This is a genomic window from Arthrobacter sp. FW305-BF8 (genome assembly GCF_021789315.1).
GTDB lineage: Bacteria > Actinomycetota > Actinomycetes > Actinomycetales > Micrococcaceae > Arthrobacter.
Window position 1 is genome coordinate 2924581 of sequence record NZ_CP084561.1, and the last position, 56035, is coordinate 2980615.

Below are 56035 nucleotides of genomic sequence, written 5' to 3' on the forward strand. Positions count from 1 at the left end.
GAGGCCTACGCAGCGATCGCCGGCAAGACGGTCTTCTCGGCCAAGGAGGCAGTGGTGGAGCTGCTCACGGCCGCGGACCTGCTCGACGGCGAACCCAAGAAGATCACCCACCCGGTGAACTTCTTCGAAAAGGGTGACAAGCCCCTCGAGGTGGTGACGTCCCGGCAGTGGTACATCCGCAACGGCGGCCGCGACGAGGACCGCCGTGAACGCCTGATCGGCCGCGGCAATGACATCGACTTCCACCCGTCCTTCATGCGCTCCCGCTACGAGAACTGGATTGCCGGCCTCAACGGGGACTGGCTGGTCTCCCGCCAGCGCTTCTTCGGCGTGCCGATCCCGGTCTGGTACCCGCTGGACGCCCAGGGCAACCCTGACTACGACAGCCCTGTCATCCCCTCGGACGAGTCACTGCCGGTGGACCCTGCGGCTGACGCCGCGCCCGGCTACGACGAATCGCAGCGCGACCAGCCCAACGGCTTCACCGGTGACGCTGACGTGCTGGACACCTGGGCCACCTCGTCCCTGACCCCGCAGATCGTGGGCGGCTGGAGCCGGGACGAGGACCTGTTCGCGAAGGTGTTCCCGTTCGATCTGCGCCCCCAGGGACACGACATCATCCGCACCTGGCTGTTCTCCTCCGTCGTCCGTGCGGACGCCCTGCAGGACGTCGCGCCCTGGAAGCACGCGGCCATCTCCGGCTGGATCCTGGATCCGGACCGCAAGAAGATGTCCAAATCCAAGGGCAACGTGGTGGTGCCGACGGACGTCCTGAACGAGTACGGCTCGGACGCTGTCCGCTACTGGGCTGCCTCCGCACGCCTGGGCGCGGACACCGCCTACGAGATCGCGCAGATGAAGATCGGCCGGCGCCTGGCCATCAAGCTGCTGAACGCTTCGAAGTTCGTCCTGAACCTGGGTGCCACGGAGAATTCGGTGGTATCCACCGATCTGTCTGTCCTGACGAATCCCCTGGACCGTGCCCTGCTGGCCCAGCTCTCCGACGTCGTGGCCCAGGCCACGAAGGCGTTCGACAACTACGACTACGCCCGGGCGCTGCAGATCAGCGAATCGTTCTTCTGGCAGTTCACTGACGACTACGTCGAGCTGATCAAGGACCGTGCCTACGGGGCCGCGGGCGAGACCGAGCAGGCTTCGGTACTCGCTGCCCTGGCCACCACGCTGGATTCGCTGCTGCGGCTGTTCGCACCGTTCCTGCCCTTCGCCACCGAAGAGGTCTGGGGTTGGTGGCGGGCCGGGTCCGTGCACCGCGCCGCGTGGCCGGCGCCGCTGGAGATCACCGACGGCGACACCGGCATGCTCGGCACCGTGGGCATTGCGCTCAGCGGCATCCGGAAGGCCAAGTCCGAGGCCAAGGTCAAGCAGCGCACCGAGGTCCTGTCGGCGACGATCACGGCGACGGAGTCGCTCGTAGCCCAGCTTCAGGCAGGCCTTGGAGACCTCAAGGCAGCGGCCAACGCGCAGGAGATCACCCTCAACACCGGCGAGGGCGAGCTTACCGTGAGCGATGTTGAACTGGCCCCGGCCGAGGAGCCAGCGCAGGCCTGATGCGACGTGAGCCCGGAGCATTCCGGGCTCACCGGCCTATTTTTGGGCACCGCCCTATTTCGGGCAAAGGGGAAGCCCCATCAGCGTTTTGCCGTTGGTGGGGCTTCGACTTTTCGGCTGTCTGGTGACATCTTTGACAGTCTGGCAAGATCCTTAGAATTTCAGGTCTTCCTACCTTGTCACCGGTAGCCTGCTTCTAACTTTGCCGAAGGCTGCGTTGGAAGCATGTCACTGAATCTTTGGTTCCTGCGTCTCACTTCTTTCGAAGTGGGTAAGAACTATCTTTGTCCTCCTCTTGCGGATGCGCAAGAGCCCCGGCGGAACTACTCTCATGTAGTTCAGCCGGGGCTCAAACGGTCAGTCGAAGGCAGGGCTTTCAGTCCGGCTGCGCTTGATCTCAAAGAAGTGCGGGTACGACGCCAGCGTGACCGACGCATCCCAGATCTTCCCGGCTTCCTCCCCGCGCGGAATGCGGGTGAGGACGGGCCCGAAGAACGCGGTGCCGTTAAAGGCGACCACGGGGGTTCCGACGTCCTGGCCCACCAGGGAGATGCCCTTTTCATGGCTCTCGCGCAGCTGCGGATCGTACTCGTCCGAGCCGGCGGCTGCTGCCAGCCCGGCGGGGAGGCCGCAGTCGGCCAGTGCCTTGCTGATGACGATCGAGAAGTCCTTCTGCCCGCCGTCGTGGATCTGTGAACCCATGGCGTCGTACAGCGGCTTGACCACGTGGTCGCCGTGCTGTTCCTGTGCGGCGATGATGACCCTGACAGGCCCCCAGGCCTTGTCCATGGCCTCGCGGTACTTGGGATCGAGGTCGCGGCCTTCGTTCAGCACGGACAGGCTCATGACGTGCCACTCCGTCTGGATGTCGCGGACGCCTTCCACCTCGCCGATCCAGCGGGACGTGATCCAGGCGAACGGGCAGAGGGGGTCGAACCAGAAGTCAGCCTTATTTGGGGCGGTTTCAGACACAGCAAATCTCCTCAGGGAAGTCTTCGGGGTGTGGCGTGTGGCGCGCCGCAGAGCCATACTCGCAGGGCGCGCTTAAGGGACAGCGATGGATCGGGCCGTTTTATTCCGGCCCGGCGGATGGAAGCCGGCTAAGCGGACTTGTTCCGCCGCTTGGCCACGACGTCGTGCGTGATCATGGTGGGCTGGGCCTTCTTGCCCACCACGTCAGCGGTGATGACCACGCTGGCGATGTCGTCCCTGCTGGGCAGATCGAACATGACCGGGAGAAGGACTTCCTCCATGATGGCGCGCAGCCCGCGGGCTCCGGTTCCCCGTTCCAGGGCCTGGTCGGCGATCAGGTCCAGGGCATCGTCGTCGAACACCAGCTCCACGCCGTCCAGCTGGAACATCTTCTGGTACTGCTTGACCAGGGCGTTCTTGGGCGTGGACAGGATCTGGATCAGGGCGGGGCGGTCAAGGTTGGAGACAGTGGTGATGACCGGCAGGCGGCCGATGAACTCCGGAATAAGCCCGAACTTCAGCAGGTCTTCCGGCATCACTTCGCCATAGGAGTCGGTGTTCTTGACCTCGTTCAGCGGGGCTCCGAAGCCGATGCCCTTGCGGCCGGAACGGGAACCGATGATGTCCTCCAGGCCGGCGAAGGCGCCGGCAACGATGAAGAGGACGTTCGTTGTGTCGATCTGGATGAATTCCTGGTGCGGGTGCTTGCGGCCGCCCTGCGGCGGAACGGAGGCAACCGTTCCTTCGAGGATCTTCAGCAGGGCCTGCTGCACGCCCTCGCCCGAGACATCGCGGGTGATCGAGGGGTTTTCGCTCTTGCGCGAGATTTTGTCGATCTCGTCGATGTAGATGATGCCCTGTTCGGCCTTCTTGACGTCATAGTCGGCGGCCTGGATGAGCTTGAGGAGGATGTTCTCCACGTCTTCGCCCACGTACCCGGCTTCGGTCAGGGCGGTGGCGTCGGCGACGGCGAAGGGGACGTTCAGCCGGCGTGCCAGGGTCTGCGCAAGGTAGGTTTTGCCGCAGCCGGTGGGGCCAATGAGGAGAATGTTGGACTTCGCGATTTCAACGTCATCGTGGTGGACGCCATCGGCCAGCGTGCCGCTCTTGGGCGCGTGGCCGGCTTGGATCCGCTTGTAGTGGTTGTAGACCGCGACCGCGAGGGAACGCTTGGCCGGTTCCTGGCCAATGACGTATTCCTGCAGGAAGTCGAAGATTTCGCGGGGCTTGGGCAGTTCGAAACTGCCCAGATCGGCGACCTCTGCGAGTTCTTCCTCGATGATCTCGTTACAGAGCTCGATGCACTCGTCGCAGATGTAGACGCCGGGCCCGGCAATGAGCTTGCGCACCTGCTTCTGGCTCTTGCCGCAGAAAGAGCACTTGAGCAGATCCGCGCTCTCGCCAATCCGAGCCATATGTGAACCCCTTAGTATCTTGCCGCAAGGGCAGCTTTGCACCGGTTGAATCTAACCATGGCCGGGATCCGGCAATGATTTACATCCACTCTAGGTCACATTCGGCCCGAGGGGTGGAAACCGGGCGCCGGTGCGGTTCAAAAATCTAAACCGCACCGGCGTCCGTTACTGCTGTTTACGCGTGTGTCCGCATTTAGCGGGCAGGCGCCTGTTTTACCGGGCGAGTGCCTGCGGCTTGATCTTGCGGGAATCAAGGACCTGGTCGATCAGGCCGTAATCCTGAGCCTCGGCCGCGGTGAGGATCTTGTCGCGCTCGATGTCATTGTTGACCTGTTCCGGCGTCCGGCCGGAGTGCTTGGCCAGGGTCTCCTCCAGCCAGGTCCGCATGCGCATGACTTCGGCCGCCTGGATCTCCAGGTCGGATGCCTGTCCGCCCTGGCCGCCGGACAGCGCCGGCTGGTGGATCAGGACGCGGGCGTTGGGCAGCGCCAGGCGCTTGCCCGGCGTTCCCGCTGCCAGCAGCACGGCCGCTGCACTTGCGGCCTGGCCCAGGCACACGGTCTGGATTTCAGGGCGGATGTACTGCATGGTGTCGTAGATCGCGGTCATGGCCGTGAAGGAGCCGCCCGGCGAGTTGATGTACAGGGTAATGTCGCGGTCCGGGTCCGTGGACTCGAGCACCAGCAGCTGCGCCATGATGTCATCGGCAGAGGCGTCATCCACCTGCACTCCAAGGAAGATGATCCGGTCCTCGAAGAGCTTGGTGTAGGGATCCTGGCGCTTGAAGCCATACGGCGTGCGCTCCTCGAACTGCGGCAGGACGTAGCGGCTTGTCGGCAGGTTACCGGCAGACGATCCGAAATTGTAGTTCATGTTCATTGCTCCTGGATTCAGTTCTGTCTTGGTGCCGGTTTAGCTCTGGCCGTTGGATGACGCGTTCTGGGTTCCGCCGCCGCCCGCGACCGATCCTGCGTGTGCCGAGATCTTGTCGAAGAAGCCGTATTCCAGCGCCTCGGTGGCCGTGAACCACTTGTCGCGGTCGTTGTCCTTGAGGATGGTTTCCACGGTCTGTCCGGTCTGGTCCGCCGTGAGCTCAGCCATGACCTTCTTCATGTGGAGGATCAGCTCGGCCTGGATCTTGATGTCCGAAGCCGTGCCGCCGATGCCGCCGGAGGGCTGGTGCATCAGGATGCGGGCGTTCGGGGTGGCGTAGCGCTTGCCCTTGGTGCCGGAGGACAGCAGGAACTGTCCCATGGAGGCCGCCAGGCCGGTGGCGACGGTAACGACATCGTTGGGGATGAACTGCATGGTGTCGTAGATGGCCATGCCGGCGGTCACCGAGCCGCCGGGCGAGTTGATGTAGAGGTAGATGTCCTTGTTGGGATCCTCGGCGGAAAGCAGCAGCAGCTGTGAGCAGATGGCGTTCGCGTTCTCGTCGCGGACCTCGGAGCCAAGCCAGATGATGCGCTCTTTCAGCAGGCGGTTGTAGATGTAGTTGTCCTGGGCTGCAGGATCGACGGTTGCCATGCGGGGGGCCGCTGCTTGCTGTGACATTTGTACTTACCTCTCGCTGGTGACGGTGACATCACTGAACGACATCACTGAACTTCACTACTTGGACACTAACCGCTTTCGGAGCGGATTTGTTCGTCGGAATCGCGCTGTTCGCTGACGGCGCACGATTGCCAGCGGGAGCTGTACACCGGCCGTTAACGCGCCAGCCCCCGGATCCGAGGACCCGGGGGCTGACGCCGCTGATGCGTGGTGCTGCTAGAACTTCACGGCCGCGGGATCGTTGTTCGCGACGGTCTCGCCGGCTGCCTCTTCAGCTTCGGTTTCTGCTTCGGCTTCGACGGCCGGAGCCTCTTCGCCGCCGGGGCGGACGAAGTCGCTGAGGTCAACCTTGTTGCCCTCGGAGTCGGTGACCTCGGCCTGGCCCAGGACGACGGCCAGCGCCTTGCGGCGGCGGACCTCGGAGACCATCATGGGAACCTGGCCGCTCTGGTCGATGATCTGGGCGAACTGGTTCGGGTCCATGCCGTACTGGCTGGCGGTGGTGACGATGTAGTCGATCAGCTCGTTCTGGCTGACGCCCACTTCTTCCTTCTCGGCGATGGCGTCGAGGATGATCTCGTTCTGGAAGGCGCGCTCGGTGTTGGCCTTGACCTCGGCGCGGTGCTCTTCGGTGTCGTGCTCGCCTTCACCGTGGGAGTTCTCGGCCTTGAAGTGCTGCTCGAGCTGCTCTTCGACGACGGACTCCGGAACGGGAACCTCAACCAGCTCAACGAGCTTGTCCAGGACCTTGTCGCGTGCCTCGACGCCCTGCTCGACGACCTTGGAGTCGGCGGCCTGCTTGGCGAGGTCCTCGCGCAGTTCGGCCAGCGTGTCGAATTCGGACGCCAGCTGGGCGAAGTCGTCGTTCGCCTCGGGCAGCTCGCGCTCCTTGACGGACTTGACGACAACCTTGACCTGCGCGGCTTCGCCGGCGTGGTCGCCGCCCACCAGGGTGGTGTCGAAGATGGCGTCCTCGTCAGCGCTCAGGCCGGTGACGGCCTCGTCCATGCCCTCGAGCATGGTGCCGGCGCCAACCTGGTAGGACAGCCCTGAAGCGGAGTCCACCTCGGCGCCGTCGATGCTCGCCGTGATGTCGATGCTCAGGAAGTCGCCGTCAGCTGCCGGGCGGTCCACGGACTTGAGCGTGCCGAAGCGGCCGCGCAGTTCGTCCAGGGCCTTGTCGACGTCTGCGTCGGAGGACTCTGCCGCGGCAACCTCAACCTTGATGCCGGCGTAGTCGGGCAGTTCGATCTCGGGGCGGACGTCAACCTCCGCCTGGAACTTCAGCTCACCATCGGTGGCGGAAGGATCCGGAACCTCGGTGATCTCAACCTCGGGACGGCTCAGGGGGTGGATGCCGGACTCCTGGACTGCAGCCTGGTACCAGCCGTTGAGGCCTTCGTTGATGGCGGTCTCCAGGACGTAGCCGCGGCCGACGCGCTGGTCGATCAGCTTGGCGGGAACCTTGCCCTTACGGAAGCCAGGGACCTGGATCTGCGAAGCAACAGTCTTGTATGCCTCGTCGATGCTGGGCTTCAATTCCTCAAAGGGGACCTCAACATTGAGCTTGACCCGCGTGGGGGTGAGGTTCTCGACAGCGCTCTTCACGGTCTAAGTACTCCTGGTTTTGTTGGATGGGTTCTGCAAACGCGTTGTTGTGACCAGGCCTGGGGCCCGGGCCGCAGAGTCGGGGTGACAGGATTTGAACCTGCGACTTCCTGCTCCCAAAGCAGGTGCTCTAGCCAAGCTGAGCTACACCCCGTAATGCACAGGACAGTCTACGTTCATCCCCGCCGTGATTGCACATTTGACAGTTGGGACATGAATTAGGTTTAGTTATATCCGGCTTGAACAGCCGCCGAAGAAAAGCCCAAGGCCCGCGCCCCCAAAAGCCGGCGCCGCAACGCTTTCCTCGGGGACGTAGCTTAATGGTAAAGCCTCAGTCTTCCAAACTGATTACGCGGGTTCGATTCCCGTCGTCCCCTCCACACCAAGAGAGGCCCCTCGTTGAGGGGCCTCTCTTGCGTTAAGCCCCACTGGCATCCCAGCGACCCTGGGCAGCGACTCAGGCCCGGGCCCATCAGCTCATACGGGCTGCTGGCAGGAGGGGCACCAGTACAGTTTGCGGGCGGCGTGTTCGGCCAGGGCAACCGGAGTGCCGCAGACCCGGCAGGGCTGGCCGTGGCGGCGGTAGACGAAGTGCGCCTCCTCCCCCGGCGGAAGCTGGCCGCTCCGGGTCCAGAATCCGGCGGTGGTGGTGATGATCCGACCGTCGCGGACGCCGTCGGCCATCACCGCGGCGGTGTCATCCCAGAGGAGGCCGGCGGCGTCCGCGGTGAGCGCACGGCCGGGAAGCAGGGGGTCGATCCTGCCGCGGAACAGCACTTCGGCCCGGTAGACATTCCCGACGCCGGCAATCACCTTCTGGTCCATCAGCAGCGTGGCGAGCGGCGTCCACTTTGCCAGGACGCGCCGGATGAAGTCGTCCCTGCTGCCGCCAGTGTTGTGGAGCGGATCGGGACCCAGCCTGTCCAGCACGGCTGCCGCCTCTGCGTCGGTGATGGCCGCGCACGTGGTGGCACCGCGCAGGTCGGCCCAGCCGTGGTCACTCACCAGCCGGACCCGCACCGCTCCCACCGGCGCCGGCGGCCCGGCGTACTCGGCGGGCGCAGCATCGTTACCGGGCCCGTCGGTTGATGACCCAGTGCCATCGGCCACTTCCCGTTCCCCCACCCGGCGGGGCGCGCCGATGCTGGAGGCCCCGCGGAACTGGCTGTCCCCGCCGAAATCCCAGGCCCCGTAGAGGCCGAGGTGGACGTGCAGGACCAGTGCGTGCTCGAAGTGCAGGAACAGGTGCTTTCCATGGGCGGACGCGTGCACCATGGTGTGTCCGTCCAGCAGTGCGGCGCCGGCGGCGAAGCGGCCCTGGGGGCTGCTGACAGCCAGCGGCTCGCCGGCGAACACGTCACCGAACTGGCGGGCCAGCCGGTGTATGGAGTGGCCTTCCGGCACTACTCGACGATCTCGCCGGTGGTTTCGTAGGTGGCGATCTTGCCGATGCGGCGGACGTGCCGCTCGTCGTTGCTGAAGGGCTCCTGCAGGAAGGCCTCGATCAGGGACGTGGCCTCCTCGACGCTGTGCTGGCGCCCGCCGACGGCCACGACGTTGGCATCGTTGTGCTCGCGGGCCAGCGTGGCGGTGGAGTGGTTCCAGGCCAGGGCGGCGCGGACGCCCTTGACCTTGTTGGCCGCGATCTGCTCCCCGTTGCCGGATCCGCCCAGCACGATGCCCAGCGCGTGGATTCCTGCTTCCTGGTCCGCCACCACTGCGAGCGCCGCGTTGATGCAGAACGACGGGTAGTCGTCCAGGGCGTCGTATTCCTTGGGCCCGTGATCCACCACGTCGTAGCCGTTCGAGGTCAGGTGCTTGACCAGATGGGCGCTCAGCTCCATGCCGGCGTGGTCGGTGGCGATGTGGACCCGCGGAAATGCAGGGTTTGTTGTCACGGTAGCTTCCGTTCAGTCATGAGCACCGGGGCGCGGCCGGGCTGGTACAGGGCAAATCAACAGATCCAAGAGTACTCGCTGCGCTTCCCCCGGGCGGGGTCCGCCCGGGCAATGACGCGGCAGTTACGCGTCCTTGCCGTCCTAAGCTGACGGGTGGGTATCCGGCGGGCGGGCGTCGCGGCGGGCCCTTGCCGCAACACGTGTCAGGACCTCTGCCAGACGGGCGGCCGAGTCGGGGTTGCCGCCGCTTACGGCAAGCTTGTGGCCGTCGGTCTTGCGGACGACGACGGCGGGGCCGCTGCTGACGAGGACCGCTGCGGTTCCGTCGTGGTTGCGGTAGCCCCACCCGCCGTAGTCGGCGGCTCGGACGTCGGCTGGTTGGGCTGCGGAGATGGCGGCGGCGGGGACGTCGATGACACGCAGGATGCCTGCAAGGAAGACCCGCAGACCGCTCCGGTCCGCGGTGACCCGGGCGAAAAGGAACGCGGCGCCCACCAGCGCGGCCGCCACGAGCAGCGCTGCGAGCCACGGCACGGCGATCGCGATCAGGGAAGCTGGAAACAGGCTGGCTATGGCGATCATGACGAAGACCGAGCTGCGCGCATGCACCCAGAACCGGACGGAATCGCGGACGAGCTCAGGGTCGAGCTCAAGTTCCAGGGCCTGCTGCAGGGCACGGTCATCCTCCGGTGTCCACTGCTGGTCCGCCTTGAACACGAACCCGATGATGACCCCCAGGGCAAGGGCGGCGCCGCTGCCCGAGGCGAGGACAATCATGTCCACGCTTGACTGGCGTGCGTCAGCCACACCGGCCTGGCCTACGAGGGCGGCCGCCAGCACGGTGGTGACGAAAAGGCTCACCGTCAGCCCCGCGCCCATCATGATCCGGCGCATCACGGTTGGCCGCGACACCGGCACGGACTGCAGCAGCACCAGCCAGCCGGTGATGACGATCAGGGCTGCCCCGCCGCCCACGAAGGCGGGGAACGGAGCGAAGGCGGTGCCGCCGTCGTTATTCCACATGACCGCCAGCGGTTCCGGCAGATCCGGCCGCAACAGCACGGCACAGACCGCGAACCCGGCGGCAAGCAACACTGGGAAGCCGATCGCGAACCGCAGCGCCTTGGTGTCCACAGCATCGAGGATCTTTCCCATGCCTTAACGCTACCCCTGCCCCGGCCGGCCGGAGAGGACTGCCGCAGGGAACGGGCCCGGAGTTGGGCCAGGGAAGTGAGCTGCGCAACTTGCCAAGCGGCCCCGAAATGAAACAATGGCTTCACAGTGATGCAACCGCACGCGTGACTACCGTGCGCGGCAGCCGGCGGGCCGGGCCTGCCCGCACCACCACAACCTCTGGAGGCACAACCTTGCCAGGCATGAACCTGACCCGCGCCGAAGCACGCGAGCGCGCCGCCCTGATCGCCGTCGACTCCTACGATGTCAGCCTGGACCTGACCAAGGGGGCGACGGTCTTCGGTTCCACCACCACTGTCAGGTTCACGGCGGCGCCGGGATCCTCGACGTTCATCGACGCCGTGACGGACGCCGTCCACAGCGTGAGCCTGAACGGCCGCGAACTGGACCCGGCCGAGGTGTCCGACGGCGTCCGGATCCAGCTGCCGGACCTTGCTGCGGACAACCAACTGACCGTCGTGGCGGACGCTCCCTACATGAACACGGGCGAAGGCCTGCACCGCTTCGTGGACCCGGTGGACGGCGAGGTGTACCTGTACACGCAGTTCGAGGTGCCGGACTCGCGCCGCATGTTCGCGGTCTTTGAACAGCCCGACCTCAAGGCCACCTTCCGGTTCCGCGTCACCGCACCCTCGCACTGGGACGTCATCTCCAATTCGCCGACGCCGGAGCCGGTGGCGGCACCGGGGAACGACGGCGCCGCCCGCTCGGTCTGGGACTTTCCGCCCACGCCACGCCTGTCCTCCTACGTCACCGCGCTGATCGCCGGACCGTACCAGTCGGTGCGCAGCGACGTCACCAGTTCGGATGGCCGCGTCGTTCCGCTTGGCGTCTTCGCCCGCAAGTCCCTCATGCAGTACCTGGACGCGGACAACATCTTTGAGCTCACGCGCCAGGGCTTCGAGTTCTTCGAGACTCAGTTCGGCTGCCCCTACCCGTTTGAGAAGTACGACCAGCTGTTTGTCCCGGAGTTCAACGCCGGCGCCATGGAAAACGCCGGAGCCGTCACCATCCTCGAAGGCTACGTTTTCCGCGGCAAGGTCCCGGAGGCGCAGGTGGAACGCCGTGCCATCACCGTGCTGCACGAACTGGCCCACATGTGGTTCGGCGACCTCGTGACCATGCGCTGGTGGAACGACCTCTGGCTCAACGAATCCTTCGCCGAATACATGTCGCACCTGGCCGCGGTGGAGAACACCAAGTTCCAGAGCGCGTGGACCACGTTCGCCTCGGTGGAGAAGTCGTGGGCCTACCGCCAGGACCAGCTCCCCACGACGCACCCGGTCTTCGCCGAGATCAACGACCTGCAGGACGTCGAGGTGAACTTCGACGGCATCACCTATGCCAAAGGTGCCTCCGTGCTGCGGCAGCTGGTGGCCTGGGTGGGGCCGGACCACTTCATGGCCGGCGTGCGTGAATACTTTGCAAAGCATTCCTGGCGGAACACCGAGCTCGGTGACCTGATGGTCGAGCTGGAGAAGGCCAGCGGACGCGACCTGGACCAGTGGGGCCGCCTGTGGCTCGAAACGGCCGGCGTGAACTCGCTCAAGCCGGAGCTGGCGGTGGACGACGACGGCACCATCACCTCGTTCGCCATCCTGCAGTCAGCGGTTGACGAGCAGCCCACCATCCGCCCGCACCGCCTGGCGGTGGGCTTCTATGACCTCACCGGCGAGGGAACGCTCGAGCGCGTGCACCGGGAAGAGCTCGACGTCGACGGAGAGCGCACCGAGGTCCCCGGACTCGCCGGACTCAAGCGGCCGGACCTCATCCTGCTCAATGACGATGACCTCGCGTATGCCAAGGTGCGGCTCGATGAACAGTCCCTCGCCACCGCCACGGCGCACCTGAAGGATTTCCGCGAGAGCCTGCCGCGGACGCTGGTGTGGGGCTCGGCCTGGGACGCTGCACGGGATGGGGAAAGCCCCGCCCGCGGATACGTCGACCTGATCCTGGCCAACATCGCCTCCGAGTCTGATTCCTCCGTGATCCTGGTGCAGTTGCGGCAACTGGCCACCACGCTTACGTTCTACGTTGCCGAGGAGCACCGCGAAGCCACCACCGTTGCCGCCGTCGACCGTCTCTGGGAACTTGCCACGGACGTGCCGGGCGGGTCCGACGCCCAGCTGCAGTTCATCAAATCGTTCGCGCTCCTTGCGCGCAGCGGTCAGCAGCTGGACCGGATCGCCGGGCTGCTGGACGGCTCGGACACCCTGCCCGGCCTGACCGTGGACCAGGACCTCCGCTGGGAGCTCGTGGCCGCCCTCGTGGCCGGCGGCAGGCTGGGCCAGGCGGACATCGACGCGGAACTGCAGCGGGACAACACCTCCAGCGGCCAGAACGCGGCCGCCCTGGCCAAGGCCGCCATCCCCACCCCGGAGGCCAAGTTGGCAGCCTGGGAGTCGATCGTGGTCAAGGGCGAGCTTTCCAACGCCATCCAGGCCTCGGCCGTCGCCGGGTTCACGCGCGTGCTGGACACGGCGCTGCTGGAGCCGTTCGCTGAGAAATACTTCGAGGCCGTCCCGGGAATCGTGGCCGAGCGCACCAATGCCCTGGCCCAGCAGATCGTCGTCGGGCTGTACCCGGCGCAGCTGACCAGCCAGGCCACCGTGGACCGGACCGACGCGTTCCTTGCGTCGCTGCCGGAGGAAAGCGCTGCGCTGCGCCGGATGATGCTGGAAAACCGCGACGGCGTGGCCCGGGCGCTGCGGGCCCGCGCGGCGGATGCCTAGGCAATGGCACTCAACGAACACCACTATGCGCTGACGGTCCGCTGGACCGGCAACCTTGGAAGTGGCACGTCGTCCTACCGGGACTACTCCCGGGACCATGACATCGAAATTCCCGGGCTGCCGGTCCTGCATGGCTCGGCCGATCCCACCTTCCACGGCGACCGCTCCCGGTACAACCCCGAGCAGCTGCTGCTGACGGCGCTCGCACAGTGCCACATGCTGTCCTTCCTGCACGTTGCGGTGAAGCATGGCGTGGTGGTCCTGTCCTATGCGGACAACGCCACCGGCATGATGCGGCTCAACCGGGACGGCAGCGGCCAGTTCGAAACCGTCACGCTGCGCCCGCAGGTGACGGTTGCGGATCCGGGGCACATCGCGCTGGCGGACCGGATGCATCACGAGGCCAACCAGGTGTGCTTCATTGCCCGTAGCGTAAATTTCCCCGTCCTGCACGCTCCCGTTACCACAGCCGGAAGTCCTTAGCCAGCGGCAGACCCCGTTAGGCTTAATGGCGACCAAAGAGCGGCCGGCCTCCAGGAAAGCGCGGAGACCGGCCGCCACCGGACAGCAGCAAGGAGCCTTCCAGCAGATGCACAGCATGTTCACCGCACCCTCCGCCTCACTGGAGCCCACCGGACTCGACCTGGCCGGCGTGGCCATCAGCCTTGGCGCGGGCATAATCCTGTGGCTGATCGCCAGTTTCCTGATCGCCAGGATCACCAAGCGTGTGGCCAGCGGCACGTCGCTGTTCAAGAAGCCGCACTTCCGCTGGGTGGCGCCGGCGCTCCGTGCCCTGGACCATGAGCGGCGCGTCCAGCGGGCCAACACGATCGGCTCGCTGCTGAAGAGCGGCATCGGCGTGATGATCGCTGTCATCACCACCATCTACATGCTGAAGAACCTCGACGTCGACGTGGCACCGCTGCTGACCAGCGTGGGAATCCTCGGTATCGCCATCGGCTTTGGCGCCCAGCAGCTGATCAGGGACTTCCTCGCCGGCATCTTCATCACCATCGAGGACCAGTACGGCATCGGCGACATCATTGAAACCAGCGAAGTCGTGGGCGTCGTGGAGTCGATCGGGCTGCGGATCACGCGCGTCCGCGACGAGAACGGCGCCATCTGGTACCTCCGCAACGGTGAGATCCTCCGTGTGGGCAACCGCTCGCAGGGAAACTACGTCCCGCCTGCGGAGCCTGAAGAGACGGCTGCGGAAGCCGAGCACGCACCCCAGCAGAAGTCTGGAGAATAGCCATGACCATCCCATCCCTTCCCACCCCGCCCGAGCCCGGCGTCCGGAAGCCGCTGATGCGCAACGACCCCTTCAGCCAGCCGGGCTACACGGACAACTTTTACGACGCCGTCGGCGGCCATGAAACCTTCGTGAAGCTCATCGACGTCTTTTACGACGGCGTGGCCACCGATCCGCTGCTGCGCCCCATGTATCCGGAAGAGGATCTGGGTCCGGCCAAGCGGCGGTTCCTGATGTTCCTGGAGCAGTACTGGGGCGGCCCCACCACCTACGGCGAGGAGCGCGGCCATCCCCGGCTGCGGATGCGCCATATGCCGTTCCGGGTGACGCCCGAGGCGAAGGACCGCTGGCTGCATCACATGCGGACAGCCGTCGATTCCCTGGACCTGCCGCCCCTGCATGAGGGAACCCTGTGGGATTACATGGAGCGCGCCGCGCTCTCGATGGTGAACAGCCCGTCCGAGGCGCAGGGCTGATACCGGCTGCTGCTTCGAGCCGCCGGGTGTCGGCGGCCTAAAGCAGGCCGGCGCCGGTACGTGCCAGCACGTGCCCGCGGTTGCTGCTGAGCCGGAACCAGCGCCCGGAACGGTAGAGCTTCTGTTCGTCGCCGGCCAGTTCGTCCCCGCCCAGGAAACCCAGGGCGAGGGCGGCGAACGCCGCTCCGGCCGGCAGCCCGTGCCGTCCCTCAAGCCCGCGTCCCCAGACGGCGGCCCGGGCGTTGTTCACGATCAGGGCTCCGGGTTTGTCCGGAACGATGCCGGCCACCTCGGCGATGCCGGTTTCGGCGGCCTGCCGCAGTTCGGCATCGGGCACGGAGTCCACGAGTTCCCAGCCGCTGCGCGGCGCCCCCACGCCGGCCCATGACTCGGTGACGGTCGACGGCGGGACCGGAAGATCGGCGTCGTTCTCCCCCGCCCGGGCCAGCCGGTCCAGGACGGCAGCGAGCGGAACCGTGACATCAACAGCGGAGGGCTCTGCCAGTCCCATCGTGCGCAGGCCCAGAATCGTGGGGGTGGACTCCCCCAGGATCCGGGGCCGGAGCACGCACACGTAGGCGGCCAGGACCGTGCCGGCCGCCTGGAGGCGGATGGCGCCGTCGTCAATGGCCTTGGCGCGGGTGACGAAGGTCTTCAGATCGGCGAGATCGCGCGGGTCGGCGAAGCGGAAAGACTGGGTAAGGAGATCAGACACGTTAAGAACACTACCGGCTGGGGCGCGGTTGAGCGGTGCCGGGGCGCCGTCTAGAGTCAAACCATGACTGAAGCGGACGCCGGATTGCAGGCCTTGCCCACGAATGACCCCACGAACTCCCTCCTCGAACTGCTTGACCTCGGCGAGCTGGAAGGCGCCCGCACCGACGAGGATATTTTCATGGGTCCGTCGCAGCGCCAGCCGCACCAGCGCGTCTTTGGCGGCCAGGTCCTGGCCCAGTCCCTGATCGCCGGGATGCGCACCGTGGACGAGGACCGCACCGTCCATTCCATGCACGGCTACTTCCTCCGGCCCGGTGACGCGAACAAGCCCATCACCTTCGGCGTCCAGCGCCTGCGGGACGGCCGCTCGTTCTCCGCCCGGCGCGTGCATGCCTACCAGGACGGCACCCCGATTCTGTCCATGATCGCCTCGTTCCAGGCCGGCGATGACGGCATTGAGCACCAGTCCGAGATGCCTGCCGGCATTCCGGATCCGGAGTCGCTGCCCAGCACGGCCGACCTGCTGGGCAAGTTCGACCACCCCGTCGCCCGCCACTGGTCATACGAACGGCCCTTCGACATCCGCCATGTGGATCCCGCACTGTATGTGGCGGCCACGGGGAAGAAGGAAGCGCGCAACGCCGTGTGGATGAAGACCTTCAGCCCCATGCCGGACAACGCCAACACGCACCGTGCCGCGCTGGCCTACGCCAGCGACTACACGCTGCTCGAGTCGATTCTTCGCAGGCACGGGCTGAGCTGGATCACGCCGGGCATGAGCGTGGCCAGCCTCGACCACGCCATGTGGTGGCACCGTCCCGTCCGCGTTGACGAATGGCTCCTGTACGTGCAGGAATCGCCCAGCGCCCAGGGGGCGCGGGGCCTGGCGACCGGCAAGATCTTCAACCGGGAGGGCCTGCACGTGGCATCCGTGGCGCAGGAGGGCATGGTCCGGGTGCCGACGGACATCAAGAGCAAGGTTGCCGGTGCCGTGCAAACCAAGATCCTGCAGCACCAGATGCGCAAGGCCTGACGGACTTCCAGCACACGAAAAGGCCGGCCCCGGGTTGATCTTGTCAACCCGGGGCCGGCCTTTTCGTGCTCAGCGCCTGATTTAGTCGCGGGTCAGGCGGCGGTGCGTGACGCGGTGCGGCTTGGCCGCGTCGGGGCCGAGGCGCTGCACCTTGTTCTCCTCGTAGGATTCGAAGTTGCCTTCAAACCAGTACCACTTCGACGGGTTCTCCTCGTCACCTTCGTACGCGAGGATGTGAGTGGCCACCCGGTCCAGGAACCAGCGGTCGTGGGAGACCACGACGGCGCAGCCAGGGAACTCCAGCAACGCGTTCTCCAGGCTACTGAGGGTTTCGACGTCGAGGTCGTTGGTCGGTTCGTCCAGCAGGAGCAGGTTTCCGCCCTGCTTGAGGGTCAGCGCCAGGTTCAGGCGGTTGCGCTCACCACCGGAAAGCACGCCTGCCTTCTTCTGCTGGTCCGGGCCCTTGAACCCGAACGCCGCGACATAGGCGCGGGAGGGCATTTCAACGTTGCCCACCTGGATGAAGTCCAGGCCGTCGGAAACAACCTCCCAGAGGGTCTTGTTGGGGTCGATGCCCCCGCGGCTCTGGTCGGCGTAGGAAATCTTGACCGAGTCGCCGATCTTCAGCTCGCCGCCGTCGAGGGGCTCAAGGCCCACGATGGTCTTGAACAGCGTGGACTTGCCCACACCGTTCGGGCCGATGACGCCGACGATGCCGTTGCGGGGCAGGGAGAAGGACAGGCCGTCGATCAGGGTGCGGTCGTCGAAGCCCTTCTGCAGGTTCTTGGCTTCGAGCACAACGCCGCCAAGGCGCGGTCCCGGCGGGATCTGGATCTCTTCGAAGTCCAGCTTCCGGGTGCGGTCGGCCTCGGCCGCCATTTCCTCGTAGCGGGCAAGACGCGCCTTGGACTTGGTCTGCCGGCCCTTGGCATTGGAGCGGACCCAGTCGAGTTCCTCGGCGAGGCGCTTGGCCTGCTTGGCGTCCTTCTTGCCTTGGATTTCCAGGCGGGCGCGCTTCTTCTCCAGGTAGGTGGAGTAGTTGCCCTCATAGGGGTACAGGTGGCCGCGGTCCACCTCCGCGATCCATTCCGCGACGTGGTCCAGGAAGTACCGGTCGTGGGTGACGGCGAGCACTGCGCCCTCGTAGGAGGAGAGGTGCTGTTCCAGCCACAGCACGCTCTCGGCGTCGAGGTGGTTGGTGGGCTCGTCGAGCAGCAGGAGGTCCGGCTTCTGCAGCAGCAGCTTGCAGAGGGCTACGCGGCGGCGCTCACCACCGGAGAGCAGGGTGACATCCGCGTCGGCCGGCGGGCAGCGGAGGGCGTCCATGGCCTGCTCGAGCTGGGAGTCCAGGTCCCAGGCATCGGCGGAGTCGATGGCCTCCTGCAGGTGGCCCATCTCCTCGAGGAGCGAGTCGTAGTCCGCGTCCGGGCTGGCCATCTCCTCGGAGATTGCGTTGAAACGCTGGATCTTGCCGTAGATCTCGCCCACGCCCTCCTGGACGTTGCCCAGGACGGTCTTTTCCTCGTTCAGCGGCGGCTCCTGCAGCAGGATGCCGACCGTGTAGCCGGGGCTCAGCCGTGCCTCGCCGTTGGAGGGGGTATCCAGGCCGGCCATGATTTTCAGGATGGTGGACTTACCGGCACCGTTGGGGCCAACGACGCCGATCTTGGCGCCCGGGAAGAACGACATGCTGACGTCGTCGAGAATAAGTTTTTCGCCAACAGCCTTTCGGGCCTTGGTCATTGTGTAGATAAATTCCGCCATGGTTCCAAATCTAGTGGGTTGGCGGTGATATCTCACATTCCGGGCTCAGCCGGCGGCTCCTACGAAACACTTGCCGTTCGACAGGGCCGGCAGCACGGTCACCGTCACCTTCCCATCGCGGATCTGGCCGATCACGCATTCCTTGGCCTGGACAGCCGCCGCTTCCATGGAATCCACCTCGAGTCCGGTGGGTGTACGCCCCGCCGAGACCTCCAGGCTCCGCGCCGGAACTCCTGCCGCCGTGAGGGCTGAGGTGATGTCGGCCGTAGCGGGCTTCGGGTTGGCCGCTACTACACTTCCAAGGACGTCAGCCATGGTCCGCTGCAGCGCGGCCGTGGCTGCGGAAGCGTCCTTGGTGGCTGCCGCAGGCGCCGAGGGTTTTGCCGAAGGTTTTGCCGAGGCTGATGCTGTCGCCTGGGTGGCCGCCTGTTCTCCGGCGGCTGGTGCTTCCGCCGTCTGGTGCACGGTGGCCTGATCTCCCGGTGCCGTGCAGGCGGCCAGGGACACGACAACAACCGCCAATGCGAGCCGGCCGCTAACCTTCTTGGCGTTTCCCAGGGCACCAGTGGCATTGCCGCGGAGTGCTTTGTTCCGCTGAAGTGTAGTCGCTCGCATCACGCTGCCATTCTGCCATGCGGCACCGCCAGGGGGTGCCGTGCCGCACGGCACCGGCGTTCAGGCAGCGGCTCCCGTCAGCTCGCCCGTTTCGGGGTCGAGCTGCAACTCGTCGCCGGCGTCGTCGAGGAAGATGCCCGCCGCAGCCGGGCCTTCGTCGGTTTCGTCGCCTTCCTCCCGGTCCTCGTCGGGGCCGTCCCCGGCCTCGCCTGGGGATCCGGAAACGCTGCGGTCGCCGTTCCCGGGGCCGAATCCGTCAGCGGCCTGCGGGTTTCCGGAATTGCGGATGAAGTTGGCAGTGCCCCACTTGAGATCGTGGCCCACCGCGTCCGCGTCGATCTCGGCGTCGTGGTACATGCGGCCGTCTTTCTCCCAGCTGCGCATCTTGAGCTTGCCCACGACGACGACGCGCTGGCCCTTCTTGATGCTGCAGCCCATGTTCCCGGCCAGCTGCCGGTATCCCTGGACCGTGAACCAGTTGATGTTGCCGTCCACCCAGGCGTTGGCCGTGCGGTCGTACCGCCGTTCAGCGGAACCGAGGCGGAATGAGGCGGTGGGAACGCCCCCGGGAGTAGTGGAACTGCGGATCTCCGTGGCCACGAAGCCCCGGACCGTAATGTTGTCACTCATCTTGGTGTCCTGTCTCGAAGTGTCTTGCCCTAGCAGGCACTTCCAGCATCAACCGCCGACGCGACCGCGGGGAGGTACGCAATGCTGTATGTGGATAACCGAAACGTTCGTCCTCGGTGCCGCCGACAGGCCCGCAGGCAATGTAGACTTTTTCAGGCACCCGGGAAGCCGGGAAACCAGTTGCCCCAGTAGCTCAGGGGATAGAGCAGCGGCCTTCTAATCCGCCGGTCGGGGGTTCGATTCCCTCCTGGGGCACGGCCACGAGCGGTCCTGGCATTCGACACCGAAAGTCAGGACCGCTTCTTTCCGGCAGCCCTTCATTCGTCTGTGACCGCGTGGAATGCACGGCCACCCTTGCCCGCCAGCGACAACATAGTCGGATCGGCCATGAACCGCTTGCCCTCGACCGTGTGCCAGCCTGCCGGCGAATATTCCCGCTCAAACGTCCACTCGGCCTGACCCGAGGCCTGGGCCAGAACATGAAGAGTTCCAGCCGGACCGACTCGGTAGGAATAGGACTTTCCCGAGTCTGAAAAGAGCGTCCTTTGACCGTCGAACACTACGGTGACGTCTGCCATCTGCCCTGTTGCCTTTCGCTCTCGCCAGGATCCTCAGCGCCCCCGGTTTCCACGACTATAGTTCCATGACAGGGCCAGTTCTGCCTCTGCCTCCGGATGGATAGGGCCCCCGGGTGACCTCCCGACAGCAAGTGCCAAGCATGCTTACTAATAAGGCCCGACTGTGCCTATGATCGGATTGGGCGCCGGCGATGTGCACGCGCCGGTCAGCTTGGACCAACCGTCAGGGAAGGAACATCCGCATGCAGCAAAGCCAGTCGGGCGGAAACCCCGTCGATCCGGAAACGCCCCGGCCAGCGAGCGCGGCAGCAGGCCAGCCAGGCGCCGCTGAGCCGCTTGACCCTGCACCGGCCGCAGCGGCGGCGAGTACCGGCGCGGCGGCCCGCCATCCCGGCACGGCCGCGATCCCGGGTTACGACGGGGCCGCGTCACCGCGGCCCGGCCGGGCGGAGCCGGAACGGCAGGTGACGCGCGCAGGTATGATCTGGGCGGCGGTGGCCTCGGCCCTGGTGGTACTGGTGCTGCTGATCATCTTCATCCTGCAGAACCAGGAACTCGTCCAGGTGAAGTTCTTCGGCCTTGAAGGCGCGGTGTCGCTCGGGATGTCCCTCTTTATCGCGGCAGTAGGCGGAGGAGTCCTCGTGGCCATGGCAGGCGCAGCCCGGATCATCCAGCTGCGCGCTGCTGCCCACCGTCGCAGGGTACAGACTGGCCGGAATCGGTAAGCCGCCACCGACGGTCAGTCCTCGAGGTAGTCCTTGAGGTTGCCGAGCACCATGCCCCAAAGTTGCTCGGACTCTGCGGCTTCGTCATCACTCTTGTTGTTGCCCTGGGTGATGCTGACCCGGGTGCCCTCCGCCACGGGCTCCAGGCCGTACTCCACCGTGTGGTAGCTGTCCGGCTCGTCGGGCCGGCCCGACAAGGGGCTGTAGTGGGTGATCCGCAGGAGTTCGTTGGGGCGGACTTCCAGCACGGTCCCCTTGTCCTGGTAGGACTTGCCCTGCCACTCCCCCTCGAACGTCACCGGCTCACCTTCCCGCCAGGTGGATGTGACGTTCGTGCCGAGAAAGTATTCCCTGACGTCCGCCGGATCCGTTAGCGCCTTCCACACCCGCTCCGGCTGCGCAGCGACAACAACGCTCGCCTCGGCATCCCTGATGCGCTTGTCCATGGCTACCCCTCCTGGCGCCACCCTACCCGCGGACGGCCACCGAAGTAAGGGCAGGTTCAGGCGAAGGGTTGCACCAGTTCCGCGTAGCGGTCCTTCATCCTCGCCAGGACGTCGGCGCCGTCGGCGTCCCAGATCTCCTGGTTGAATATCTCCACCTCGATGTCGCCGGTGTATCCGGCGTCCCGGACCCAGGTACCGATCGTCGCGAAGTCAATCACGCCGTCGCCCATCATGCCGCGGGAAAGCAGCGCGTCCGCGGCGATCGGAAGGTTGAAGTCACACACCTGGTAGGAGGCGATCCGGTTCTCCCGTCCGGCGCGGTCGATCTGCGCTTTCAGTTCCGGATCCCACCAGACGTGGAAGGTGTCGACGGCGACCCCCACCGCCCGCGCATCGTACGGCGCCGCCAGGTCCAGCGCCTGCCCCAGCGTGGAGATGAGCGCACGGTCGGCGGCGTACATCGGGTGCAGGGGTTCCAGCACCAGCCGGACGCCGTGTTCGACGGCGAATGGGACGAGATCCTCGAGCCGGTCGGCCACGCGCTGGCGGGCAGCCACGACGTCCTTCTCCCCCGGCGCCAGGCCCCCGACCACGAGGAACAGTTCTTGCGTATCGAGAGCAACGGCCTCCAGGATCGCGGCCCTGTTGTCGGCGAGCGCTGCCGCCTGCCCGTCGGCGTCCGGAGCGGTGAGGAACCCGCCGCGGCACAGCGAGGAGACCCGGAGCCCGGCGTCCTTGATCAGCTTCGCCGCCTTGTCCAGCCCGGCCTCGGCGACGATGTCCCGCCAGGGCCCGATGGCGGGGATTCCTGCACGGGCGCAGCCGTCAACAGCCTCGGCGAGCGTCCACTTCTTGGTGGTGGCGCTATTGAGGGAAAGCCGTGAAAAGGGGGACGGTTCTGAATAGAAGGTCATACTCCCACTCCGTTAATGCGAAGGTATTCGGACATCCGGAACGCTGCGAGGGCGGGGTCCTTCAGCAGCCCGGCTTCGTCGGCCAGTTCGAAGGTCTTCGCGAGGTGCACCACGGAACGGCCCGAGTGCAGCCCGCCCACCATCTGGAATCCGGGCTGCTTGCCGTTGAGCCAGGAGAGGAAGGCGATTCCGGTTTTGTAGTAGAACGTGGGGGCACTGAAGATGTGCTTGCCCAGTTCGCGGGTGGAGTCCAGGATGGCACGGGCTTTGGCGGCGTCTCCGGCGTCGTAGCTTTGCAGCGCCGCGGACGCGGCGGGATAGATTGCCGCAAAGATTCCCAGCAGAGCATCCGAGTGGAGGGTGCCGTCGCCGTCGATCAGTTCCGGGTAGTTGAAATCATCGCCGGTGTAGAGGCGGACGCCCTCGGGGAGCGCCGCCCGCAACGCGATTTCGTGCGAGGCATCCAGGAGGGAGACCTTGACGCCGTCCACCCTGTCCGCGTTCTCGCGGATGAGGGAGAGGAACGTCCCGGTGGCCTGGTCAACGCTGTCTGAGCCCCAGTAGCCGGCCAGCGCGGGATCGAACATGGTGCCGAGCCAGTGCAGGATGACGGGCTGGTCGGCCTCCTGGAGCAGTGTGGAGTACACCTTCAGGTAGTCCTCGGGACCGGACGCCACCTGGGCCAGCGCCCTTGAGGCCATGAGGATCACCTTGGGTCCGGCCTCGCTGACGGCGGCGACCTGCTCACGGTAGGCGGTCAGGACCGCCTGCAGCCCGGCCGCGCCGGAAGGCAGTGTGGCAAGGTCCAGCTGGTCGGTGCCGGCGCCGCAGGACACGAGGTCGCGGACGGTCATGCCTGCCGTGGCCATGCCCCCGGTGGAGACCACGGACGCCGCCTCCGCGCCGGTGCGCTTGATCAGCTGCTGCGTGGCGGGCCAGTCCAGGCCCATGCCGCGCTGGGCGGTGTCCATCGCGTCGGCAACCCCGAGCCCGTAGGACCAGAGCTCGTGCCGGTAGGCCAGGGTGGCGTCCCAGTCGAGACGGGCCGGGGCACCGGGAGTGTTGTCTGCGGTCACCTCGGGGATGACGTGGGCGGCAGCGTAGGCCCGGCGCGATGTCAGGCGTGCCGTCGGTTTGGCCCAGGTGGTGGCAGCGCGGAGCCGGTACTGCCGGGTTCCGCCGTCGGAGGTGGGAAGGATCAGTGAAGTCATCAGAGCGTGATCTCCGGGATGTCGATGGTGCGGCGTTCGTCGCTGGACTGCAGGCCGAGTTCGGCGAGCTGCACGCCGCGGGCGGCGGAGAGCAGCCCGAAGCGGTGCTCGCGGCCGGCGACGGCGTCGCGCAGGAACTCTTCCCACTGCAGCTTGAAGCCGTTGTCCAACTCGGCGTTGGCGGGGACTTCCTGCCACTGGCTGCGGAAGGATTCTGTGACTGGAAGGTCCGGGTTCCAGACCGGCTTGGGTGTGTGGGCCCGCTGCTGCGCCACACACTTGTTCAGGCCGGCGACGGCAGATCCGTGCGTGCCGTCCACCTGGAATTCGACCAGCTCGTCACGGTAGACCCGGACGGCCCACGAGGAGTTGATCTGGCCGATAACGTCGTCCCCGCCCGGGGTTTGCAGCTCGAAGATGCCGTAGGAGGCGTCGTCTGCCGTTGCCTTGTACTCCTTGCCGGCCTCGTCCCACCGCGCGGGGATGTGGGTGGCCGTCTTGGCGTTGACGCTCTGGACCTTGCCGATGATGCCTTCCAGGACGTAGTTCCAGTGGCAGAACATGTCCGTGGTCATGCCGCCGCCGTCCTCCTTGCGGTAGTTCCAGGACGGGCGCTGGGCCGCCTGCACGTCGCCTTCGAAGACCCAGTAGCCGAATTCTCCGCGGATGGACAGGATCCGGCCGAAGAACCCTTCGTCCACGAGGCGGCGGAGCTTGACCAGTCCGGGCAGGTAGAGCTTGTCATGCACGACGCCGGCGGTGACCCCGGCTTCCTTGCCGATGCGGGCCAGCTCGATGGCCTCCTCGAGGGTTTCCGCCGTCGGCTTCTCAGTGAAGATGTGCTTGCCGGCCAGCATGGCCTTCTTCAGGGTTGCGGCCCGCAGGCTGGTCATCGAGGCGTCGAAGACGACGTCCACAGTGGGGTCGTTGATCACGCCGTCAAGGTCGGTGGTCCATTCCGAGATTTTGTGGAGCTCGGCCAGTTCACGGATTTTGGCTTCGTTGCGGCCGACGAGGATTGGCTCGATCTGGACCTTGGTGCCGTCCTCCAGGGTGAAGCCCCCTGCGTCCCGGATGGGGAGGATGGAGCGCAGCAGGTGCTGGCGGTAGCCCATCCGGCCGGTAATCCCGTTCATGGCGATACGGATCGTCTTTGTTTCGAAGCCCATTAGTCCTCATTCATTCGTGGTGGATGGATCGGAAAGCGCATTCCCGCTGCTTCCATAGTGCAGAACTCGCGCGGATCTGGCAAGCGCTTTCCGAACTTACTTGTAACTGCGATAATGTGGGCATCAGCCGAGTTTCCCGAGGCTGGGGCCCGTTGAAGAGGAGTTTCGCCTGTGGCAGCAAGCACGCTGACCGAAGTAGCCCGCCTGGCCGGAGTCTCCCCCGCCACCGCGAGCCGTGTCCTGAACGGTTCCGCCAGAACCCCCGGACCTGACATCGCTGAGCGCGTCCGGAAAGCTGCCGACTCCCTCGGCTACATCCCCAACGCCCAGGCCCAGGGCCTCGCCAAGTCGAGCTCGGGCCTCATCGGACTCATCGTTCACGACATCGCGGACCCCTACTTCTCAGCCATAGCCCGCGGCGTCCAGACCGCGGCCCGGCACCAGAACAAGATGGTGCTGCTGGCCACCACCGCGGGCAGCCCCGCCGACGAGCGCGCGGCCGTGGCGGCCTTTGCGGCGCGCCGGGCGGACTCGATAGTGATTGCGGGATCGCGATCTGCACGGACCGCGGACGATGAGGCCAACGCAGAACTGGCCGCCGAGCTTGACCGCTATTGCCGCAACGGCGGCCAAGTGGGCGTGGTGGGACACGCCGTAGTGGGCGCGGAATACAACGAGGGCTATCACGTGGTTGAGGTTCCCAACGAGGAGCTCGCTGCCGAACTCGCCCGGGAACTGGCCGCTTCGCATGCCGGGGAGTTCGTGGTCATCGCCGGTCCGGAGGGCCTCCTGACCTCCGACGACCGGGTGCGGGGCTTCCAGCGCGGCCTGGCAGACGCCGGGCTTTCGCCGGCACGCGTCCTGCACACCGGATTCGACCGTGCGGGCGGTTACGAGGCGGGCATGGAGCTCGCCGCACGCATCGGGCCGCACCGGGGCAAGGGCGAGGCCGGCGATGACGCCGCCGCACCGCCACGGCTCTGTATCTTCGCCGTCAACGACGTCATGGCGATCGGGGCCACCGCCGCGCTGCGCTCCGAGGGGCTGCGCGTCCCCCGAGACGCCGCCATCGCCGGCTTTGACGACATCGAAACACTGCGGGACTTCCGGCCCGCCCTCTCCACCGTCCGTCTGCCACTGGAGGAGATCGGGAGGCTGGCAGTACCCGCCGGTTCCGGCCACGTGGCGGCCGGCGCCGTGGGGGTCACAGGCGAGGTGACCCTGCGCCGGAGTACGGAGCCGGGCGGCGAACCCGCTTCCTAGCCGGCAGCAAGGCAGGCGGCCATGACAGACCATCCACAGGAGACAGCAGGCGGCATCACCACCGCGGCCGCCGAGTGGGCCGCCGTCGAGGAACTTTTCGGCGTCCGCGGCGAACCGTCACGCTGCTGGTGTCGGTTCTTTGCCCTGCCGGGAGGCAGCTTTGCTGCCACGCCCCCTGCCGGCCGCAAGGCACAGCTGAAAGACAGGTTCGACGGCGGCGGGCCGGCGCCGGGGGTCCTGGCCTACCGCGGCGGCTCCGCAGTCGGCTGGTGCGCCGTGGAGCCGCGGGGATGCTACCCGCGGATTCTCCGTTCCCAGGTGTTCAAGGCCGCCGGAGCTGCGGCCAACGACGACGGCGGCGGGAGCGTGTGGTCGGTGAGCTGCTTCGTCGTCGCACCCGGCCACCGGCGCAGCGGCGTGGCGGCGGCCCTGCTGTCTGCCGCCGTCGGCCATGCACGCGCCACCGGGGCAGCCGTCGTCGAAGGGTATCCGGTGGATCCACGGGAACGGCCAAAGGCCGGGCCGTCCGATCTCTACCAGGGCACGCTGGGGCTGTTCCTGGCCGCCGGGTTTGAGGTGGTCAGTGACGCAGTTCCCGGCCGCAGGGTGGTACGGCTACAGGTCGGATGACAGGACCACGCGGACCACGGCGGCAATGGCAACCGCTGCCGCAGGCTCCTTGGACCGGCTATCTTGGCAGCATGGCAAATGAAGCGGTGCTGGCGCTGATTCGCGCCGAACTACGGGCAGCGGCAGACCCCATCCGCGGCGCCGCAGCGCAGGCCTACATGAAGTCCTCAACGCCGTCCCTCGGCGTCCGTGTGCCGGAGGTGCGCAAGGCAACTAAGGCCGCGGCCGCTGCCCATCCGTTTGAATCCGCTGAGGACCTGCGGTCAACGGTCCTGGTCCTGTGGCGTGAAGCCCGTTACCGCGAGGAACGCTATGCGGCGATTGACCTGACCGGGCTGCGGAGCGTAGCCCGAGACCCGTGGATGCTTGCGGTGTACGAGGAGATCATCCGGACCGGCTCGTCCTGGGACTATGCAGACGGCGTGGCCCACCGGATCGGCGCGCTGCTCCGGGCCCACCGGGACGAACTCACCCGGGTGCTGCTCCAGTGGAGCGCCGACCGCGACTTCTGGATTCGGCGGGCGTCCATCACTGCCCAGCTGGGGGCCAAGTTCCAGACGGACACCGCGCTGCTCTCCGCCGTCATCGAGGCGAACATGGCCGACAGGGAGTTCTTCATCCGCAAGGCCATCGGGTGGGCGTTGCGTGAGTACGCCAAAACTGATCCGGAATGGGTCCTGGATTTCCTGACGCGGAACGGCACGTCACTCAGTCCGCTCTCGCGCAGGGAAGCCCTGAAAAACCTTTAGGTCAGATTACGGGGCGCGTCGTGACGGGCTGGTCAGCCTTGCTGAAAAGCAGCTTGGTGCTGCGGTCCAGGAAGATCAGGTAGAGGGCAAACAGCAGGGCAATGATGGCGGCTGCGTTGCGGGCCAGCGCCAGGGCAAGGCCCAGGTCGCCGGTCTGCAGGTAGGGGAAGACTTCCAGCTGGTCGGAGATGGCGTAGACCATGAAAAAGGAAACGATGAAGTACAGGGCCTTGACCTGCCAGTCGTCGCGGATGCCCGTGACGGCGAACAGCGGGATCAGCCACACCACGTACCAGGACTGGATCATTGGCGCGAGCACCACGACGGCCGCGAAGGCCAGGGTCAGGCGGCGCATGAGGCGGTCGTGTTCGCCCCGGAAAATCTGCCAGGCGACGATGCCCACGGCAAGGAGCTTGCCGGCGTCGTAAACCCATTTGGCCAGCCCCCAGCCGTCAAGGCTGAACGCGTTGAAAATGGAGGCGACCACCAGGCCAAGCAGTCCCACCGGGGCGTACCAGATCCAGACACTGCCGGGCGCCGAGAGTCCGTTGATCCAGCCGAACCCGAAGCCGTTGACCAGGCTCATGGCGTAGAGCAGGGCGAAGCTGATTCCGGCGGTCAGGCCCCAGAACACGAACTTCCTGGGCCAGCTGGCCGCTTTGCCCGCCCAGAGCAACCCGATAAACGGAAGGAACACCACGGTGATCGGCTTCACGGCGATGGAAGCCGTGACAAGAACGAGGCCAAGGATGACGCGCCGGGTGGCGCAGTAGTAGAGGCCCGCGAGGGCCAGGCCGATCATCAGCGCATCGTTGTGGACGCTGGCGATGAAGTTGGTCAGGAAGAGCGGGTTCGCCGCCGTCAGCCAGAGGGCACGGTGCGGATTGACGCCGTGCAGCTCTGCAAGCTTGGGCACGTAGATGATGCACAGCACCACACCCGCCAGAGCGGCGAGGCGGAACAGCATGATGCTGGCTTCCGGGTGCACGTTGGTGGACCAGACCACGAACTGCTCGATCCACAAAAAAACCTGGCCGTAGGGAACCGGGGCCTCGGTCCACATCTTGTCCGCGCCCAGCTGGAAGTAGTTGGACAGCGCCGAGATTCCGTTCTCGTACGGGTTGAAGCCCTCGACCATCAGCCGGCCCTGGCCGATGTAGGCGTAAACGTCCCGGCTGAACAGCGGGACCGTGAACATCATGGGAAGGCCCCACGCGACGACGGCCTGGAGGGTGGCCTTCCGGGCCTCCCGGCCCCACACGTGAACGTGCTGGCCAAGCCTGAGCCACGCCCGGACCAGCAGCATGCCGCCCACCGCAAGCAGCACGATGGACAGTCCGACGCCGAACGCCTCCGTGCGCATCCAGATGAACAGGGGCATCCGCCGCAGCTCCGAGACCGGCGCCAGCCAGCCGACGCCGAGCGAGCCGACGAACAGGAACATGGAACCGATGAAACCGGAGAGGATCGGGGAGCGTGGGTTGTCCACTTCCGGCCGGCCCGGGTCCGTGGAAGTGCCGGTAGCCGTTTCCCCTATCGCAGGCACAGGCGCCGTCATCTCAGGATCGTCCAATCTCTTCTGCGCCTAACTCTCTTGCGCGTATCTCTCTTGGGCATATCTCGTTGGGCGTGCTGCCCCGTCGGCAGCCTAACTGCGCGGCCAGCCAAATCGGGCGGCGAGCCAAAACGGGCGACGCCGGGGGCGCGGCTGCCGCAATGAGGCGTTGCCACGTACCCGAAATATTAGCATCGGAGCGCCTCTCCAAGGCTTGCACGCGGCTAAACGGTAGGCTGAACGGGTGCCTATTACTAACGAACGCATCGTCTGGATCGACTGCGAAATGACCGGCCTCGACAGCGTCAACGACGCCTTGATCGAGGTCGCGGCCCTGGTGACCGACTCCGAGCTCAACATCCTCGGAGACGGGGTGGACGTGGTGATCAAACCGGACGACGCCGCCCTCGCCCAGATGAACGACTTCGTCCGGGACATGCACACCCGGTCAGGCCTGCTCAACGAGCTTCCGGCCGGCAAAACCATGGCCGAGGCGGAGGCCCTGGTGCTGGACTACATCCGCAAGTGGGTGCCGGACCCCCGCAAGGCGCCCCTTGCCGGCAACTCGGTGGGAACGGACCGGGTCTTCCTCGCCAGGGACATGCCCTTGGTGGTGGAGCACCTGCACTACCGGATCATCGACGTCAGCACCATCAAGGAACTGGCGCGGCGCTGGTACGCGCGGGCCTACTTCCAGGCGCCGGCGAAGCTCGGCGGCCACCGCGCCCTCGGGGACATCAAGGATTCCATTGATGAACTCCGGTACTACCGGGAAGCAGTCTTCGTGCCTGCCCCGGGACCGGACAGTGCCACGGCCCAGAAGATCTCCAAGCGCATCTCGGCGTCGCCGTCCGCAGTGGACCAGCAGGCCCCGGAAGGCGTCCTGCCGCCCGCAGCGCAGCAGTCCGGAAAGTAATCTGCGCCACGTTTGGGGAAAATTTTGCCGAAACAGCCAAAAGTGGCAAAAGCATCCCCAAACAGCAGGTAAGCTATTTGTCGTTGCCAATTCGGACGGCCGGGAAACCGGACAGTCTGCGGGGCACATGGTGGGCGTAGCTCAGTTGGCAGAGCGCCTGGTTGTGGTCCAGGAGGTCGCGGGTTCAACCCCCGTCGCTCACCCTCACCGAGGACGGCAGTTTCTTGCCGGCCAGCAACAAAGGCCGTACCGGTTTTCCGGTGCGGCCTTTGCTTGTTTTCACCATTGCTGCTTGTTTTCACCACTGCCGGTTCCACCCCGGCAAAGCGTCGAAGGATCCTCACATGACCGTTCTGCCCATCACGATCTGGGGCGAGCCGGTGCTGCACCGCCGGGCTGCTGAAGTGGAAGAGTTCGACGACGGGCTTCGCCAGTTGATTGCCGACATGTTCGAAACGAACGACTTGGCGAACGGCGTCGGCCTGGCCGCGCCGCAGATCGGCGTGGGCAAGCGCATCTTCGTGTACAAGTACGAAAACGAGGACGGCGCTCCCCCGGCCGGCGTGGTGGTCAATCCTGTGCTGACGCTTTCCAAGGTGTCCGGGGCGCTGCCGGATCCCGATGAGGAAGTGGAGGGCTGCCTTTCCTTCCCCGGCGAGCAGTATCCGCTCAAGCGCGCCGAGTGGGTGCGAGTCCAGGGCTTTGACGGGCTCGGCAATCCGGTGGATTTCGAAGCCACCGGCTGGTTCGCACGCATCATCCAGCACGAATACGACCACCTTGACGGCAAGCTGTACGTCAACCGACTCATCGACAGGTATGCCCGCAAGGCGATGAAGCAGGCCAAGAAGAGCGGCTGGGGCGTACCGGGCCTGACCTGGATGCCGGGGGTTGACCCCGACCCGTTCGGCCACTGACACCGCGCCTGCTTGCTGCCTTTGCGGCCCTACTGCGGCACCACCGTCTGCTGCTGCGGGCATGAATCCAGCACGCGGGCCATGGCGTCCCTCTCCGGCTGGGTGACCCAGAGTCCGTACGCTGCCTTCACCGAGATCTGCCGCGCCACGTAGTGGCACCGGAGGGCCTTGTTCTTCGGCAGCCACGTGGCGGCGTCCGACGCGCTTTTCTCCTGGTTGGCGTCACCGTCCGCGGCAATGAGGTTGACCGGATCGTTGGCAAGGTTCTGCCGCTGCTGCAGCGTCAACTGCTGGGCCCCCTTCTGCCAGGCGTCGCCGAGCGCGACGACGTGGTCGATCTGCACGGCCTTGCTGGACTCTGCGCCGCGGACGAACCTGACCACCAGCCCCACGTACGGCTCATGCATGGTTCCAGCGGAAACCTTGCACTTTGACCCCTCCGTAAACTCAACGTCGTGAAGGTCCCGGCGCAGGATGTCGTTGCGCGTGTCGCAGCCGTTGTGGTCTGCGTCCTGCCAGGCCTGGCCGAAGGCGGACCGGTCATAGTCGCTTCCCGATGCCCGGCCCTTCACTGCCAAGGTTTCAAGTGCGGCGGCCGCGCCGCCTGGCGGCACCGCGTGCGGGGGCGTCACGGGCTTCATCCAGGCCGCATCGAACACCGGCGCCTCGCTGGGTCCGGACATGGCCGGCTCGGCGGCGATGAACTGGCCTGCCGTGAAAAACCACACGGCGGCGGCGACCACCGATGCCGCTGCGGCACCGAGCACCGCCCAGGCCTGCCGGGAGCGGCGGCGCGCACGCCGGTAACCGGCCCAACTGACGCTCACAGGGGCGTCCGGGGGCGCCGGGCGTGGCGGGCAGGTTGTGGATACACATCCAGGAGCCTAAGCGAAACCACCCGTCGGTGTGCGGGTATCCACAGTGTGGAGGACAGGTGCCCTGTGGAGGGCGGGCCGGTTACTGCTCGCGCATGACCCGATGGAGATCGGTGTTGGCCAGATCCAGGAGCCGCTCAAGCTGGGCCACCCTGTCCTCGCCTATTTCCCCGGCCGTATGTGACGCGCGTGCCTCGTCCAGAAGCCGTTGGGCTTCTTTCTGGTTGGCCTTGGCAACATCGAGGGCGTGTTCCAGGGTTGTCTCATGCTGGAGTGTCGGGTTCTGTTCCATGACACAAGTTTGTGCCCGATTACCGCCTGATTCCAGAGAATTGGCCGGGAACTTCCCGGGAACAGGTCAGCCCCGCCGGCACAACTGTGCCGGCGGGGCTGACGAAACGTTCCGGTTAGGCCGAGGCTGCCACGGCCAGGACCGGGGCGGCGTCCTTTTCGGAGTCCTTGGCCGGGAAGGTCGGCGGGTTGACCCCGGCCATTTCTTCCATGACGCGGACCACCTGGCAGCTGTAGCCGAACTCGTTGTCGTACCAGACGTAGACAACGAGGTTCTTGTCGTTGGCGATGGTGGCGAGGCCATCGACGATGCCTGCCCGGCGGGAGCCGACGAAGTCTGTGGAGACGACCTCAGGCGAGTCGATGTAATCGATCTGCTTGCGCAGGTCCGAGTGCAGCGACATCTCGCGCAGGTAGTCGTTGACCTCGTCCTTGGTGGTGCCGCGTTCCAGGTTGAGGTTCAGGACGGCCAGGGATACGTCCGGGGTGGGGACCCGGATGGAGCTGCCGCTGAGCTTGCCCTGCAGCTCCGGCAGCGCCTTGGCCACGGCCTTGGCCGCGCCGGTCTCGGTGATCACCATGTTCAGCGCGGCGGAGCGGCCGCGGCGGTCGCCCTTGTGGAAGTTGTCGATCAGGTTCTGGTCGTTCGTGAACGAGTGGACGGTCTCCACGTGGCCGTGGATCACACCGTACTTGTCGTTGAGCGCCTTCAGGACCGGGGTAATGGCGTTGGTGGTGCAGGAGGCTGCCGTTACGATCTTGTCGGAATCGGCGATGTCACGGTGGTTGATGCCGTGCACGATGTTCTTCAGCTCGCCCTTGCCCGGTGCGGTCAGCAGAACCTTGGCAACGCCCTTGCTCAGCAGGTGCTGGCCGAGGCCCTCGGCGTCGCGCCAGCGGCCGGTGTTGTCTACCACCAGGGCGTTGTTGATGCCGTAGGCCGTGTAGTCGATGGTGGCCGGGTTGTCCGAGTAGATGACCTGGATCTGGACGCCGTTGGCCGTGATGGTGTTGGCATCGGTGTCCACCCGGATGGTTCCTTCGAAGGAACCATGGACGGAGTCGCGGCGCAGCAGGCTGGCCCGCTTGGTCAGGTCGTTGTCGGAGCCGCGGCGGACCACGATGGCGCGCAGGCGCAGGCCGTGGCCGCCACCCGCCTTTTCGATCAGGAGGCGCGCCAGCAGGCGGCCGATGCGGCCGAAGCCGTAGAGCACGACGTCGGTGCTGGTGCGGTCGTCCGCGCCCCGCTTACCCACAATCTCAGCCAGCTCGGCGCGGAGGAATTCCTCCAACGTCAGGTCCCCGCCGTCGGACTTGAACTTCTGGTTCAGGCGGGCAATGTCGATGGCAGCGGCACCCAGGTCCAGCTGTGCCAGCGTGTCCAGCAGCGGTGCCGTCTCCTCGAGGAGCAGCTCGTCCTTGCTCATCCGGCGCGCAAAACGGTGCGCCTTCAGGATGTTCATGGTGGACTTGTTGATCAGGCTGCGGCCGTGGATGGAGGTAACCACGTTGTTTTCACGGTACAGCCGGCCGATAACCGGGATCATGGCCTCGGCGAGCGCCTCTCGGCTCATCCACGTATCAAGACAAGAATCTGACGTCTGGCTCACAGAACTACCTTCCTTGGTTCAACCGGCTACGTCCTCGTAAACCGGATGGCGGCCACTGGAAGTTATCCAGGGCATGCTGGCACCGGCAGGGTTTCGGTCCACCCCGGATGCCGTTGGACGTGCAAAGAAATACCGCCGGCTGCGAACGCAGATCCGGCGGAAGAACTTCTACGTTCACCATCCATTCTAGGTCGGGCAGAGGACTTCTTTTGCCTTGGAGCCCGTGAAATCACTCACACCACCGGACGGGCAGCATTTACGCCTCTCCGTACTGGAGGCGGCCAATGCTCCAGGCCGATACCTTGCGGAGGTCCACCCTCGTCGCGTTCAGCCGGATGGGGTTGCCGCCGGAGATCACGACGGGTTCAAGGAAATGGATGAACCGGACCTGGTCCTCCAGGATCGGGTTGTTGCCGGTTTCCTGCGCGTCTCCGGGAACCTCAGCCTTGTACCCGCCTGATGCGCTGATCTGCGATTCCTGGCGCCTGGACCACGCTTCCTCACTCACCACCGAACCGGACATGATGATTCCGTCGACAATGACTGTGAGCTCGATAGTTCCATCCGGATCGTGACGGCCGGGGCCCACGATCGGCACCAGCACGGCGTTCAGTCTTGGGTCGATGTCATAGGAGGACTGCACGGGCATCTACCTTCCAGACGCGGGTTAAGTGGATGGGTTGACCGATACGCCGGGTTCTGTGCTCCTGTGCCGTTGCCAGCACGGGAGTAGCGGCCATCCATCTACGAACGCCGTTGCCGGCGCCCTCCAGCGGCCTACCCGGACACTCGGGCGGGCAGCCCTCAAACGTGTCCTGTCTGGCCTTGCTCCGGGTGGGGTTTACCTAGCCTTCCCGGTCACCCGGGAAGCTGGTGGTCTCTTACACCACCGTTTCACCCTTACCTGCTTCGTGCCGCTTTCAAATCGGCGCGACGCAGGCGGTCTGTTTTCTGTGGCACTGGCCTGCGGGTTACCCCGAGTGGGCGTTACCCACCACCCTGCCCTGTGGAGCCCGGACGTTCCTCGAGCCACTTGCGTGACGCGCGGCCGCCTGGTCAACCCATCCGGAGTCCAGTTTACGGGCTTTCTTGAGGTGCCGGACACGCGCCGGTTCGGGGGTCTAAGATCGGGAAATGGACCAGCCGTCCTTCCCACGGCGACGCATGCTGCAGCTGGCAGGTATGGCTGCCGGCCTGACTGCAGCCGGCTCGTCGGCCTGCACGGCCCCGGCACCGCCGGTTCCCGGCCCCACAACGACGGCGGCCATCCCGCCGGGTCCCCCGTCGGCACTTTCGGCATCCGCAGTGCCCCCGCCCAGCTCGTCCCCTTCCAGATTGCCCCTGTCCAGCGTGTTGACCCGGACAGGCTCTTTTAGCTCCCGCTTCCGCCCGGCGGCCACCACCCACTGGTCCCTGGCGGTGCCGCTTCCGGAGCAGGCCAACCAGGTGCTGCCGGTGGCGGTCTTCCTGCATGGCCTGGGCGGCAGCAGCGAGGTGCTACTGCGTGACCTCGTTGCTGACCAGGCCCTGCAGCGCCATCTGGACGACGGCGGCCAGCCCTTTGGGATTGCTGCCGTGGACGGCGGCGACTCCTGGTGGCATGCCCGCGCTGACGGCAGCGATACGCAGTCGATGCTGGTGCTGGAGTTCCTGCCGTTCCTGGCCGAGCAGGGGTTCGACCTCGGAAGGGTCGGCCTCCTCGGCACGTCGATGGGAGGGTTCGGCGCCCTCCTCCTGGCGTCCCGGGGCAGGGTGTCCGGGCTCCGCGCCGTTGCGGCCATGAGCCCGGCCGTCTGGTCCAGTTACGACGCGGGGATGCAGGGCGCCTTCGACGGCCCGGCTGATTTCGCGGCGAACAACGTTTTCGCGCTCCGTCCCCGGCTTGCAGCGATTTCCAAGCGGATCGACTGCGGCACTGAGGATGAACTCGCGTCGGCGGTGCGCCAGTACCGTTCAGGACTTCCCGGCCGGGTGGAGGGAGGCTTTCAGCCCGGCGGCCACGACAGCCTGTACTGGCGGTCGGTCCTCCCGGACGTGCTGGACTTCCTGGGCCGCCACCTGGACTGATCCCGCGCGCACCCGGCCGGTAAGATCGTACGGTGCTGATTCTGCTCCCCCCATCCGAAGGCAAGACTCCGGCCGTCCGCGGTGACGCCATGGACTGGGCTTCGTTGAGTTTCCCCGCGCTGAACACCTACCGGGCCAAGGTGCTCGACGCGCTGGGGACGGTCAGTGCGCATGAGGACGCCCTCGCCTTGCTGGGCGTCGGCGCCTCCCTTAAGGACGACGTCGAACGCAACACCCGGCTCCACGCCGAACCGGCGGCCCCGGCGCACCAGGTGTATTCGGGTGTGCTGTACGACGCCCTGGGCTACCGGTCGATGACGCCGGCGCAGCGGCGCCGGGCGGATGAATCGGTGCTGGTCATCTCCGCGCTGTGGGGCGCCATCCGGTTCGCCGACTCCGTGCCCGCCTACCGGCTGTCCATGTCAACGGCACTGCCCGACGTCGGACGCCTCGCCTCATTCTGGAAACCGCAGCTGACCGATGCCCTGGGCGGAATGGCCGGCGGCCAGCTGCTGGTCGATTGCCGGTCCAGCACGTACGCCGCCGCCTGGACTCCCCCGCCGGCAGACACCGTGGCGGTCAACGTCTTCACTGAAGTCAATGGGACGCGCAAGGTGGTCAGCCACTTCGCCAAGCACACCCGGGGCGAGCTGGCCCGGCACCTGCTGACGCGGCGGGGCAAGGCCCCGCAAACCCCCGAGCAGCTGCGGAAGGCCGCGGCCGAGAAGTGGCAGGCCGAACTCGTTCCGGGCACGGCACGCAAGGCCCACGCCCTGAACATCATCCTGCCGGGCTGACCCAACTGGCTCGCATTTGATGTCGTTTTGAGCCCTCAAAACGACATCTACTGCCAGTCAGTTGGGTGAGGCGATCAGACCCACTCGGCCGAGCGCACCAGGATGCAGCCGGAGTCCGGGCAGAACACGATGTCGTCCTCGGCGGCGGCCTTGATCTCGGCCAGGTCGCCGGGGCTCAGCTGCATGCCCGATCCTTCCGACGTCCCGTGGAAGAGCCGCGCCGCGCCTACTCCGCGCCTGGCCAGCGTCTTCTCGTAGATCGTAAGCATCCCGCCGTCCAGCCCCGCTGCGAACTCTGCTCTTTGGCCGCGGACTACTGTCTCTTCAGCGTTGATCTCCGCAATCTGCTCATCGAGCTCGGCACGGATCCCGCCAAATGAACCCTGGATGTCGTCCACGATGCTCTGCTGGGCGGCCTGGCGTTCGCGCAGGACATCCAGCCGCTCGAGGACCTCGAGTTCCACGTCCTCCAGGTCTGAACGGCGCTTGTTGAGCGAGGCTATGTCCTTCTGCAGGGCGACGAGGTCCTTGGAGAGGCCGGTTCCGCTGTTGAGCTTTGCCTCGTCCCGTTCGATGCGGGTAGCCACCTGCTCCACGTCGGCTTCGGCCCGCTTCAGCTCCGCTTCGGCGTCGTGGACGGCCAGTTTCGCGGCGCCCAGCTCACCGGTGGCCACGCTGAGGGCGGCCTCAAGATCGGTGATCCGGGGATCGGATTCAAGGGCACGGCGGCGGTTGGACAGTGACTTCAGCCGGGCGTCCAAGCCTTGGAGCTCGAGCAACTTCAATTGTTCCGCCGGTGCTGCCTTGGCCACGTTTTACCTCCGCTTGATCCCATCCGGCTCCGGCCGGCACCCCCGTTGGGGGTTTTCTAGACTCTAGCGCCTAACGCGCTCCCCAGCCTCGCTACGCATCCCCACCGGCTCCCAAACCTCGCTGCGCTCGGTGCGGGCCCCTCGCCGGCGTGGGCCCTGCGATGGACTTCGCGCGACAGGCTTAGCCGGGAGTGAGGATGAAGTCCCATGGATCGCTGTTGGTGGTGCTCACCCGTATTTCGACGTCGAGGCCCTGGTCCGCAAGCACGTTGCCCAGCGCTTCGGCCGCGGCCGGGAGCCACAGCCATTCGCTGGCGAAGTGCGAGACGTCGATGAGGTACGGGCGGTCATTGACAGCAGCCTCCCTGGCTTCCGAGGCCGGGTGGTGGCGCAGGTCCGCGGTGACGTACAGGTCTGCGTTGCTGGCCCGGACCTCGTCAAAGAGGGAATCCCCGGCCCCGCCGCACACCGCGACCCGCTGCACGAGGCCGTCCTTGTCCCCGGACACGCGCACCCCTCCCGCCACGGCCGGGAGGATGCCGAAAACGCGCGCGGCGAAATCGCCCAGCGTCATGGACTCGCTCAAGTCCCCGACCCGCCCGATGCCTTCCTCCGGAAGACCGTCGGCTGCGGGAGTCAGTGGCGATACGTTTTCCAGGCCCAGGGCGTCGGCCAGTACATCGGAAACGCCGCCCACTGCCGAGTCGCCGTTGGTGTGGACCGTCAGCAGTGCCGTTCCGGATTCGATCAGGCGGTGGACGGCCCGGCCTTTGGGGGTGTTGGCGGCAACCGAGGTGACCCCCTTGAGGAGCAGGGGGTGATGGGTGATGAGCAGCTCCGCGCCCCATTCAATAGCCTCGTCGATGACCTCGATGGTGGGGTCCAAGGCGAACATCACGCGCGTAACGTCGGCGGACGGATGGCCGGCCACGAGGCCCACCTCGTCCCATGACTCTGCCAGCGACTCCGGCCAGAGTTCCTCCACGGCCAGCATGAGCTGCCCCAGGGTTGCAGCGGCGGGTGACTCCGCGGCGTCGGGAGCGTCTTCCGGTTCCGCTGCAACGTCACTGTTCACAGGTTCCATACTCATATTTTTACCCTACAGTCGGCTCTGGCCTGTGCCCGGTATATGACCCTAGGGTTGGCTGGGGAATCATTGGCGGCCGCTGACCATTAAAGAGGACATGAGTAAAGAGGACATGAGAACTTTTGTGCTTGGCGGGGGCTGCTTCTGGTGCCTGGACGCCGTCTACCAGAAAACGAAGGGCGTCACGTCCGTGGTTTCGGGGTACACCGGCGGCCATGAGCGCAACCCGGATTACTACTCCGTTTGCTCCGGCACCACGGGGCACGCGGAGGTGGTGGCCGTGACCTTCGATGAGGATGTCATCCCGGCCGAGGTCATCCTGGACATGTTCTTCGCCCTGCACGACCCCACCACGCTCAACCGGCAGGGGTACGACGTCGGCACGCAGTACCGTTCGTCAATGTTTTACGAGACCACCGAGGAGAAGATCCTCTTCGAGGAGGCGATCGAACGGAACCAGGCGCTCTGGTCCCGGCCGATTGTGACCGAGGTCAGCCGGCTCCCTGTGTTCTTTCCGGCGGAGGACATCCACCAGGACTACTACGCCAAGTTCCCTGAGCAGGGGTATTGCCAGGTCATTATTAACCCGAAGCTGGCCAAGGCCCGGAAATATTACTCTGCATGGCTTAATGCGTAGCAGCGGCGCTGACCCCCTCGTTAGGCTGACCAAAGTATTCCTTCCTGAGAGATAGGCGCAAGTACACATGGCACGGATCTACGACGATGTAACACAGCTGGTGGGCGGCACCCCGCTGGTCAAGCTCAACCGCCTGACGGAAGGCCTGGACGCCACCGTTGCGGTCAAGCTTGAGTTCTACAACCCGGCCAACAGCGTTAAGGACCGCATCGGCGTCGCAATCATCGACGCCGCTGAGAAGTCCGGCGTGCTGAAGCCGGGCGGAACCATCGTCGAAGGCACCTCCGGCAACACCGGCATCGCCCTGGCCATGGTGGGCGCAGCCCGCGGCTACAAGGTCATCCTGACCATGCCGGAAACCATGTCCACCGAGCGCCGTGTGATGCTCCGTGCCTTCGGCGCCGAGATCGTGCTGACCCCGGGTTCCGAAGGCATGCGTGGCGCAGTGGAGAAAGCCCAGGAGATCGTCGCCAACACGGAGAATTCCATCTGGGCCCAGCAGTTCGCCAACGAGGCCAACCCGCAGATCCACCGTGAAACCACGGCCGAGGAAGTCTGGGCCGACACCGACGGCAAGGTAGACATCTTTGTCTCCGGCATCGGCACCGGCGGGACCATCACCGGCGTCGGGCAGGTCCTGAAGGAGCGCAAGCCGGGCGTCCAGATCGTGGCCGTTGAACCCAAGGACTCCGCCATTTTGAACGGCGGTGCCCCCGGCCCGCACAAGATCCAGGGCCTCGGCGCCAACTTCATCCCGGAACTCCTGGACACCAACGTCTACGATGAGGTCCTCGACGCCACCCTGGAGGACTCGGTGGCCGTGGCCCGCGAGCTCGGCATCAAGGAAGGCATCCTGGGCGGCATCTCCTCGGGCGCCATCGTGTGGGGCGCCCTCGAACTGGCCAAGCGCCCGGAAAACGCCGGCAAGCTGATCGTGGCGGTCGTCTGCGACTTCGGTGAGCGTTACATCTCCACCGTGCTCTATGACGACATCCGGGGCTAGACCTTAGCCAGCCGCTTTCCGTTTCCTGTAGAAAGATCTTTGTGGGTTTCTTCGCAAGACTTAAGGAAGACCTCGACGCCGCCCGGTCCCACGACCCGGCGGCTCGAGGTTCTTTTGAGAACTTTTTCGCGTACTCCGGGCTGCACGCCATCTGGGCGCACCGCCTGACGCACAAGCTGTGGCAGGACCCGTCCACGCGGTTCCCGGCCCGGCTCATTTCGCAGCTGACACGCTTCCTGACGGGCATCGAAATCCATCCGGGTGCCACGATCGGACGCCGCTTTTTCATCGACCACGGCATGGGCGTGGTCATCGGCGAAACGGCCGAAATCGGCGAGGACGTCATGATCTACCATGGCGTCACTCTCGGCGGCCGCTCCCTCGCGAAGGTCAAGCGCCACCCCACCATCGGGGACCGGGTGACCATCGGCGCTGGGGCCAAAGTCCTGGGACCGATCACCATCGGCAACGACAGCGCCGTGGGGGCGAACGCCGTCGTGGTCAAGGACGCCCCGGCGGAGTCCATAATCACCGGCATCCCCGCGAGCTGGCGGCACCGCGACGCCCTGCGGGAAACCAAGCCCGCCGTGGACCCGGCCGAGTATTACATCGAATACAGGATCTGATCCCTTACGTCGGAGCGCCTGTGCTTTTAGGCGCCGGCCGGCTCAGCGGGCCACGCGTTTCAGCACCGCCGTCACCGCCAGGTCGTAGACCCGGTCGGGCAGGAGCCGCCGCAGTCCCGTGATGGCAGCGGCACCCCTGCCCACCGGGTAGCGGGTCCGGGGACGGGCGGCGGTGGCGGCCTGCAGCACCGCTCCGGCGACGACGTGGGGCTGGGTGGACGTCGCAGGCCTCCCCGTGGACGTGAGCACGGCCGCCATCTCCCTCGCCTGGGCCGCGTACGGCCCGTCGCCCGAGCCGGCCAGCAGCCCCGCGGCCGCAATGCGGCCCCACTCGGTGACCGTGCTGGCGGGCTCGATGATGGACACGCTGATCCCGTGCGGTTTCAGTTCCAGCCGCAGCGCATCGCTGAGTCCTTCCACGGCGAACTTGGTGGCGTGGTACCAGGTGCCGAGCGGCTCATAGAACTTGCCTCCGATGGAGGAAATGTTGATGATCCTGCCCCTCCCCGCGGCACGCATTGAGGGCAGGACCAGCTGCGTCATCCGCGCCAGGCCAAAGACGTTCACGTCGAACTGCCGGCGGCCTTCCGCCAGTTCCATCTCCTCCAGCGCACCGAAGGAGCCGAACCCGGCATTATTCACCAGGACGTCGATCCGCCCCTGCTCCCGGGTGACCGTGGCCACCAGGCTCTGCATGGACGCGTCATCCGTGACGTCCAGCGGCAGGACCCTTATCCCCAACGCCTTGAGCGGTTCCATCCTGTCCACCCGCCTGGCTCCGGCGTAGACGGTGAACCCCTTGGCGCTGAGGAGCTTCGCCGACTCGAAGCCGATGCCGGTGGAGGCTCCGGTGACAATCGCAACGGGCTGGGACACTCGGCACTCCTCGGGATAAATCGGCTGGAGGGGATCAGCTACGGGGCGGATCGGCGTCGCCCTGAAAAACGGCTGGAGCCGGACGCACGAACGGCCGGCACCTCCCAGAGTATCCGGGAGGGCCGGCCGTTCCTGCGTTATGCGCGGCTGTGGCTAGTGGGTGTCCACTGCCTCGACCTCGGACTTGTCCTCGCCCCACAGCGTGTGGAACGTGCCCTCGGCGTCGACGCGGCCGTAGGTGTGCGCGCCGAAGAGGTCGCGCTGGCCCTGGATGACCGCGGCGGCGAGGCGCTTGCGGCGCAGGCCGTCGTAGTAGGCCAGCGAGGAGGAGAACACCGGGACCGGGATGCCGAGCTGCACGGCGGTGGCCACCACGCGGCGCCAGGCCGGGAGTGCTTCGGCGATGGCCTTGGTGAAGGCCGGGGCAAACAGCAGGTTGGCCGGCTTCTGCTCCGCGGCGTAGGCCTTGGTGATTTCCTTGAGCAGCTCTGCACGGATGATGCAGCCGCCGCGCCACAGCGAGGCGATCTCGTCCAGCTTGAGGTCCCAGCCGTATTCCTTGGCGGAGGAAGTCAGCATGTCCAGGCCCTGGGCGTAGGAGACCAGCTTGGAGGCGTACAGCGCCTGGCGGACGTCCTCGACGAAGTTTTCGGGGATCTCGACGGCGATTTCCTCGCCGGCCAGCAGTTCCTGGCCGAGTTTGCGCTGCTCCGCCTGGGAGGACAGGGCGCGGGCGAAAACAGACTCGGCGATGCCTGAAACCGGGGAGCCCAGTTCGAGCGCGGAGATGACCGTCCAGCGGCCGGTGCCCTTCTGGCCGGCGGCGTCCACGACGACGTCGACGAACGGCTTGCCGGTCTTGGCGTCCACGTGGCCGAGGACCTCTGCCGAGATTTCGATCAGGAAGGAGGCAAGCTCGCCCTTGTTCCAGTCGGCGAAGATCTTGGACTGTTCGGCGGGCTCGATGCCGGCGCCGGAGCGCAGGAGATCGAACGCCTCGCCGATGACCTGCATGTCGGCGTATTCAATGCCGTTGTGCACCATCTTGACGAAGTGGCCGGCGCCGTCGGTGCCGATCCAGGCGCAGCACGGCTGGCCGTCAACCTTGGCGGAGATCTTTTCCAGCAGCGGCCCGAGGGCGTCGTAGGACTCCCTGGAGCCGCCGGGCATGATGGACGGGCCGTTGAGGGCGCCTTCCTCACCGCCGGAGACGCCTACGCCCACGAAGTGCAGGTCCTTCTCGGCCAGCGCGGATTCCCGGCGGCGGGTGTCCTCGTAGTGCGAGTTGCCGGCGTCGATCACGATGTCGCCCGGTTCCAGCAGCGGAACGAGCTGGTCGATGACGGCGTCAACCGGTTTGCCGGCCTTGACCATGATGAGCACGCGGCGCGGCTTCTCCAGGGAGTCCACCAGCTCCTGCAGCGTTTCCGTGCGCACGAAGTCGCCGTCCGTGCCGTGCTTCTCCAGGAGGGCGTCGGTCTTTTCAACCGAGCGGTTGTGCAGGGCAACGGTGAAGCCGTTGCGGGCCAGGTTGCGGGCGAGGTTGGCGCCCATCACCGCGAGGCCGGTGACACCGATGTGTGCTGACATCAAAAACTCCAATTCAGTGTGTGCAACATGTGTGCATTGCATCCCGCGGGTGCCGCGGAACACGCCTTGAGAAAAGTGGGCTGTGAATAAAGCATATATATTCGGGGACGAGTGCGAAAGCGGGTGACCACTCCTTGGACGCCAGCCGCGCCATAAAAAGTCTATGACGTGCCTCTCCCGCGGCGTCCAGACTCTTCCGGTTGCTGGGAACAAAGCCTTCCGGCCCGATTATGCTTACCACTATGTCAACCAGCCTCCACCACCGTGCCGTCGAGCACCTGGGTACCAGAATCGTCGACGGCAGCCTCCCGCCAGGGCATGTGATGCTGGCGGAGCAGTTGGAGGACGAACTGCAGGTATCCCGGTCTGTTATCCGGGAAGCCGTCCGCGTGCTGCAGTCGCTGGGCCTGGTGGAGACCACCAAGCGCGTGGGCATCAAGGTCCTGCCGGCGCACCGCTGGAACCCGTTCGATCCGCTCGTGATCCGTTGGCGGCTGGCCGGGGAAGGGCGCGGTGCCCAGCTGCGGTCCCTCGCGGAACTGCGCTCCGCCGTCGAGCCCGTGGCCGCCGAACTCGCAGCGGCCAACGCGCCGCAGGACCTGCGGCAGGAACTGCTCGACGTGGCCCTGGCCATGCGCGACGCCGGCCAGGCCGGCGACGTGCCGCGTTTCCTGGAACTGGACATCCAGTTCCACTCCCTGCTGCTCAGCGGCTCCGGCAACGAGATGTTTGCCAACCTCGTGGGCCAGGTGGCCGAAACCCTGACGGGGCGCACGGTGCACGGTCTCATGCCCGACCGGCCCCGGGACCTCACGCTGCAGTGGCACCTCGATGTGGCCGAAGCCATCTATGGGGGCAATGCAGCGGAGGCCCGCGAGGCGTCGAGCAGGATCATGCGCCGTACCATCTCGGAAATGGAGCCCGTCTGGGTGGAGCAGCCGAGGGTTTTCGTTCCCCTGCAGCCGCGGACGCAGTCCGCCTAACTCCCTTTGGCCCGCGTTACCCGGCGAAGTTGAGGAGGACTTTGCCGGATTGGGCGGAGTTGCGGGCGGTGTCGAAGGCTTCGAGGGCGTCGGTGACGGGGTAGTCGTGGGTGATGACCGGGTCGATGGTGAGGGTGCCGTCGGCGAGGGCGGTGATGACCTCGTCGATTTCGTCGTTGAACCGGAACGAGCCTTTGAGGTCCAGTTCCCGGGTGATGGCCAGGGAGATCAGGACCGGCTGCGCTCCGGTGGGCAGCAGCCCGACCATGACCACGGTCCCGCCCCGGGCCGCGCCCTGGATCGCGGAGGCCAGGCCGTGGTGGTTCCCGGAGGATTCAATCACGACGTCGGCCTGCACCCTGGCGATCGCCTCACCATCGGCGGCGTTCAGGACCTCGTCCGCGCCCACCGCCGTGGCGATCTCCAACGGTTTCTCATGCATGTCGACCGCGACGATCCGGGCCGCGCCGGCGCGTTTGAGCACCGCGACCACCAACGCCCCGATCGGGCCGGACCCGATCACGAGCGCGGTCTTGCCGGCCACGTCCCCGGCCCGGGCCACCGCGTGCCAGGCCACCGACGCCGGTTCGATCAAAGCCGCGGTGCGCAGGTCCAGGGTCGCCGGGAGGGCCCGGAGCATCCGGACCGGCAGGTTCACGTACCGGCTGAACGCCCCGTCCGTGTGCGGGAACCGCGCCGCGGACCCCAGGTACGTGCACCCCGGGGACAGGTTCGGCCGGTCCGCCGGATACCGCGGCGCGTCCGGGCCCGTCCCCGGGCCCGGGGTGGCCGGGTGCACCGCCACCGGCGTCCCCGCAGCAGGCCCCGCACCATTGGCGGCGGCCCTGACCACCCGGCCGCTGATCTCATGGCCCAGCACCAGGGGCGCCCTCAGGATCGACTCGCCCGCCGCGCCGTGCAGCCAGTAATGCAGGTCCGACCCGCAAATCCCGCCATACAGCACCTCGACCACGGCCTCGTCCGGGGCCGGGGCCGTCAGCGGGACGTCCTCGATCCGCAGGTCACCCTTGGCGTGCGCGACCACCGCCGGACCCGAAACCGGCAGCTCACTTTCGGCCGCTGCCGTTGCTGCCGTTTCCGCCGTTGCTGCTGCTGACGTGCCTGTTGTTGAAGATTCTGTTGTGTGTGTCATCAGACCACCACCGTCATTCCGCCGTCGATAAAGATCGTCTGCCCGTTCACGAAATCAGACCCGGACGAGGCCAGCCACACCGCCGGGCCGGCCAGATCCTGCACCGTGCCCCACCGCGCCGCCGGGGTCCGGCCCAGGATCCAGGCATTGAACTGCTCATCATCCACCAGGTTCTGCGTCATCTCGGTATGGATATACCCCGGCGCGATCCCGTTAATCTGCAGCCCGGCACCCGCCCACTCCGCGGTCATCGCCCGGGTCAGGTTCCGCAGCCCGCCCTTCGCCGCCACATACGGGGCGATCGTGGGCCGGGCCAGGTCCGTCTGCACCGAACAGATGTTAATGATCTTCCCGTGCCCCCTGGGAATCATGTGCCGGCCCGCCTCCCTCCCCACCAGGAACGCGCTGGTCAGGTCCGTGGAGATCACCCGCTCCCAGTCCTTCACATCCAGCTCCAGCATCGGCACCCGGTGCTGGATCCCGGCATTGTTCACCAGGACCTCCAACGGGCCCACATGCTCCTCCACCCACGCCACCCCGGCCGCGGCCGCAGCATCGTCAGTGACATCAAACGCAACACTGTGCACCCGGCCCGGCGCGTACTCCGCGGCCATCGCCGCCTCCGCGGCCTTCAACCGCTCAGCATTCACACCGTTCAACACCACCGTCGCCCCCGCATCAGCCAAAGCCCGCGCCAACGCATTACCAATCCCCCGGCTCGAACCAGTCACCAAGGCAACCCGCCCGGTCAAATCAAAAAGTGAAGTCATGAAGAGGTCCCTTCTGCGGCGCTCACGGCACCCATCCTGCTGAGGTTTGAAATGGTTTGCCGCACCACGGCCAGGTCCTGGTCCCCCAGGCCCTGCCGTTTGAGTTCGGCGTAAAGTTCGACGCCAGCCCGTGCCATTGGGGCGGCCGACCCGGCGGTGTCGGCGGACTCCACGACAAAGGACAGGTCCTTGTGCATGAACTTTGCCGGGCCGGTTGGGGTGTAGTCCTTCCGGGCCATCCGCGGGCCCACCTGGTCCAGGACGCGGCTGCCGGCGAGGCCGCCGGACAGGACCTCATAGAGGGCCGCGACATCGACGCCCGACCGTTCGGCGAGCTCGGCCGCTTCGGCGAGTGCCGCCGTCGTCGTTCCTACCACCAGCTGGTTGCACGCCTTAGCCAACGATCCGGCGCCGAGCGGACCCAGGAGCCGCACGGTGGTGCCCATGGCCTCGAAGAGCGGAAGCAGCCGCCGGAAGTCGGCTTCGTGGTCCGCGCCGGCCATAATGGCCAGCGTGCCATCGATCGCACCGTTCGTGCCGCCGCTGACCGGCGCGTCCACCACTACGGCATGGCCTGAACTGGCCTCCCGGACCCTCTGCCCAAAAGCTTTGACCGATGTGGGGGAAACGCTGCTCATGACCACCACGGCTGTGCCGGCGGCCGGCGGTGCTGACTTCCAGCTCTCGAGGAGTCCGGATGCCGCCTCCTCAATGTAGGCGAGGTCCGGCAGCATGAAGACGATTACCGGCTCGTCCCTGAGCTGGACCACGCTGTCCGCACCGGATCCGCCGAGCTGGCGGAGATAATCCAGAGCGCCAGGCGACCGGTTCCATGCCGTAACCGCCCAGCCCTTCAGTACGAGGTTCGCGGCCATCGGCGCTCCCATCAGGCCCAGGCCAACGAAGCCTGCCCTCTGTATATTCATGTGCAGCGAGTCCTCACGTCGTTGTGGTCAATCTTCCCAAATCTGTTCAGTATTCTAGCCTCTATTCAGTATGATGAACAGCATGACGACTGAAACCACCGTCGCGATCGCCGTCCCGCTCGAAGCCGAGTTCGTGGAACGCATCCGCGCCGTAGATCCCTCCGTAACCGTTCTCTACGAACCCGATCTGCTGCCGCCCGAACGGTTCCCGGCAGACCATGCCGGCGACCCCGCCTTCAAGCGCACGCCTGAGCAGGAGGAGCGCTACTGGGAGATGCTGGGCAAGGCCGACGTGCTGTACGGCTTCCCGAACGAAAACCCCGCCGGCCTGGCGCGGATCGCCAGGGAAAACCCGCGCCTGCAGTGGATCCACGCCATGGCGGCAGGTGCCGGCGGAGCGGTCAAAGCCTCCGGCCTCGACGCCGAAACCCTGAACAAGTTCAAAGTGACCACATCCGCAGGCGTTCACGCCCTCCCCCTCGCCGAATTTGCGGCCCTGGGCATCCTCAATGGCTTCAAGCGGACCGCGGAGCTCGCCCAGGACCAGGCCGCCAAGGTGTGGCCGGAACTGCGGATACCCACCAAGCTGGTCAATGGCTCCTCGCTGGTGGTCACGGGGCTCGGCGAGATCGGGCTGGAAACCGCCCGCATCGCCCGTGCACTCGGCATGAAGGTCAGCGGCACCAAGCGCTCCGTGGAGCCGATCGAGGGCATCGAGGAAGTGGCGGACAACAACGGACTGGCCGGGCTGCTCGCCTCCGCCGACGCTGTGGTGAACACCCTCCCGGGCACGCCGTACACGGAAAGGCTTTTCAACCGCGAGGTCTTCGCGGCCATGAAGCCCGGCACCGTATTCGTGAATGTTGGCCGCGGAACGGTGGTGGACGAGGACGCGCTGCTCGAGGCGCTGGAGAACGGACAGGTGGCCTACGCGTGCCTGGACGTGTTCCCCGTCGAGCCGCTGCCGCAGGACAGCCCCCTGTGGAACCACCCGCGTGTCATGGTCTCGCCCCACACCTCGGCACTGAGCGCAGCCGAGAACCGCCTGATCGCCGAGCGCTTCTGCAGCAACCTCAGGACATTCCTCGACGGCGGCGAACTTCCCCACCTCGTGGATACGGTCCACTTCTACTAAAGCGTCCTTCCACTAAAGCGCCCCTGCAGCGGGAGACACCGGAGAGCCGGGCAGCCAAAGGTTGCCCGGCTCTCCTGTTGCCCCCAACACCGAAGCGCGAACGTACACCCGTGGCCCCAACCCGTTGCCGGGAGGGACCGCAAGTGTACGTTCGCGCTGTGTGGCTTCTAGCGGGCGTCCTCGATGGCCACAAGGTCGCGGCCCTTGGTTTCCGGCGTGAAGAAGGTGCTCACGAAGGAGATCAGGGCAAGCACCAGCGAGTAGATGGCCAGCACCAGCCAGGAGTATCCAGTGGCCGCGAGCAGCGCCGCTCCCACCAGCGGAACCAGCCCGCCGGCCAGCACCGCGGAGAGTTCGCGCGCCATGGCGACACCCGTGAACCGGTACTGTGATCCAAACAGTTCAGGCAGCAGGGGGCACTGCGGTCCCAGCATGGACTGCACGCCGAGAGCGATGCCAACCACCATGACAACCCACACAAGGGTGACGTTGCCGAGGGTCACGAGGTAGAACGCCGGGAAGGCGATGACAGCCTGGAACAGGGCGCCGTAGCGGTAGACCGGGACGCGGCCGAAGCGGTCGGACAGCGCACCGAAGGTGACCACCATGACGGCGGCAAAACCGGCGGCGATCAGGAGCCCCACCGGACCGATGAACTTGTCGCCGGGAAAAACGCCCGCCGGGGCTGCCAGAAACGCCACCAGCAGCGCAGAGTAGATGGAGGAATTGCCGTTCTCGCCCATGCGGAGGCCGATGCCCACCAGCACGTTCTTCTTGGAGTGCTTCCAGAGCTGGCCCACCGGGTTCTTGACCACGTTCTTGTGCTTCTCAAGCTCCTGGAACACGGGAGTTTCCTTGAGCCGCAGGCGGATGAAGACCGCGACGGCGATAAGGATCACGCTGGCCAGGAAGGGCACACGCCAGAGCCATCCTTCGAGGACCGCCTTGTCAGCGGTCGCGATGAGGGCGAAGGTGCCGGCACCCAGGAGGGTGCCCAGCTGGATCCCCACGAACGGCAGTGAGGCAAAGAAACCACGACGGCGGCGCGGAGCCACTTCGGAGATCAGCGTCGTTGCGCCGGCCTGCTCTGCACCGGCACCGAGGCCCTGGACGATCCGGAGGATGACCAGGAGCACCGCCCCCAGCATTCCTGCCTGCTCGAACGTCGGCAGCAGGCCGATCGCAAAGCTGGCGGTACCCATCAGGCCGATGGTCAGGATCAGCACCATTTTCCGGCCGAAGCGGTCTCCGATGTAGCCGAAGACGATGCCGCCGAAGGGCCGGGCAGCGAAGCCCACGCCATACGTGGCGAACGATGCGATCAGCGCACCTTCATCGCCGAGCGGCTTGAAGAACAGCGGCCCGAAGATGAGGGCCGAAGCCAGGCCGTAGATGTAAAAGTCGTAATACTCCAGAGCGGAGCCTACGGAGCTGGCAAGTGTTGCCCTTCGCAGCTGTTCCGGTTCGACGACGGCGCCGTCCGCATCAGCCAGCGGTGAATCAGTACGAGTTGTCACTAGCACTCCCTCAGAGACACCAGGCCCCCGTTGGCCTGGTGAGTAGTGACACCACCATTGCATCGGTCACTATGCTGAACAGCGTACAACATGATGAACGTTGAGCCAATAGTGTCTGGGTTTTCGCTTAGCCCATGGGGTTGCCGAGGGATCTGGCCAGCTCATTGAGCTCCTTGACCATCTGCGCACCCTGTTCCTGCGAGTAGGTCGCCTTCAGTGCGGTGACGGACAGGCCAAGACTGGGGCCGTGCGCTCCTCGTGTGGGCACGGTTACGGCGAGGCACACCACACCTGTAGTGGATTCCTCGTCTTCAAACGCGTAGCCCTGCTCCCGGATCTGCTCCAGCTGGGCCTTCAGTTCCGCACCCGTGCGCAGTGACTTGGGCGTCAGCACGGGTAGCTCCGTATCGTCAGCGAACATCGCATCGATGTCGTGGTCATGAAGCCTGGCGATCAGGGCCTTACCCACGGCGCAGAGGGACACCGGCATCTTGTCGCCGATATTGGATGTCAGGCGGACGGCCGGATGGCCCTCGTACCGTGCCAGGTAGATCACGTTGGAGCCGTCAAGCATGGCGATGCGCACTGTTTCACCTGACAGCGTGGGCGCCTGCTCGCAGAAACGGTAAAACTCCTGGACTTCATCGAGGCGGCTCAAGTAGGCGGCACCCAACTCAACGAGCTTGCGCCCCAGCGTGTACTCGGCTCCCTGCCTGCTGATGAGCCTGGCCTCCTCGAGGGCCAGCAGGAGATTGGACGTGGAAGACTTGGGGATTCCGAGGTCCCGGGCGAGGTCACTGAGGGTAAGCCGGCCAGTGGCGGACGCCGCGAGCGACTCCAGAACGGCGGCTGCCCGCGTGACGGCCGGCGCCGGGGATGCGCTGCCCAGTCCGTCAGTGGCTTTGGGGGTGCGGGAATCGGCCATGATTCTCCTTATCGGTACGCGCTCAGACAGCGGGGGTCGGCAGACTGCACCGCGCGCAATCACCGGCGACGATGCCAAAACGTCCAGTCAACTGAACACATACCATCATACTGGCTGGACGGCTGCCGCCGTAGGCCCCGCCTGGTCACCCGCAAAAGGACCACTGGAAGTAACCTTCCTAATGGTTTCGTGTTTCCGGATGTTCACGGTATATTCAATTTCAAGCCTTCCACCGCGGCATCCCCCAATAGTCGCGGTGGAAGGCTTATCCAATTCTCGGGCCTCTTCGGATCTCAGGCCTGTCAGGTTCTTAAGCCTTCCCCGATCTCTGCGCCCGCTGCTCAGGCCGCATTCGCAACAGCGTGTTCCGCGGCGGCATGGTCCGCTACCGCGCTCCGCAGCCTCCACCCGCCGCCGAGCCCGTCGCGGATGATCTCCATGGTGGTCAGCGCCGAACCCGCGTTTCGCCCCAGCCGGGTCTGCAGCCGCCACACTTCGACGTCAACGCGGCTACGTCCCAGCGGCATCCGGCGCTCCGCCTCCCACCAACTGACGCGTTCAAACCATCGCAGCGGTTCCGCGCCCACCGTCCATTCCTGGCCGCCGCGGATGACAGCGCCCGGCTGCCCGTCGGCAGCGGTCCTCACAAGTACATGTTCCATGCCCGCAGGTTATGGCCGGGCAGAGACATTAAAGACAAAACCGACATCAAACACAAAACCCCGCCTGACCAAGATCGAAGACTTGGTCAAACGGGGTTTTCGTGGTGGGTCCTACCGGGATCGAACCGATGACATCCACGGTGTAAACGTGGCGCTCTACCAGCTGAGCTAAAGACCCAAAGAGAGGTTTTTCGCACCGAAGCGCTCCAACCAACGAACATAGACTCTACCCGAACAGTGCCCGCAAACGCTAATCGGGTCTTGGGGCAGCGAGGGCGGGCAATTCATCTGCCAGCCAGGCAAGGGACTCGCTTACTCCGGCTTCCAGCTTGACCGTGGCGAGGTCGTCCCCGCGCGTCTGGCCGCGGTTGATGATGACAACGGCTTTACCTTGTTTGGCGGCGTGACGGACAAACCGCAGCCCGCTCATGACGCTGAGTGAGGAACCGGCAACAAGCAGGGCCTGGGCTTCATCCACCATTGCGTATGCGCGCTCCACGCGCTCCTTGGGGACGTTCTCGCCAAAGTACACAAAGTCCGGCTTCAGGACGCCGCCGCACGCAGGACAGCGGGCAACCACAAAGCTCCGGATCAGTCGCAGGTCCTCCACTGTGGCGTCGGCATCGGGAGCCATCTCGACAAGTCCGGATTCCATGGCATGGCCAAGGAAGTCCGGATTCAGCTCCTCCAGAACCTTGGCGAGCAGCTGCCGTGAATACGTGCGGCGGCATTCCAGACAGATCACCTGGTCGAAGCGTCCGTGAAGGTCCACCACGTTGACGCTGCCGGCGTCCTCGTGGAGGCGGTCCACGTTCTGGGTAATGAGTCCGGTCAGGAGCCCACGCTGCTCCAGGACTGCGACGGCGGCGTGGCCGGCGTTGGGGCTGGCTCGCCTCAGGTGGGACCAGCCGATGTGGTTGCGCGCCCAATAGCGCTGCCGGTTGGCCGCCTCAGCCACAAACTCCTGGTAAGTCATGGGTGAGCGCGGGGCCGAATCCGGTCCGCGGTAGTCCGGTATGCCGGAGTCGGTACTGAGCCCTGCCCCCGTCAGAAGTGCCAGGGGCAGCCCGGCCAGTACGTCACGGATCCCGCCCAATGCTTCGAGGTCGCCGGCCGACGACGCGGCGGCTGGAGCCGCAGGCAGACTGGCGAAGCCTGTCAGGCCGATGCCGGTCCGCCGCTGGTCCATGGGCTGGCCCTAACGCCTAGCCCTGGGCCAGCTCTGCCAGGACCCGGCGGTATTCGGTGAGGTCACGGGCCTGGCCGCGCGGATTCACAACGACGTACCGGACCGTTCCGCCGGCGTCGATGATGAACGTTCCGCGCCTTGCCATTCCGCTTTCCTCATCGAACACGCCGTACTTTCCGGCAACGGCGCCGTGCGGCCAGAAGTCTGCCAGCAGGCTGAATTCGTAGCCTTCCTGCTCGGCGTACGCCCGGAGGGCAAACTTGCTGTCCACCGAGACCGCCAGCACCTCGGCGTCGGCATGTTCGAAGACTGCGAGGTTGTCCCTGATTTCGCACAGCTCGCCGGTGCAGATGCCCGAGAACGCGAAGGGGTAGAAAATAACCACCACGTTGCGTCCGCGAAAATCGGCGAGCCGGACGGGCTCACCAAATTGGTTAACCAGGGTGAAGTCCGGCGCCTGCTGCCCTACTTCGGGCACTCCGGCGAGGTCCACCGTTGCGACGGCGGCCTGTCCGGTCACTTGTTCTTCCTGGTCACCAGTCGCGTGGCGCTCCAGTCCTTGGAAACGCCCGCGGACGTGGTGCAGTGCAGCCCTGCGGTAGGTGCCGCGTCCTGGATGTCCGACGGCGAAACATATCCGGCACGTCCGGACTTCGGCGTGAGGACCCACACCACGCCACCCTCGGTGAGCGTCGTGAGCGAGTCGACCAGCGTGTCCACGAGGTCCCCGTCGCCGTCCCGCCACCAGAAGATCACGGCGTCCACGACGTCGTGATCATCCTCATCCAGAAGCTCCGACCCGGTCAGATCCTCTATGTCATCACGCAAGTCGAGGTCGACGTCGTCGTCGTAACCGAACTCCTGAATCAGATCCCCGTCCTTGAAACCCAATTTTTCCGCCACATTTACCGAAGTGGCGGCGTCGGCCTCGCTCACGTGTTCCTCCTGTGCATGGTGATTTCGATTACTCCAAGCCAACACCCTTTGGGCGTGTGCTTCAAGCTACGGGCGCCGCGGTGCGGCTTATTGTGCGTCACACAACAAGTATGACGGTCAAATAGGCCGGAGGGTTCAGGGGCGGCTACGCATCCGCAAGCCGTCGGAGCTACAGTGACTGTTGACAACTATGCCTAGCGGGGCAACCGCCCCGGACAAATAGGCAGTCATACACACGAGATAAAACCCTGCCCGGCGCACATGACCGGGCTGTTGTAACCGATACGACGCACACGACGCGTTCACGCCGGGCAGCTACCCTGCCGGACCTGAGTGCGCCGCTGAATGCGCGCAAAGAGAGGTTGGACGTGGCTGCAGGAGAAGATACCTCCCATATCCTCAGCGGGTTGACTAACCAGCTGCCTGATCGTGATCCGGAAGAGACCGCCGAGTGGGTTGAGTCCCTGGATGCGCTGATCAGGGAACAGGGCACGGAGCGTGCCCAATACATCATGCGCAGTCTCCTGCAGCGTGCCGGGGCGCAGAGCGTCGGGGTTCCGATGGTGACCACCACGGACTATGTGAACACGATCCCGGTGGACCAGGAAGCGCAGTTCCCGGGCAACGAGGAGTACGAGCGCCGGTACCGGGCGTACATGCGCTGGAACGCCGCGGTGATGGTGCACCGGGCGCAGCGGCCCGAGATCGGGGTGGGCGGGCACATCTCCACCTACGCCGGCGCCGCGACCCTGTATGAGGTCGGGTTCAACCACTTCTTCCGCGGCAAGGACCACCCCGGCGGCGGGGACCAGGTGTTCTTCCAGGGCCACGCGTCCCCGGGCATGTACGCCCGGGCGTTCATGGAAGGCCGCCTCTCCGAGGAGGACCTGGACGGGTTCCGGCAGGAAAAGTCCAAGGAAGGCCACGCCCTCTCCTCCTACCCGCACCCGCGGCTGATGCCGCACTTCTGGGAGTTCCCGACCGTGTCGATGGGCATCGGCCCGATGAACGCGATCTACCAGGCCCAGTCCAACCGGTACCTGCACAACCGGGGCCTGAAAGACACCGCGGACCAGCAGGTCTGGGCGTTCCTGGGCGACGGCGAAATGGACGAGCCCGAGTCCCGCGGCCTGCTCCAGCTCGCCGCAAACGAGAACCTGGACAACCTGAACTTCGTGATCAACTGCAACCTCCAGCGCCTGGACGGCCCGGTGCGCGGCAACGGCAAGATCATGCAGGAACTCGAGGCGTTCTTCCGCGGCGCGGGCTGGAACGTGATCAAGGTCGTCTGGGGCCGGGAATGGGATGACCTGCTCACCCGCGACGCCGACGGGTCGCTGGTGAAGATCATGAACGAAACCCCCGACGGGGACTACCAGACCTACAAGGCCGAATCCGGCGGGTTCGTCCGCGAACACTTCTTCGGCAAAACCCCGCAGACCAAGGACCTCGTCGCCGACCTCTCCGACGACGAGATCTGGAACCTCAAACGCGGCGGCCACGACTACCGCAAGGTCTACGCCGCGTACAAGGCCGCGACCGAATTCAAGGGCAAACCCACCGTGATCCTGGCCAAAACGGTCAAGGGCTACGGCCTGGGCCCGCACTTCGAAGGCCGCAACGCCACCCACCAGATGAAAAAACTCACCCTGGACGACCTGAAGAAGTTCCGCGACCACCTGCGGATCCCGGTCACGGATGAGCAGCTGGAGAAGGACCCCTACCGGCCGCCGTACTTCCACCCGGGCACGGACGCACCGGAAATCAAGTACCTGCTCGAGCGCCGCGCCGCCCTCGGCGGTTCCGTTCCGGAACGGCGCTCAAAGCACGCGGACATCGAGCTGCCCGAGGCGAAGACCTACGAGGTGGCCAAGCGCGGTTCGGGCAAGCAGCAGGCCGCCACCACCATGGCCTTCGTCCGCCTGCTCAAGGACCTGATGCGGGATAAAAACTTCGGCAAGCACATCGCGCCGATCATCCCGGATGAGGCCCGCACGTTCGGCATGGACGCGTTCTTCCCGACCGCGAAAATCTACAACCCCAAGGGCCAGAACTACCTGTCCGTGGACCGGGACCTCGTCCTGGCCTACAAGGAATCCGCCCAGGGCCAGCTGATCCACCCCGGCATCAACGAAGCCGGCGCCGTGGCAGCCTTCACCGCCGCCGGCACCGCCTACGCCACCCACGGCGTGCCCCTGGTCCCGGTCTACGTGTTCTACTCCATGTTCGGCTTCCAGCGCACCGGCGACGCCTTCTGGGCCGCCGCCGACCAGATGACCCGCGGGTTCATCATCGGCGCCACCGCCGGACGGACCACCCTCACCGGCGAAGGCCTCCAGCACGCCGACGGACACTCCCCGCTGCTGGCCTCCACCAACCCCGCCGTGGTCACCTACGACCCAGCCTACGGCTACGAAATGGGCCACATCGTCCGCGGCGGCCTCGAACGCATGTACGGGCACGACTCGACCGACCGTAACCTGATGTACTACCTCACGGTCTACAACGAACCGATCGTCCAGCCCGCGGAACCGGAGAACCTCGACGTCGAAGGTGTCCTCAAGGGCATCTACAAGCTCGCGGCCTCCACCACCGAAGGCCCCAAGAGCCAGATCCTCGCCTCCGGCGTCTCCGTCCCTTGGGCCCTCGAAGCCCAGCGGATCCTCGCCGAAGACTGGGGCGTCTCCGCCGACGTCTGGTCCGTCACCTCCTGGAACGAACTGCGCCGCGACGGCCTCGCCGCCGAGGAGGAGGCCTTCCTCAACCCCGGCAAGGACGCCCGCCAGCCGTTCGTCACCAAGCAGCTCGAAGGCGCCCAGGGCCCCGTCGTGGCCGTCTCGGACTACATGAAAGCCGTCCCGGACCAGATCCGGCAGTTCATCCCGAACGAGTTCGCCACCCTCGGCGCCGACGGCTTCGGCTTCTCCGACACCCGCGCGGCCGCCCGCCGCTTCTTCAAGAACGACATCCACTCCGTCGTTGTGAAGACCCTGCAGCTGCTCGCGGCCAAGGGCGAGGTTGACGGACAGGCACCCGCGCAGGCGATCGAGAAGTACCGCCTGCTCA

Annotated in this window: 55 protein-coding genes, 5 tRNA genes and 1 other RNA gene (2 of these 61 running past the window's edge); 23 read left to right on the forward strand and 38 right to left on the reverse strand. The window is 65.9% G+C overall.

What is annotated here, in order from left to right:
- On the forward strand, nt 1–1569 hold the 3' portion of the coding sequence (gene valS, locus LFT45_RS13055; RefSeq protein ID WP_236803662.1) for a valine--tRNA ligase. It extends 1053 nt beyond the left edge of the window; the window shows 1569 of its 2622 coding nt (coding positions 1054–2622); its start codon lies beyond the left edge, outside the window; its stop codon occupies nt 1567–1569.
- Between the two features lie 357 nt (nt 1570–1926).
- Here valS and LFT45_RS13060 read toward each other — a convergent pair whose 3' ends face one another.
- The 6 genes from LFT45_RS13060 to LFT45_RS13085 form a co-directional block, all read right to left on the reverse strand.
- Nucleotides 1927–2541 (reverse strand): mycothiol-dependent nitroreductase Rv2466c family protein, encoded by a 615-nt coding sequence (locus LFT45_RS13060; protein ID WP_236803664.1) that lies wholly within the window; start codon nt 2539–2541, stop codon nt 1927–1929.
- 128 nt (nt 2542–2669) lie between these two features.
- Complete coding sequence (clpX, locus tag LFT45_RS13065; protein ID WP_111905596.1) at nt 2670–3956, reverse strand: ATP-dependent Clp protease ATP-binding subunit ClpX; 1287 nt, start codon at nt 3954–3956, stop codon at nt 2670–2672.
- 213 nt (nt 3957–4169) lie between these two features.
- On the reverse strand, nt 4170–4829 hold the full coding sequence (locus LFT45_RS13070; protein WP_236803665.1) for an ATP-dependent Clp protease proteolytic subunit: 660 nt from the start codon (nt 4827–4829) through the stop codon (nt 4170–4172).
- A gap of 39 nt (nt 4830–4868) precedes the next feature.
- On the reverse strand, nt 4869–5483 hold the full coding sequence (locus LFT45_RS13075; RefSeq protein WP_003803391.1) for an ATP-dependent Clp protease proteolytic subunit: 615 nt from the start codon (nt 5481–5483) through the stop codon (nt 4869–4871).
- A 243-nt stretch (nt 5484–5726) separates the two neighbouring features.
- A complete protein-coding gene (gene tig / locus LFT45_RS13080; RefSeq protein ID WP_236803667.1) occupies nt 5727–7118 on the reverse strand; it encodes a trigger factor in 1392 nt (463 codons plus the stop codon).
- Between the two features lie 79 nt (nt 7119–7197).
- Nucleotides 7198–7272, reverse strand: a tRNA-Pro gene (locus LFT45_RS13085).
- Nucleotides 7273–7424: 152 nt separating this feature from the next.
- Between LFT45_RS13085 and LFT45_RS13090 the strand changes: the two genes are divergently transcribed.
- Nucleotides 7425–7498 (forward strand) — tRNA-Gly (locus LFT45_RS13090).
- A gap of 97 nt (nt 7499–7595) precedes the next feature.
- Here the strand turns inward: LFT45_RS13090 and LFT45_RS13095 are convergent.
- The 3 genes from LFT45_RS13095 to LFT45_RS13105 form a co-directional block, all read right to left on the reverse strand.
- Nucleotides 7596–8522, reverse strand: a complete 927-nt coding sequence (locus LFT45_RS13095) for an Fpg/Nei family DNA glycosylase (protein WP_236803669.1) — start codon at nt 8520–8522, stop codon at nt 7596–7598.
- The gene (locus LFT45_RS13100; protein WP_236803671.1) at nt 8522–9016 is read right to left on the reverse strand and encodes a ribose-5-phosphate isomerase; all 495 of its coding nucleotides are present in this window, start codon (nt 9014–9016) and stop codon (nt 8522–8524) included. The genes LFT45_RS13095 and LFT45_RS13100 overlap by 1 nt, the downstream gene beginning before the upstream one ends.
- A 141-nt stretch (nt 9017–9157) precedes the next feature.
- Nucleotides 9158–10171: a hypothetical protein gene (locus tag LFT45_RS13105; protein ID WP_236803673.1), complete on the reverse strand. Its 1014-nt coding sequence runs from the start codon at nt 10169–10171 to the stop codon at nt 9158–9160.
- Between the two features lie 221 nt (nt 10172–10392).
- Here LFT45_RS13105 and pepN point away from each other — a divergent pair, with 221 nt between their 5' ends.
- The 4 genes from pepN (at nt 10393) to LFT45_RS13125 (ending at nt 14670) form a co-directional block, all read left to right on the forward strand.
- The gene (pepN, locus tag LFT45_RS13110; RefSeq protein WP_236803675.1) at nt 10393–12942 is read left to right on the forward strand and encodes an aminopeptidase N; all 2550 of its coding nucleotides are present in this window, start codon (nt 10393–10395) and stop codon (nt 12940–12942) included.
- A 3-nt stretch (nt 12943–12945) separates the two neighbouring features.
- A complete protein-coding gene (locus tag LFT45_RS13115) occupies nt 12946–13425 on the forward strand; it encodes an OsmC family protein (RefSeq protein ID WP_236803677.1) in 480 nt (159 codons plus the stop codon).
- A 106-nt stretch (nt 13426–13531) separates the two neighbouring features.
- Nucleotides 13532–14194: a mechanosensitive ion channel family protein gene (locus LFT45_RS13120; RefSeq protein WP_236803679.1), complete on the forward strand. Its 663-nt coding sequence runs from the start codon at nt 13532–13534 to the stop codon at nt 14192–14194.
- Nucleotides 14195–14196: 2 nt separating this feature from the next.
- Nucleotides 14197–14670: a globin gene (locus tag LFT45_RS13125; protein WP_272912715.1), complete on the forward strand. Its 474-nt coding sequence runs from the start codon at nt 14197–14199 to the stop codon at nt 14668–14670.
- Nucleotides 14671–14707: 37 nt separating this feature from the next.
- Here the strand turns inward: LFT45_RS13125 and LFT45_RS13130 are convergent, their stop codons facing one another.
- The gene (locus LFT45_RS13130; protein ID WP_236803680.1) at nt 14708–15385 is read right to left on the reverse strand and encodes a hypothetical protein; all 678 of its coding nucleotides are present in this window, start codon (nt 15383–15385) and stop codon (nt 14708–14710) included.
- 63 nt (nt 15386–15448) lie between these two features.
- On the opposite strand from LFT45_RS13130, the gene LFT45_RS13135 reads away from it, so the two are divergent.
- Nucleotides 15449–16420 (forward strand): acyl-CoA thioesterase, encoded by a 972-nt coding sequence (locus tag LFT45_RS13135; protein ID WP_236803682.1) that lies wholly within the window; start codon nt 15449–15451, stop codon nt 16418–16420.
- Nucleotides 16421–16501: 81 nt separating this feature from the next.
- Here the strand turns inward: LFT45_RS13135 and ettA are convergent, their stop codons facing one another.
- Genes ettA through LFT45_RS13150 form a run of 3 tightly spaced genes read right to left on the reverse strand, consistent with a single transcriptional unit; the run spans nt 16502 to nt 19429 of the window.
- Complete coding sequence (ettA, locus tag LFT45_RS13140) at nt 16502–18184, reverse strand: energy-dependent translational throttle protein EttA (protein ID WP_190602495.1); 1683 nt, start codon at nt 18182–18184, stop codon at nt 16502–16504.
- A 45-nt stretch (nt 18185–18229) separates the two neighbouring features.
- The gene (locus tag LFT45_RS13145) at nt 18230–18799 is read right to left on the reverse strand and encodes a DUF6993 domain-containing protein (RefSeq protein ID WP_236809339.1); all 570 of its coding nucleotides are present in this window, start codon (nt 18797–18799) and stop codon (nt 18230–18232) included.
- A 60-nt stretch (nt 18800–18859) separates the two neighbouring features.
- Nucleotides 18860–19429: a single-stranded DNA-binding protein gene (locus LFT45_RS13150; RefSeq protein ID WP_236803684.1), complete on the reverse strand. Its 570-nt coding sequence runs from the start codon at nt 19427–19429 to the stop codon at nt 18860–18862.
- 182 nt (nt 19430–19611) lie between these two features.
- On the opposite strand from LFT45_RS13150, the gene LFT45_RS13155 reads away from it, so the two are divergent.
- A tRNA-Arg gene (locus LFT45_RS13155) sits at nt 19612–19684 on the forward strand.
- Between the two features lie 62 nt (nt 19685–19746).
- Here LFT45_RS13155 and LFT45_RS13160 read toward each other — a convergent pair.
- The gene (locus tag LFT45_RS13160; protein WP_236803686.1) at nt 19747–20007 is read right to left on the reverse strand and encodes a hypothetical protein; all 261 of its coding nucleotides are present in this window, start codon (nt 20005–20007) and stop codon (nt 19747–19749) included.
- Between the two features lie 242 nt (nt 20008–20249).
- Here LFT45_RS13160 and LFT45_RS13165 point away from each other — a divergent pair, with 242 nt between their 5' ends.
- A complete protein-coding gene (locus LFT45_RS13165) occupies nt 20250–20732 on the forward strand; it encodes a LapA family protein (RefSeq protein WP_236803688.1) in 483 nt (160 codons plus the stop codon).
- A gap of 14 nt (nt 20733–20746) precedes the next feature.
- Here LFT45_RS13165 and LFT45_RS13170 read toward each other — a convergent pair whose 3' ends face one another.
- From LFT45_RS13170 to LFT45_RS13185, 4 genes are read right to left on the reverse strand one after another with little or no spacing between them, the layout of a single operon-like run.
- Entirely contained in the window at nt 20747–21178 is a 432-nt protein-coding gene (locus LFT45_RS13170) for an SRPBCC family protein (protein ID WP_236803690.1), read from the reverse strand.
- Nucleotides 21179–21234: 56 nt separating this feature from the next.
- Nucleotides 21235–22092 carry a sugar phosphate isomerase/epimerase family protein gene (locus LFT45_RS13175; protein WP_236803692.1) on the reverse strand — a complete coding sequence of 286 codons (858 nt, stop codon included), beginning with the start codon at nt 22090–22092 and terminating at the stop codon, nt 21235–21237.
- Nucleotides 22089–23303 carry a dihydrodipicolinate synthase family protein gene (locus tag LFT45_RS13180; RefSeq protein ID WP_236803694.1) on the reverse strand — a complete coding sequence of 405 codons (1215 nt, stop codon included), beginning with the start codon at nt 23301–23303 and terminating at the stop codon, nt 22089–22091. Before LFT45_RS13180 ends, LFT45_RS13175 begins: the two co-directional genes overlap by 4 nt.
- The gene (locus tag LFT45_RS13185) at nt 23303–24472 is read right to left on the reverse strand and encodes a Gfo/Idh/MocA family protein (RefSeq protein WP_236803696.1); all 1170 of its coding nucleotides are present in this window, start codon (nt 24470–24472) and stop codon (nt 23303–23305) included. Before LFT45_RS13185 ends, LFT45_RS13180 begins: the two co-directional genes overlap by 1 nt.
- Nucleotides 24473–24643: 171 nt before the next feature.
- Between LFT45_RS13185 and LFT45_RS13190 the strand changes: the two genes are divergently transcribed.
- The 3 genes from LFT45_RS13190 (at nt 24644) to LFT45_RS13200 (ending at nt 27114) form a co-directional block, all read left to right on the forward strand.
- A complete protein-coding gene (locus tag LFT45_RS13190; protein ID WP_236803698.1) occupies nt 24644–25735 on the forward strand; it encodes a LacI family DNA-binding transcriptional regulator in 1092 nt (363 codons plus the stop codon).
- A gap of 21 nt (nt 25736–25756) precedes the next feature.
- Nucleotides 25757–26365: a GNAT family N-acetyltransferase gene (locus LFT45_RS13195; RefSeq protein ID WP_236803699.1), complete on the forward strand. Its 609-nt coding sequence runs from the start codon at nt 25757–25759 to the stop codon at nt 26363–26365.
- Nucleotides 26366–26436: 71 nt separating this feature from the next.
- Nucleotides 26437–27114: a DNA alkylation repair protein gene (locus LFT45_RS13200; RefSeq protein WP_236803701.1), complete on the forward strand. Its 678-nt coding sequence runs from the start codon at nt 26437–26439 to the stop codon at nt 27112–27114.
- 1 nt (nt 27115) lies between these two features.
- On the opposite strand, the gene mptB is transcribed toward LFT45_RS13200, so the two are convergent.
- Nucleotides 27116–28672: a polyprenol phosphomannose-dependent alpha 1,6 mannosyltransferase MptB gene (mptB, locus tag LFT45_RS13205; RefSeq protein WP_236803703.1), complete on the reverse strand. Its 1557-nt coding sequence runs from the start codon at nt 28670–28672 to the stop codon at nt 27116–27118.
- 283 nt (nt 28673–28955) lie between these two features.
- On the opposite strand from mptB, the gene orn reads away from it, so the two are divergent.
- The 3 genes from orn (at nt 28956) to def (ending at nt 30502) form a co-directional block, all read left to right on the forward strand.
- Entirely contained in the window at nt 28956–29585 is a 630-nt protein-coding gene (gene orn / locus LFT45_RS13210) for an oligoribonuclease (protein WP_236809340.1), read from the forward strand.
- Between the two features lie 130 nt (nt 29586–29715).
- A tRNA-His gene (locus LFT45_RS13215) sits at nt 29716–29788 on the forward strand.
- A 141-nt stretch (nt 29789–29929) separates the two neighbouring features.
- The gene (def, locus tag LFT45_RS13220; protein ID WP_236803705.1) at nt 29930–30502 is read left to right on the forward strand and encodes a peptide deformylase; all 573 of its coding nucleotides are present in this window, start codon (nt 29930–29932) and stop codon (nt 30500–30502) included.
- Between the two features lie 29 nt (nt 30503–30531).
- On the opposite strand, the gene LFT45_RS13225 is transcribed toward def, so the two are convergent.
- The 5 genes from LFT45_RS13225 to rnpB all read right to left on the reverse strand — a co-directional run bounded on the left by LFT45_RS13225 (nt 30532) and on the right by rnpB (nt 34342).
- Nucleotides 30532–31329, reverse strand: coding sequence for an HNH endonuclease family protein (locus LFT45_RS13225; protein WP_236803707.1), 798 nt, complete (start codon nt 31327–31329; stop codon nt 30532–30534).
- Between the two features lie 130 nt (nt 31330–31459).
- The gene (locus tag LFT45_RS13230; RefSeq protein ID WP_236803709.1) at nt 31460–31669 is read right to left on the reverse strand and encodes a TolC family protein; all 210 of its coding nucleotides are present in this window, start codon (nt 31667–31669) and stop codon (nt 31460–31462) included.
- Between the two features lie 115 nt (nt 31670–31784).
- Complete coding sequence (locus LFT45_RS13235; RefSeq protein ID WP_236803711.1) at nt 31785–33242, reverse strand: glyceraldehyde-3-phosphate dehydrogenase; 1458 nt, start codon at nt 33240–33242, stop codon at nt 31785–31787.
- Nucleotides 33243–33534: 292 nt separating this feature from the next.
- Nucleotides 33535–33921, reverse strand: a complete 387-nt coding sequence (locus LFT45_RS13240; RefSeq protein ID WP_236803713.1) for a hypothetical protein — start codon at nt 33919–33921, stop codon at nt 33535–33537.
- 29 nt (nt 33922–33950) lie between these two features.
- Nucleotides 33951–34342: RNase P RNA component class A (rnpB, locus tag LFT45_RS13245), an RNA gene on the reverse strand.
- A 70-nt stretch (nt 34343–34412) separates the two neighbouring features.
- Here rnpB and LFT45_RS13250 point away from each other — a divergent pair.
- Entirely contained in the window at nt 34413–35345 is a 933-nt protein-coding gene (locus tag LFT45_RS13250; RefSeq protein ID WP_236803715.1) for an alpha/beta hydrolase, read from the forward strand.
- Between the two features lie 32 nt (nt 35346–35377).
- Nucleotides 35378–36142: a YaaA family protein gene (locus tag LFT45_RS13255; protein ID WP_236803717.1), complete on the forward strand. Its 765-nt coding sequence runs from the start codon at nt 35378–35380 to the stop codon at nt 36140–36142.
- A 74-nt stretch (nt 36143–36216) separates the two neighbouring features.
- On the opposite strand, the gene LFT45_RS13260 is transcribed toward LFT45_RS13255, so the two are convergent.
- Nucleotides 36217–36954 carry a zinc ribbon domain-containing protein gene (locus LFT45_RS13260; RefSeq protein ID WP_236803718.1) on the reverse strand — a complete coding sequence of 246 codons (738 nt, stop codon included), beginning with the start codon at nt 36952–36954 and terminating at the stop codon, nt 36217–36219.
- 181 nt (nt 36955–37135) lie between these two features.
- Complete coding sequence (locus LFT45_RS13265; RefSeq protein WP_236809341.1) at nt 37136–38038, reverse strand: Nif3-like dinuclear metal center hexameric protein; 903 nt, start codon at nt 38036–38038, stop codon at nt 37136–37138.
- A 115-nt stretch (nt 38039–38153) separates the two neighbouring features.
- On the opposite strand from LFT45_RS13265, the gene msrA reads away from it, so the two are divergent.
- The 3 genes from msrA to epsC all read left to right on the forward strand — a co-directional run bounded on the left by msrA (nt 38154) and on the right by epsC (nt 40307).
- Nucleotides 38154–38678 (forward strand): peptide-methionine (S)-S-oxide reductase MsrA, encoded by a 525-nt coding sequence (msrA, locus tag LFT45_RS13270; RefSeq protein WP_236803720.1) that lies wholly within the window; start codon nt 38154–38156, stop codon nt 38676–38678.
- Nucleotides 38679–38745: 67 nt separating this feature from the next.
- The gene (cysK, locus tag LFT45_RS13275; protein WP_236803722.1) at nt 38746–39681 is read left to right on the forward strand and encodes a cysteine synthase A; all 936 of its coding nucleotides are present in this window, start codon (nt 38746–38748) and stop codon (nt 39679–39681) included.
- Nucleotides 39682–39722: 41 nt separating this feature from the next.
- Nucleotides 39723–40307: a serine O-acetyltransferase EpsC gene (epsC, locus tag LFT45_RS13280; protein ID WP_236803723.1), complete on the forward strand. Its 585-nt coding sequence runs from the start codon at nt 39723–39725 to the stop codon at nt 40305–40307.
- A gap of 42 nt (nt 40308–40349) precedes the next feature.
- Here the strand turns inward: epsC and LFT45_RS13285 are convergent, their stop codons facing one another.
- Nucleotides 40350–41183, reverse strand: a complete 834-nt coding sequence (locus LFT45_RS13285; protein ID WP_236803725.1) for an oxidoreductase — start codon at nt 41181–41183, stop codon at nt 40350–40352.
- A gap of 153 nt (nt 41184–41336) precedes the next feature.
- The gene (gndA, locus tag LFT45_RS13290; protein ID WP_236803727.1) at nt 41337–42773 is read right to left on the reverse strand and encodes an NADP-dependent phosphogluconate dehydrogenase; all 1437 of its coding nucleotides are present in this window, start codon (nt 42771–42773) and stop codon (nt 41337–41339) included.
- A 242-nt stretch (nt 42774–43015) separates the two neighbouring features.
- On the opposite strand from gndA, the gene LFT45_RS13295 reads away from it, so the two are divergent.
- Entirely contained in the window at nt 43016–43756 is a 741-nt protein-coding gene (locus tag LFT45_RS13295) for a FadR/GntR family transcriptional regulator (protein WP_236803728.1), read from the forward strand.
- A 16-nt stretch (nt 43757–43772) separates the two neighbouring features.
- Here the strand turns inward: LFT45_RS13295 and LFT45_RS13300 are convergent, their stop codons facing one another.
- From LFT45_RS13300 to LFT45_RS13310, 3 genes are read right to left on the reverse strand one after another with little or no spacing between them, the layout of a single operon-like run.
- Complete coding sequence (locus LFT45_RS13300) at nt 43773–44909, reverse strand: L-idonate 5-dehydrogenase (RefSeq protein WP_236803730.1); 1137 nt, start codon at nt 44907–44909, stop codon at nt 43773–43775.
- Entirely contained in the window at nt 44909–45679 is a 771-nt protein-coding gene (locus LFT45_RS13305) for an SDR family oxidoreductase (protein ID WP_236803731.1), read from the reverse strand. The genes LFT45_RS13300 and LFT45_RS13305 overlap by 1 nt, the downstream gene beginning before the upstream one ends.
- Nucleotides 45676–46605, reverse strand: a complete 930-nt coding sequence (locus LFT45_RS13310) for an NAD(P)-dependent oxidoreductase (protein WP_236803733.1) — start codon at nt 46603–46605, stop codon at nt 45676–45678. The genes LFT45_RS13305 and LFT45_RS13310 overlap by 4 nt, the downstream gene beginning before the upstream one ends.
- A 70-nt stretch (nt 46606–46675) precedes the next feature.
- On the opposite strand from LFT45_RS13310, the gene LFT45_RS13315 reads away from it, so the two are divergent.
- Nucleotides 46676–47740 carry a D-2-hydroxyacid dehydrogenase gene (locus tag LFT45_RS13315; protein WP_336885575.1) on the forward strand — a complete coding sequence of 355 codons (1065 nt, stop codon included), beginning with the start codon at nt 46676–46678 and terminating at the stop codon, nt 47738–47740.
- Nucleotides 47741–47907: 167 nt separating this feature from the next.
- On the opposite strand, the gene LFT45_RS13320 is transcribed toward LFT45_RS13315, so the two are convergent.
- The 7 genes from LFT45_RS13320 to LFT45_RS13350 all read right to left on the reverse strand — a co-directional run bounded on the left by LFT45_RS13320 (nt 47908) and on the right by LFT45_RS13350 (nt 52969).
- Nucleotides 47908–49257 (reverse strand): MFS transporter, encoded by a 1350-nt coding sequence (locus LFT45_RS13320; protein ID WP_236803736.1) that lies wholly within the window; start codon nt 49255–49257, stop codon nt 47908–47910.
- 127 nt (nt 49258–49384) lie between these two features.
- Nucleotides 49385–50182, reverse strand: a complete 798-nt coding sequence (locus tag LFT45_RS13325) for an IclR family transcriptional regulator (RefSeq protein ID WP_236803738.1) — start codon at nt 50180–50182, stop codon at nt 49385–49387.
- A 341-nt stretch (nt 50183–50523) separates the two neighbouring features.
- A complete protein-coding gene (locus LFT45_RS13330) occupies nt 50524–50844 on the reverse strand; it encodes a hypothetical protein (RefSeq protein ID WP_236803740.1) in 321 nt (106 codons plus the stop codon).
- Nucleotides 50845–50946: 102 nt separating this feature from the next.
- Nucleotides 50947–51022 (reverse strand) — tRNA-Val (locus LFT45_RS13335).
- A gap of 72 nt (nt 51023–51094) precedes the next feature.
- Nucleotides 51095–52033 carry an NAD-dependent protein deacetylase gene (locus tag LFT45_RS13340; RefSeq protein WP_236803741.1) on the reverse strand — a complete coding sequence of 313 codons (939 nt, stop codon included), beginning with the start codon at nt 52031–52033 and terminating at the stop codon, nt 51095–51097.
- A gap of 16 nt (nt 52034–52049) precedes the next feature.
- Complete coding sequence (locus tag LFT45_RS13345; protein ID WP_236803743.1) at nt 52050–52553, reverse strand: peroxiredoxin; 504 nt, start codon at nt 52551–52553, stop codon at nt 52050–52052.
- The gene (locus LFT45_RS13350) at nt 52550–52969 is read right to left on the reverse strand and encodes a DUF3052 domain-containing protein (protein ID WP_236803745.1); all 420 of its coding nucleotides are present in this window, start codon (nt 52967–52969) and stop codon (nt 52550–52552) included. Before LFT45_RS13350 ends, LFT45_RS13345 begins: the two co-directional genes overlap by 4 nt.
- Nucleotides 52970–53337: 368 nt before the next feature.
- Here LFT45_RS13350 and aceE point away from each other — a divergent pair, with 368 nt between their 5' ends.
- On the forward strand, nt 53338–56035 hold the 5' portion of the coding sequence (aceE, locus tag LFT45_RS13355; RefSeq protein WP_236803747.1) for a pyruvate dehydrogenase (acetyl-transferring), homodimeric type. Its footprint extends 44 nt past the window's final position; only the first 2698 of its 2742 coding nucleotides appear in the window; the start codon lies at nt 53338–53340; its stop codon lies off the right edge, out of view.

Coding starts and splice junctions, on each gene's coding strand:
- clpX (WP_111905596.1), bottom strand. CDS start 3,956: ATGGCTCGGATTGGCGAGAGCGCGGATCTGCTCAAGTGCTCTTTCTGC.
- LFT45_RS13070 (WP_236803665.1), bottom strand. CDS start 4,829: ATGAACTACAATTTCGGATCGTCTGCCGGTAACCTGCCGACAAGCCGC.
- LFT45_RS13075 (WP_003803391.1), bottom strand. CDS start 5,483: ATGGCAACCGTCGATCCTGCAGCCCAGGACAACTACATCTACAACCGC.
- LFT45_RS13105 (WP_236803673.1), bottom strand. CDS start 10,171: ATGGGAAAGATCCTCGATGCTGTGGACACCAAGGCGCTGCGGTTCGCG.
- pepN (WP_236803675.1), top strand. CDS start 10,393: ATGAACCTGACCCGCGCCGAAGCACGCGAGCGCGCCGCCCTGATCGCC.
- LFT45_RS13115 (WP_236803677.1), top strand. CDS start 12,946: ATGGCACTCAACGAACACCACTATGCGCTGACGGTCCGCTGGACCGGC.
- LFT45_RS13120 (WP_236803679.1), top strand. CDS start 13,532: ATGCACAGCATGTTCACCGCACCCTCCGCCTCACTGGAGCCCACCGGA.
- LFT45_RS13125 (WP_272912715.1), top strand. CDS start 14,197: ATGACCATCCCATCCCTTCCCACCCCGCCCGAGCCCGGCGTCCGGAAG.
- LFT45_RS13135 (WP_236803682.1), top strand. CDS start 15,449: ATGACTGAAGCGGACGCCGGATTGCAGGCCTTGCCCACGAATGACCCC.
- ettA (WP_190602495.1), bottom strand. CDS start 18,184: ATGGCGGAATTTATCTACACAATGACCAAGGCCCGAAAGGCTGTTGGC.
- LFT45_RS13145 (WP_236809339.1), bottom strand. CDS start 18,799: ATGCGAGCGACTACACTTCAGCGGAACAAAGCACTCCGCGGCAATGCC.
- LFT45_RS13150 (WP_236803684.1), bottom strand. CDS start 19,429: ATGAGTGACAACATTACGGTCCGGGGCTTCGTGGCCACGGAGATCCGC.
- LFT45_RS13160 (WP_236803686.1), bottom strand. CDS start 20,007: ATGGCAGACGTCACCGTAGTGTTCGACGGTCAAAGGACGCTCTTTTCA.
- LFT45_RS13165 (WP_236803688.1), top strand. CDS start 20,250: ATGCAGCAAAGCCAGTCGGGCGGAAACCCCGTCGATCCGGAAACGCCC.
- LFT45_RS13170 (WP_236803690.1), bottom strand. CDS start 21,178: ATGGACAAGCGCATCAGGGATGCCGAGGCGAGCGTTGTTGTCGCTGCG.
- LFT45_RS13175 (WP_236803692.1), bottom strand. CDS start 22,092: ATGACCTTCTATTCAGAACCGTCCCCCTTTTCACGGCTTTCCCTCAAT.
- LFT45_RS13180 (WP_236803694.1), bottom strand. CDS start 23,303: ATGACTTCACTGATCCTTCCCACCTCCGACGGCGGAACCCGGCAGTAC.
- LFT45_RS13185 (WP_236803696.1), bottom strand. CDS start 24,472: ATGGGCTTCGAAACAAAGACGATCCGTATCGCCATGAACGGGATTACC.
- LFT45_RS13195 (WP_236803699.1), top strand. CDS start 25,757: ATGACAGACCATCCACAGGAGACAGCAGGCGGCATCACCACCGCGGCC.
- LFT45_RS13200 (WP_236803701.1), top strand. CDS start 26,437: ATGGCAAATGAAGCGGTGCTGGCGCTGATTCGCGCCGAACTACGGGCA.
- mptB (WP_236803703.1), bottom strand. CDS start 28,672: ATGACGGCGCCTGTGCCTGCGATAGGGGAAACGGCTACCGGCACTTCC.
- orn (WP_236809340.1), top strand. CDS start 28,956: ATGACCGGCCTCGACAGCGTCAACGACGCCTTGATCGAGGTCGCGGCC.
- def (WP_236803705.1), top strand. CDS start 29,930: ATGACCGTTCTGCCCATCACGATCTGGGGCGAGCCGGTGCTGCACCGC.
- LFT45_RS13230 (WP_236803709.1), bottom strand. CDS start 31,669: ATGGAACAGAACCCGACACTCCAGCATGAGACAACCCTGGAACACGCC.
- LFT45_RS13235 (WP_236803711.1), bottom strand. CDS start 33,242: ATGAGCCGAGAGGCGCTCGCCGAGGCCATGATCCCGGTTATCGGCCGG.
- LFT45_RS13250 (WP_236803715.1), top strand. CDS start 34,413: ATGGACCAGCCGTCCTTCCCACGGCGACGCATGCTGCAGCTGGCAGGT.
- LFT45_RS13265 (WP_236809341.1), bottom strand. CDS start 38,038: ATGGAACCTGTGAACAGTGACGTTGCAGCGGAACCGGAAGACGCTCCC.
- msrA (WP_236803720.1), top strand. CDS start 38,154: ATGAGAACTTTTGTGCTTGGCGGGGGCTGCTTCTGGTGCCTGGACGCC.
- cysK (WP_236803722.1), top strand. CDS start 38,746: ATGGCACGGATCTACGACGATGTAACACAGCTGGTGGGCGGCACCCCG.
- gndA (WP_236803727.1), bottom strand. CDS start 42,773: ATGTCAGCACACATCGGTGTCACCGGCCTCGCGGTGATGGGCGCCAAC.
- LFT45_RS13295 (WP_236803728.1), top strand. CDS start 43,016: ATGTCAACCAGCCTCCACCACCGTGCCGTCGAGCACCTGGGTACCAGA.
- LFT45_RS13300 (WP_236803730.1), bottom strand. CDS start 44,909: ATGACACACACAACAGAATCTTCAACAACAGGCACGTCAGCAGCAGCA.
- LFT45_RS13305 (WP_236803731.1), bottom strand. CDS start 45,679: ATGACTTCACTTTTTGATTTGACCGGGCGGGTTGCCTTGGTGACTGGT.
- LFT45_RS13310 (WP_236803733.1), bottom strand. CDS start 46,605: ATGAATATACAGAGGGCAGGCTTCGTTGGCCTGGGCCTGATGGGAGCG.
- LFT45_RS13315 (WP_336885575.1), top strand. CDS start 46,676: ATGATGAACAGCATGACGACTGAAACCACCGTCGCGATCGCCGTCCCG.
- LFT45_RS13325 (WP_236803738.1), bottom strand. CDS start 50,182: ATGGCCGATTCCCGCACCCCCAAAGCCACTGACGGACTGGGCAGCGCA.
- LFT45_RS13330 (WP_236803740.1), bottom strand. CDS start 50,844: ATGGAACATGTACTTGTGAGGACCGCTGCCGACGGGCAGCCGGGCGCT.
- LFT45_RS13340 (WP_236803741.1), bottom strand. CDS start 52,033: ATGGACCAGCGGCGGACCGGCATCGGCCTGACAGGCTTCGCCAGTCTG.